This is a genomic window from Polyangiaceae bacterium (genome assembly GCA_020633235.1).
Lineage (GTDB): Bacteria > Myxococcota_A > Polyangia > Polyangiales > Polyangiaceae > JACKEA01.
In genome coordinates, this window is record JACKEA010000001.1 from 340,518 (window position 1) to 396,705 (window position 56,188).

52 protein-coding genes (1 of these 52 running past the window's edge) are annotated in these 56,188 nt (G+C 67.4%); 24 read left to right on the forward strand and 28 right to left on the reverse strand.

Annotated features, from left to right (window positions below):
• Positions 1 to 10: 10 nt before the first annotated feature.
• Positions 11 to 244: a hypothetical protein gene (locus H6717_01595; GenBank protein ID MCB9575705.1), complete on the forward strand. Its 234-nt coding sequence runs from the start codon at positions 11 to 13 to the stop codon at positions 242 to 244.
• 3 nt (positions 245 to 247) lie between these two features.
• Here the strand turns inward: H6717_01595 and H6717_01600 are convergent, their stop codons facing one another.
• Positions 248 to 1,738, reverse strand: coding sequence for an alkaline phosphatase D family protein (locus H6717_01600; GenBank protein MCB9575706.1), 1,491 nt, complete (start codon positions 1,736 to 1,738; stop codon positions 248 to 250).
• 154 nt (positions 1,739 to 1,892) lie between these two features.
• On the reverse strand, positions 1,893 to 2,660 hold the full coding sequence (locus tag H6717_01605) for an SDR family oxidoreductase (GenBank protein ID MCB9575707.1): 768 nt from the start codon (positions 2,658 to 2,660) through the stop codon (positions 1,893 to 1,895).
• Positions 2,661 to 2,757: 97 nt separating this feature from the next.
• On the opposite strand from H6717_01605, the gene H6717_01610 reads away from it, so the two are divergent.
• The gene (locus tag H6717_01610; GenBank protein MCB9575708.1) at positions 2,758 to 3,651 is read left to right on the forward strand and encodes a LysR family transcriptional regulator; all 894 of its coding nucleotides are present in this window, start codon (positions 2,758 to 2,760) and stop codon (positions 3,649 to 3,651) included.
• On the opposite strand, the gene H6717_01615 is transcribed toward H6717_01610, so the two are convergent.
• Positions 3,644 to 4,849, reverse strand: a complete 1,206-nt coding sequence (locus tag H6717_01615) for an RNA polymerase sigma factor (GenBank protein ID MCB9575709.1) — start codon at positions 4,847 to 4,849, stop codon at positions 3,644 to 3,646. The two genes, H6717_01610 and H6717_01615, sit on opposite strands and share 8 nt — an antisense overlap.
• 77 nt (positions 4,850 to 4,926) lie before the next feature.
• On the opposite strand from H6717_01615, the gene H6717_01620 reads away from it, so the two are divergent.
• From H6717_01620 to H6717_01630, 3 genes are all read left to right on the forward strand, one after another.
• Positions 4,927 to 5,298: a YciI family protein gene (locus tag H6717_01620; GenBank protein MCB9575710.1), complete on the forward strand. Its 372-nt coding sequence runs from the start codon at positions 4,927 to 4,929 to the stop codon at positions 5,296 to 5,298.
• Positions 5,295 to 5,927: a dihydrofolate reductase gene (locus H6717_01625; GenBank protein MCB9575711.1), complete on the forward strand. Its 633-nt coding sequence runs from the start codon at positions 5,295 to 5,297 to the stop codon at positions 5,925 to 5,927. Before H6717_01620 ends, H6717_01625 begins: the two co-directional genes overlap by 4 nt.
• An 88-nt stretch (positions 5,928 to 6,015) precedes the next feature.
• Complete coding sequence (locus H6717_01630) at positions 6,016 to 6,369, forward strand: DUF1801 domain-containing protein (protein MCB9575712.1); 354 nt, start codon at positions 6,016 to 6,018, stop codon at positions 6,367 to 6,369.
• Here H6717_01630 and H6717_01635 read toward each other — a convergent pair.
• The gene (locus H6717_01635; protein MCB9575713.1) at positions 6,363 to 7,526 is read right to left on the reverse strand and encodes an FAD-binding domain; all 1,164 of its coding nucleotides are present in this window, start codon (positions 7,524 to 7,526) and stop codon (positions 6,363 to 6,365) included. The two genes, H6717_01630 and H6717_01635, sit on opposite strands and share 7 nt — an antisense overlap.
• Positions 7,527 to 7,628: 102 nt before the next feature.
• Entirely contained in the window at positions 7,629 to 7,967 is a 339-nt protein-coding gene (locus H6717_01640; protein ID MCB9575714.1) for a nuclear transport factor 2 family protein, read from the reverse strand.
• A 742-nt stretch (positions 7,968 to 8,709) separates the two neighbouring features.
• Here H6717_01640 and H6717_01645 point away from each other — a divergent pair.
• Positions 8,710 to 9,663 (forward strand): hypothetical protein, encoded by a 954-nt coding sequence (locus H6717_01645; protein MCB9575715.1) that lies wholly within the window; start codon positions 8,710 to 8,712, stop codon positions 9,661 to 9,663.
• A 241-nt stretch (positions 9,664 to 9,904) separates the two neighbouring features.
• Here the strand turns inward: H6717_01645 and H6717_01650 are convergent, their stop codons facing one another.
• Together H6717_01650 and H6717_01655 are read right to left on the reverse strand one after the other, a co-directional pair.
• A complete protein-coding gene (locus H6717_01650) occupies positions 9,905 to 10,393 on the reverse strand; it encodes a hypothetical protein (GenBank protein ID MCB9575716.1) in 489 nt (162 codons plus the stop codon).
• 102 nt (positions 10,394 to 10,495) lie between these two features.
• Complete coding sequence (locus tag H6717_01655) at positions 10,496 to 11,812, reverse strand: SMP-30/gluconolactonase/LRE family protein (GenBank protein ID MCB9575717.1); 1,317 nt, start codon at positions 11,810 to 11,812, stop codon at positions 10,496 to 10,498.
• 145 nt (positions 11,813 to 11,957) lie between these two features.
• On the opposite strand from H6717_01655, the gene H6717_01660 reads away from it, so the two are divergent.
• From H6717_01660 to H6717_01685, 6 genes are all read left to right on the forward strand, one after another.
• Entirely contained in the window at positions 11,958 to 13,538 is a 1,581-nt protein-coding gene (locus H6717_01660; protein ID MCB9575718.1) for a YifB family Mg chelatase-like AAA ATPase, read from the forward strand.
• Between the two features lie 65 nt (positions 13,539 to 13,603).
• Positions 13,604 to 14,650 (forward strand): recombinase RecA, encoded by a 1,047-nt coding sequence (recA, locus tag H6717_01665; protein MCB9575719.1) that lies wholly within the window; start codon positions 13,604 to 13,606, stop codon positions 14,648 to 14,650.
• Between the two features lie 130 nt (positions 14,651 to 14,780).
• Positions 14,781 to 15,011: a hypothetical protein gene (locus H6717_01670; protein ID MCB9575720.1), complete on the forward strand. Its 231-nt coding sequence runs from the start codon at positions 14,781 to 14,783 to the stop codon at positions 15,009 to 15,011.
• Positions 15,008 to 15,418 (forward strand): PIN domain-containing protein, encoded by a 411-nt coding sequence (locus H6717_01675; protein ID MCB9575721.1) that lies wholly within the window; start codon positions 15,008 to 15,010, stop codon positions 15,416 to 15,418. The genes H6717_01670 and H6717_01675 overlap by 4 nt, the downstream gene beginning before the upstream one ends.
• Positions 15,419 to 15,792: 374 nt before the next feature.
• On the forward strand, positions 15,793 to 16,497 hold the full coding sequence (locus H6717_01680; protein ID MCB9575722.1) for a crotonase/enoyl-CoA hydratase family protein: 705 nt from the start codon (positions 15,793 to 15,795) through the stop codon (positions 16,495 to 16,497).
• A 38-nt stretch (positions 16,498 to 16,535) separates the two neighbouring features.
• On the forward strand, positions 16,536 to 18,593 hold the full coding sequence (locus H6717_01685) for a hypothetical protein (GenBank protein MCB9575723.1): 2,058 nt from the start codon (positions 16,536 to 16,538) through the stop codon (positions 18,591 to 18,593).
• 54 nt (positions 18,594 to 18,647) lie between these two features.
• Here H6717_01685 and H6717_01690 read toward each other — a convergent pair whose 3' ends face one another.
• Positions 18,648 to 20,012, reverse strand: a complete 1,365-nt coding sequence (locus H6717_01690) for an ATP-binding protein (GenBank protein ID MCB9575724.1) — start codon at positions 20,010 to 20,012, stop codon at positions 18,648 to 18,650.
• Positions 20,013 to 20,336: 324 nt separating this feature from the next.
• On the opposite strand from H6717_01690, the gene H6717_01695 reads away from it, so the two are divergent.
• Positions 20,337 to 21,398: a hypothetical protein gene (locus H6717_01695; protein ID MCB9575725.1), complete on the forward strand. Its 1,062-nt coding sequence runs from the start codon at positions 20,337 to 20,339 to the stop codon at positions 21,396 to 21,398.
• 183 nt (positions 21,399 to 21,581) lie between these two features.
• Positions 21,582 to 22,574, forward strand: a complete 993-nt coding sequence (locus H6717_01700; protein ID MCB9575726.1) for a hypothetical protein — start codon at positions 21,582 to 21,584, stop codon at positions 22,572 to 22,574.
• A gap of 3 nt (positions 22,575 to 22,577) precedes the next feature.
• Here H6717_01700 and H6717_01705 read toward each other — a convergent pair whose 3' ends face one another.
• Positions 22,578 to 23,276 carry an SDR family NAD(P)-dependent oxidoreductase gene (locus H6717_01705; GenBank protein ID MCB9575727.1) on the reverse strand — a complete coding sequence of 233 codons (699 nt, stop codon included), beginning with the start codon at positions 23,274 to 23,276 and terminating at the stop codon, positions 22,578 to 22,580.
• A complete protein-coding gene (locus H6717_01710) occupies positions 23,273 to 24,298 on the reverse strand; it encodes a pirin family protein (protein MCB9575728.1) in 1,026 nt (341 codons plus the stop codon). The genes H6717_01705 and H6717_01710 overlap by 4 nt, the downstream gene beginning before the upstream one ends.
• A 146-nt stretch (positions 24,299 to 24,444) precedes the next feature.
• Between H6717_01710 and H6717_01715 the strand changes: the two genes are divergently transcribed.
• Entirely contained in the window at positions 24,445 to 25,194 is a 750-nt protein-coding gene (locus H6717_01715; protein ID MCB9575729.1) for an alpha/beta fold hydrolase, read from the forward strand.
• Between the two features lie 68 nt (positions 25,195 to 25,262).
• On the opposite strand, the gene H6717_01720 is transcribed toward H6717_01715, so the two are convergent.
• A complete protein-coding gene (locus tag H6717_01720; GenBank protein MCB9575730.1) occupies positions 25,263 to 26,378 on the reverse strand; it encodes an SUMF1/EgtB/PvdO family nonheme iron enzyme in 1,116 nt (371 codons plus the stop codon).
• Between the two features lie 49 nt (positions 26,379 to 26,427).
• A complete protein-coding gene (locus H6717_01725) occupies positions 26,428 to 26,763 on the reverse strand; it encodes a hypothetical protein (GenBank protein ID MCB9575731.1) in 336 nt (111 codons plus the stop codon).
• Positions 26,764 to 27,066: 303 nt separating this feature from the next.
• Here H6717_01725 and H6717_01730 point away from each other — a divergent pair, with 303 nt between their 5' ends.
• Positions 27,067 to 28,461: a protein kinase gene (locus H6717_01730; GenBank protein MCB9575732.1), complete on the forward strand. Its 1,395-nt coding sequence runs from the start codon at positions 27,067 to 27,069 to the stop codon at positions 28,459 to 28,461.
• A 17-nt stretch (positions 28,462 to 28,478) separates the two neighbouring features.
• On the forward strand, positions 28,479 to 29,402 hold the full coding sequence (locus tag H6717_01735; protein ID MCB9575733.1) for a PEGA domain-containing protein: 924 nt from the start codon (positions 28,479 to 28,481) through the stop codon (positions 29,400 to 29,402).
• Between the two features lie 174 nt (positions 29,403 to 29,576).
• On the opposite strand, the gene H6717_01740 is transcribed toward H6717_01735, so the two are convergent.
• On the reverse strand, positions 29,577 to 30,767 hold the full coding sequence (locus H6717_01740; GenBank protein MCB9575734.1) for a hypothetical protein: 1,191 nt from the start codon (positions 30,765 to 30,767) through the stop codon (positions 29,577 to 29,579).
• A 381-nt stretch (positions 30,768 to 31,148) separates the two neighbouring features.
• The gene (locus H6717_01745) at positions 31,149 to 32,906 is read right to left on the reverse strand and encodes an ABC transporter ATP-binding protein (protein MCB9575735.1); all 1,758 of its coding nucleotides are present in this window, start codon (positions 32,904 to 32,906) and stop codon (positions 31,149 to 31,151) included.
• Between the two features lie 68 nt (positions 32,907 to 32,974).
• Here H6717_01745 and H6717_01750 point away from each other — a divergent pair, with 68 nt between their 5' ends.
• Entirely contained in the window at positions 32,975 to 34,006 is a 1,032-nt protein-coding gene (locus tag H6717_01750) for an isocitrate/isopropylmalate dehydrogenase family protein (GenBank protein ID MCB9575736.1), read from the forward strand.
• On the opposite strand, the gene H6717_01755 is transcribed toward H6717_01750, so the two are convergent.
• The gene (locus H6717_01755) at positions 33,957 to 34,910 is read right to left on the reverse strand and encodes a CHAD domain-containing protein (protein ID MCB9575737.1); all 954 of its coding nucleotides are present in this window, start codon (positions 34,908 to 34,910) and stop codon (positions 33,957 to 33,959) included. The two genes, H6717_01750 and H6717_01755, sit on opposite strands and share 50 nt — an antisense overlap.
• A gap of 121 nt (positions 34,911 to 35,031) precedes the next feature.
• Here H6717_01755 and H6717_01760 point away from each other — a divergent pair, with 121 nt between their 5' ends.
• A complete protein-coding gene (locus H6717_01760) occupies positions 35,032 to 36,012 on the forward strand; it encodes a DUF2236 domain-containing protein (protein ID MCB9575738.1) in 981 nt (326 codons plus the stop codon).
• 101 nt (positions 36,013 to 36,113) lie between these two features.
• Here H6717_01760 and H6717_01765 read toward each other — a convergent pair whose 3' ends face one another.
• Both H6717_01765 and H6717_01770 read right to left on the reverse strand, forming a co-directional pair.
• Positions 36,114 to 38,666, reverse strand: coding sequence for a histone H1-like repetitive region-containing protein (locus tag H6717_01765; protein MCB9575739.1), 2,553 nt, complete (start codon positions 38,664 to 38,666; stop codon positions 36,114 to 36,116).
• A gap of 205 nt (positions 38,667 to 38,871) precedes the next feature.
• Positions 38,872 to 41,214 carry a S46 family peptidase gene (locus tag H6717_01770; GenBank protein MCB9575740.1) on the reverse strand — a complete coding sequence of 781 codons (2,343 nt, stop codon included), beginning with the start codon at positions 41,212 to 41,214 and terminating at the stop codon, positions 38,872 to 38,874.
• 85 nt (positions 41,215 to 41,299) lie between these two features.
• Between H6717_01770 and H6717_01775 the strand changes: the two genes are divergently transcribed.
• Positions 41,300 to 42,262, forward strand: coding sequence for a hypothetical protein (locus H6717_01775; GenBank protein ID MCB9575741.1), 963 nt, complete (start codon positions 41,300 to 41,302; stop codon positions 42,260 to 42,262).
• Entirely contained in the window at positions 42,263 to 43,426 is a 1,164-nt protein-coding gene (locus H6717_01780) for an aminotransferase class V-fold PLP-dependent enzyme (GenBank protein ID MCB9575742.1), read from the forward strand.
• Here H6717_01780 and H6717_01785 read toward each other — a convergent pair.
• Positions 43,413 to 44,252: an NAD-dependent epimerase/dehydratase family protein gene (locus tag H6717_01785; protein MCB9575743.1), complete on the reverse strand. Its 840-nt coding sequence runs from the start codon at positions 44,250 to 44,252 to the stop codon at positions 43,413 to 43,415. The genes H6717_01780 and H6717_01785 overlap by 14 nt on opposite strands.
• Positions 44,253 to 44,305: 53 nt before the next feature.
• Between H6717_01785 and H6717_01790 the strand changes: the two genes are divergently transcribed.
• Positions 44,306 to 45,109, forward strand: coding sequence for an acyltransferase family protein (locus tag H6717_01790; protein ID MCB9575744.1), 804 nt, complete (start codon positions 44,306 to 44,308; stop codon positions 45,107 to 45,109).
• Positions 45,106 to 46,029: an SDR family oxidoreductase gene (locus tag H6717_01795; GenBank protein ID MCB9575745.1), complete on the forward strand. Its 924-nt coding sequence runs from the start codon at positions 45,106 to 45,108 to the stop codon at positions 46,027 to 46,029. The genes H6717_01790 and H6717_01795 overlap by 4 nt, the downstream gene beginning before the upstream one ends.
• A gap of 2 nt (positions 46,030 to 46,031) precedes the next feature.
• On the opposite strand, the gene H6717_01800 is transcribed toward H6717_01795, so the two are convergent.
• From H6717_01800 to H6717_01825, 6 genes are all read right to left on the reverse strand, one after another.
• Entirely contained in the window at positions 46,032 to 47,543 is a 1,512-nt protein-coding gene (locus tag H6717_01800; GenBank protein MCB9575746.1) for a GMC family oxidoreductase, read from the reverse strand.
• An 11-nt stretch (positions 47,544 to 47,554) separates the two neighbouring features.
• Positions 47,555 to 48,121 (reverse strand): hypothetical protein, encoded by a 567-nt coding sequence (locus H6717_01805; protein MCB9575747.1) that lies wholly within the window; start codon positions 48,119 to 48,121, stop codon positions 47,555 to 47,557.
• A complete protein-coding gene (locus tag H6717_01810; protein ID MCB9575748.1) occupies positions 48,118 to 48,927 on the reverse strand; it encodes a FadR family transcriptional regulator in 810 nt (269 codons plus the stop codon). The genes H6717_01805 and H6717_01810 overlap by 4 nt, the downstream gene beginning before the upstream one ends.
• Before the next feature lie 248 nt (positions 48,928 to 49,175).
• On the reverse strand, positions 49,176 to 50,279 hold the full coding sequence (locus tag H6717_01815) for a tryptophan 2,3-dioxygenase (GenBank protein MCB9575749.1): 1,104 nt from the start codon (positions 50,277 to 50,279) through the stop codon (positions 49,176 to 49,178).
• A 141-nt stretch (positions 50,280 to 50,420) separates the two neighbouring features.
• Positions 50,421 to 52,406: a choice-of-anchor L domain-containing protein gene (locus tag H6717_01820; protein ID MCB9575750.1), complete on the reverse strand. Its 1,986-nt coding sequence runs from the start codon at positions 52,404 to 52,406 to the stop codon at positions 50,421 to 50,423.
• 99 nt (positions 52,407 to 52,505) lie between these two features.
• Entirely contained in the window at positions 52,506 to 52,607 is a 102-nt protein-coding gene (locus H6717_01825; GenBank protein MCB9575751.1) for a flagellar biosynthesis anti-sigma factor FlgM, read from the reverse strand.
• Between the two features lie 357 nt (positions 52,608 to 52,964).
• Between H6717_01825 and fliA the strand changes: the two genes are divergently transcribed.
• Entirely contained in the window at positions 52,965 to 53,729 is a 765-nt protein-coding gene (gene fliA, locus H6717_01830) for an RNA polymerase sigma factor FliA (GenBank protein MCB9575752.1), read from the forward strand.
• On the opposite strand, the gene H6717_01835 is transcribed toward fliA, so the two are convergent.
• The 4 genes in view from H6717_01835 to H6717_01850 are tightly spaced (each overlapping or abutting the next) and all read right to left on the reverse strand, a layout consistent with a single transcriptional unit that may run on beyond the window.
• The gene (locus H6717_01835) at positions 53,726 to 54,355 is read right to left on the reverse strand and encodes a hypothetical protein (GenBank protein ID MCB9575753.1); all 630 of its coding nucleotides are present in this window, start codon (positions 54,353 to 54,355) and stop codon (positions 53,726 to 53,728) included. The two genes, fliA and H6717_01835, sit on opposite strands and share 4 nt — an antisense overlap.
• The gene (locus H6717_01840; protein MCB9575754.1) at positions 54,352 to 55,422 is read right to left on the reverse strand and encodes an OsmC family protein; all 1,071 of its coding nucleotides are present in this window, start codon (positions 55,420 to 55,422) and stop codon (positions 54,352 to 54,354) included. Before H6717_01840 ends, H6717_01835 begins: the two co-directional genes overlap by 4 nt.
• On the reverse strand, positions 55,419 to 56,117 hold the full coding sequence (locus tag H6717_01845; GenBank protein MCB9575755.1) for an enoyl-CoA hydratase/isomerase family protein: 699 nt from the start codon (positions 56,115 to 56,117) through the stop codon (positions 55,419 to 55,421). The genes H6717_01840 and H6717_01845 overlap by 4 nt, the downstream gene beginning before the upstream one ends.
• A protein-coding gene (locus H6717_01850; protein ID MCB9575756.1) for a hypothetical protein crosses the window boundary here: on the reverse strand, positions 56,114 to 56,188 show its end. It continues 2,661 nt past the right edge of the window; only the last 75 of its 2,736 coding nucleotides appear in the window; its start codon lies beyond the right edge, outside the window — the gene reads right to left on this strand; its stop codon occupies positions 56,114 to 56,116. The genes H6717_01845 and H6717_01850 overlap by 4 nt, the downstream gene beginning before the upstream one ends.

Genomic DNA, 56,188 nt, shown 5'->3' on the forward strand with positions numbered 1-56,188 from the left:
GGGCCCACGGATCTCCGGCGCGGCGCCCGGCGGCGCCGAGCCCGCTCAGGGCGAGGCGGAGACGTACCCGAAGTCCCAGGCGCAGCTCGGTCGCGTGGCGTTGCTTCGCGTCATGATCAACTGGTGCATCGAGCACCCCGTGCGCGGCAAGCCCCTCAGCTCCGACGACCCCAAGATGCGCGCCCTGGAGGCGTACATCCTCGATCAGCGCAAAGGCAAAGAGCTGAACTACGGCAAGCACTGACGTTCACAGCGGCTCGCTCTCGAACTTGCAGCACACGTTGCCGTCGTCATCCGCCGTCAGCAGGCGCAACACGACGTCCCACTCTTGCTCGCGCCGGATCAGCTCCACCACGCCCGCATTCAGTGTGGTGACGGGGTTCGTGTCGTGCCCCCCGACACCCGGCAGGAGCTCGAAATCGAGGTCGTGCTTCCCGAGCTTGCCGATGAATCGCGGCAACAGCGCGATGGCGCGATTGACCATCTCGCTCTCCCGGTTGGTCAGGGCGCTCGACACCAGCTGAACCATCCCGCCGACGCGGGCTACGGAGCCCACGTGCACGTCTCCACCCAGCAGCAGCAGCTTCTGTCGGGGATGGCGCTGCCGATGTTGGGTCAGCAGGTCCAGAAGTCGTTTGCGGGCGTGATGAACGGCCGGATACGACCAGCGATCTTGGATGTCGTTGCCGGATGGGATCAACGCACCCGCCACGTGCGCCGCAGGATCCGGAACGTGGGCTAGCGGAACCGTGAGCACCAGCATGAACACGGGGGCGCCACCGTGCTCCGTCAGGAAGTCACGGAGACGCGCGAGCTGCGCTTCGCCGTACATCTCGATCCGGTCGCCGACGTTTCGCTTCTCGGAGCGCAGGTCCATCACGTAGCTGGCGATGGGACCGTACTCCCAGCCGTAGTCGAACGCAGTTCCTGCGGCGTCCAGCGGCGCCATTCGGCAAGCTTGATAATCGTGGAAGGCATCCAGGGCGCCACCGAGAACCCGCTGCCACTCGGGGTTCGAGTGCTCTTCCAGCGTGCCGAAGTTGTCGGCGATCTCGTGGTCGTCGAGCATGGGGTAGCAGGGGAAGGCCGACTGCAGGCGCTGGAAACCGGGAACGCTCCAGTAGGTGCGATGCCGCTGGTGAAGGACCCGCCGCACCTCTTCTCGCGTGCACTGCAAGAGGGACTTGCGTCCAGACGGCGCAATGGTCTCGAAGTACGAAGCGTCGAACAGCGAGCGCGATTCCGGCAGGTCCGTGTACATCTGGTCGCCCATCAGCAGCATGCGCTTCACGCCGTGGCTTCGAAGCGCGTCGACCAGGACGTTCAGCAGCCGGGTCGCCTTCTCCGAAACCCGGCCGTCCTCGTCGAAGGGTTGGTGGCAGCTGGCCACGCCGATGGCAAACCGCTCCGGAGCCGCTCCCGGCGCGGGGGAGGTTTCGAAGCGTGCGGCTTCCAGCGCCTGGCCGTTCCGATCGAGGAGACGCATTCGGTAGCCGATGCCTGGGAAGAGCGCGGACGCGTTCGGGAAGTCGTTGGGATAAGCCGCCGTGGCGGTGTGATCCGCGGCCGCATCGGTTTTCGGAACCGGCCCGCGAAACAGCGCACCGCCGCCCGGTCCGGTGATCTCCAGAGTGCGCACGCGGCCTCCGCCATCGCGAAACCAGAAGCGAGTAGATTGCTGGTCCGTGCGTCCGACGGCGAGGAACGTGTCGCGCTCGAGAACTTCGAAACCCTCCATGAGGGTGCGTCAATTTGCAGCATTTGTGCCGCTGAACGCCAAGCGGTTTTGGCACCTTCCGGAGGCACATGGCCTCACCCGCGGCAAATTGCTCCGCCCCGTGGGAGAGGGAATGTCGGGGCGGCGCGGAACCTCGCGTCGCCCCGACCGTTCCTCAAAGGCTCTGCCCGCCGGACACCTCGATGCGCTGACCCGTGATCCACGCCGAGCCGGGGGAGAGCAGCAGGGCGACGGCCGCACCCACGTCGTCCGGCTGACCCACGCGGCCAAGCGCCGTGGCCGCCGCGACCATCGCGTTCACCTGCGGGTTGTCGCGGACCACTCCACCGCCAAAGTCCGTGGCGATGGCGCCCGGGGCCAGGGTGTTCACGGTGATCTTGCGCTCCCCGAGCTCCTTGGCTTGATAGCGCGAGAGCACCTCGATGGCGCCCTTCACCGCGGCGTAGGCGCCGTAACCGGGCAGCGTGAAGCGAGCGAGCCCGCTGGAGACGTTCAGGATGCGACCGCCGTCCCGCAGCAAGGGGACCAACTTCTGGGTCAACAGGAACGGCCCCTTCAGGTGGATGTTCACCAGCGCGTCCAGCTGCTCTTCTGTGGTCTCCAAGAAGCTGGCGTGGAGGCCGGTGCCTGCGTTGTTCACCAGGTAGTCGAAGCGATCGCTGTCGAAGCTCGAGCGGAGCTCCTTCTGCAGGCGCTCCACGAAGTTGCCAAACGTGGAAGCGTCCGAGACGTCCAGCTGCAGGGCAGCGCAGCGGGCGCCGGCTTCGCGAGCGTGCTTCACCACGGCGTCGGCTTCGTCTGCGCGGGAGCGGTACGTGATGATCAGATCCACGCCCTGCTTTGCCAGGTGCTCGGCCATGCTGCGGCCCAAGCCGCGGCTGCCGCCGGTGATGAGTGCGATGGGTCGTTGTGAGTTGGCCATGTCTCGTCCTTTCGACGCTGAACCTAGGCGCTCGGCGCAGGTATCAGTAGAGGCCAAGGGTCAGACGGATTGTCTCGAAATGTGAGACAATCCCGAAATGGACGTCGATTCCCTGCGGATCTTCCTGAAGGTCGCGGAAACCGAAAACCTCACCCGCGCCGGTGAGCATTTGGGGCTGCCCAAGGCGCATGTCTCGCGGAAGCTCGGGGCACTGGAGGCCAGCCTGGACGCGCGCTTGTTCCATCGCTCTACCCGCGTGGTGCGCCTCACTCCGGACGGCGAGACGCTGGTGCCTCGAGCGCGCGCCATCGTGCGGGAGGCGGACGAGATCGGGGCATTGTTTCGAGGCGGGCGGCGGCTACGGGGGCGCGTGCGCCTCGACCTGCCCCAGAACCTGGCGCGTCGCTTCGTTCTGCCGACGCTGCCAGAGCTCTTACAGCGCCACCCGGATCTCGAGCTGTTCGTCAGCGCGACGGATCGCATCGTCGATGCGGTTGGGGAGGGCTTCGACTGCGTGCTGCGAGTGGGGGCGCTGCCGGACATGGAGCTCACCCAGCGCAAGCTGGGCGAGCTCGGCATGGTCAACTGCGTTTCCCGAGGCTACGCCGAGCGGCGAGGGGTCCCGAGATCGCTGGAGGAGCTCGACGCGCATTTGCTGGTGAACTACGCCTCCCGCCTCGGCGGCGAGACGCCTTCGTTCGAGTACCAGGCCGAGGGCAAGACGCAGCATCGCACCATGGCGTCGTCGGTGACCGTGAACAGCACGGACGCCTATCAGGCCGCGTGCCTGGCGGGCCTCGGCATCGTGCAAGTGCCGCTGCTCGGTATGCGGGAGCTCATCGCGAGCGGCGACATCGTGGAGGTGCTGCCCGCGCATCGCTGTGCCCCGATGCCGGTCTCGTTGCTGCACACCCATGGTCGCCGCGCCCCCAACCGCGTTCGCGTGGTGATGGAGTGGATCGCCGACGCTCTCGCCGGACACCTCAACTGAGCTCGGCCAGGCGCCGCTCGAGAAAGCGCCGCTCGCTGTCGTTGCCGACCAGCTCGAGGGCACGAGCGTAGCTCCGCTTCGCACCCGCAGAGTCGCCCAGGCGGCGCAGGAGCTCAGCCCGCGCGGAGTGCAGCAAGTGATAGCCCTCGAGCTCCTCCAGGGTCTCGATGATCTCGAGACCTGCCCCCGGCCCCTCCACCATGGCCACGGCGACGGCGCGGTTCAGCTCCACGACGGGCGACGGCGCCACTTGCCGGAGGCGATCGTACAGCGCCACGATGGCGGGCCAGTTCGTGTCGCCCGCCTTTTCGGCCCGCGCGTGCTCCGCAGCGATGGCCGCTTGCAGGCCAAAGGGGCCGACGGCGCCTGCCACCAGCGGCAAGGCTTCGGCGATCGCGCGCTGATCCCAGAGCCTCCGGTCTTGGTCCTCCAAGAGCACGACGTCGCCCGCAGCGTCCAAGCGGGCAGCACGTCGCGAGTCGTGGAGCAGCATCAGCGCGAGGAGCCCCTTCGCTTCGGGCGGAGCGGGGTCGAGCAGCTCCAGGATCAGGCGCGCGAGCCGAATGGCCTCGCTCGACAGGTCGGTCCGCAGCAAGGACTCGCCGCGGGTCGCCGCGTATCCTTCGGTGAACACCACGTAGATGACCGTCAGCACGGCGTGGAGCCGCTCCGGCATCTGGCCCGTTTCGGGCACCACGTAGGGAATGCCGGCGTCGGTGATCTTGCGCTTCGCGCGGACCAGCCGCTGCGCCATGGTCGTCGGTTGAACCAGGAACGCCCGCGCAATCTCGTCGGTCTCCAGACCCAGGAGCGTGCGCAGGGTGAGGGCGACCTGCGCCTCCAACGCCAGGGCCGGGTGGCAGCAGGTGAAGATCAGCCTCAGGCGATCGTCCGGGATCTCCAGCGCTTCTCCGGGCGCCGCGGTGTCTTCTGCGTCGAGGCGCTCAACCTTCGCCCGCAGCACCTTGCCTCGACGGATCTTGTCGAGAGCAATGTGGCGCGCCGTCTGCGTCAGCCAGCCCCGCGGATGCTCGGGGATGCCTCGTTCCCGCCAGCGCGACACCGCCGCCTCGAAGGCTTGCTGGGTCGCTTCCTCGGCCAGGTCGAAATCACCCGTCAGGCGGATGATCCGGGCTACCAAGCGGCCCCACTCGGCGCGGTAAATATCCGAAATCAAAGGGTCTATCCCCTTGGCCATGGCCGAGCATAGAAAAAATGTGAGACCGCTGTCGATCCGCCTTGCTGCCATTCGATCCCAAGGCGGAGGTCCCAACCATGAAGTACATGATCCTCACCTATCTCGACGAAAACGCCTGGCTCGCGCTCTCTCCCGAGGAGCAAGAACGGCAGATGAACGCCTGCGCGCCGCACATCGAGCAGCTCCTGAAGCAGAAGAAGCTGCTGGCCGGCGCGCCGCTCCACCCTACGACCACCGCCACGACGATCAAGAACCGCGACGGCAAGCGGCTGGTCTTGGACGGGCCCTTTGCCGAAACGCGCGAGCAGCTCGGTGGCTACACCATCATAGAAGCGGACGATCTGGACGACGCCATCGCCATCGCCGCGGGCTTCATCGGCGAGAGCACCCTGCCTACCCTCGAGCTCCGTCCCATCGTCGACTTCGACGGCACACCGGTGGCGCCATGAGCACTGTCTTCGTGCACCTGGGAGTGTCCCAGGATGGCTACATGGCGGGTCCGAATCGAGGGGTATCGACGCCCATGGGTGAGGGGGCCCACGCGATCCACGATTGGGTTTTCGAGCAGCGCACGTTCCGGCAGGCCCTGAAGCTCGGCGATGGGGGCGAAACCGGCGCGGACAATGCCCTCCTCGAGCACACCTTCGCGCGCATTGGCGCCAACATCATGGGCAAGCGCATGTTCGACGAGGGCGAAGCGAGCTGGCCGGAAGAGGCTCCCTTCCACAACCCGGTGTTCGTGCTCACCCACGAGCAGCGCAAGCCGTGGCCTCGCCCCGGCGGCACCACCTTCTACTTCGTGAACGACGACCTTCATACGGTGCTGGCGAAGGCGCGTGAAGCCGCGGGCGAAAAGGACGTGCGCATCTCCGGAGGTGGCGACATCGTTGCCCAGTACCTGAACGCCGGCCTGGTCGAGGAACTGCGCCTGGATCTGAGCCCCGTGTTGCTCGGCGCTGGGCTCCGGCTGTTCGACGCCGTCGACCCCCAGCGCGTGAAGCTGCAGCTCGCCGAGGTGACCAGCTCCCCCCGCGTCACCCACCTCGAGTACTCCGTGAGCTCCCCCTCCACATCTTGATGTTGGTCCGCCGCGGAACCACCCAGACGAAAGACACATGAAGAAGGCGAAGAAAGTCACGAAGACCGCGAACGAGGTGGACGCTTTCGTGGCCACCGTGGACGAAGCCTGGCGCGCCAAGGTCGACAAGCTTCGCGCTGCGATCCTGGCGTCCGACCCGGGCGTCACGGAGCGTATCAAGTGGCGTGCGCCGAGCTTCTGCTACGCCGGGGACGATCGCGTGACCTTCCGCTTTCCGCCGAAGGGCGGCGTGCAGCTGATCTTCCACCGCGGCGCCAAGGTGAAGTCCACTCGCGGCTTCGAGTTCGAGGACGCGAGCGGGCTCATCGAGTGGGCGGCGGCGGATCGGGGCGTCGTCGCCTTCGCGACGCCGGCCGACATGGCGAAGAAGACCGCCGCGGTGGTGCGCCTCGCCAAGGCGTGGATGAAGGCGACTCAGTAGCTCGGCAGCTCGAGGTCGTCGCGCACGGTGCTGCCCAAGATGGCGTTGGCCAGAAAGGGTATCGCCATCGCGTGGATGCTCAGGTCTCGGATCGTGAGCCGCAGGCTCGTCTTGGGCGCGAAGAAGTCCAGCATGCGCAGCGCGGACGCCTGCTTTTCTTCCAAGAACGGGCGGAGCTTCGCTTCATACTCGCGGAACGCCAATTGATGATCGCCCTGGGCACGGTGCAGCTCGCCGGCCAAGAAATGGGCTTCGATCATGGCCAAGCCCGTGCCCTCGCCGCCGAGCAGGGAGACGCACGCGGCGGCGTCCCCCACCAGCGCGACGCGCCCGCGCGTCCAGCCGTCCATGCGGATCTGGCTCACGCGGTCGAAGTACACGTCCTCGTGGTCCATGCAGTCGAGGATCTCCGGGACCTCCCACGCGAGCTCGCCGAACACGCGCCGCAGGGTGGCCTTGGCATCCTGCTCCGGGCCGTCGTCCAAGAGCTCCGAGCGAAACACGAGCAGCACCAGCGTTTCTCCGCCGCGCAGGGCGATGCGCGATACGTGCCGCGTGGGAACGGTGTGCGAGACGTACACCAGCTCGTCGCGATGCGGATAGTCGCGGATGCGGAAGGCGGCCACGTGGCAGCCGAGGTGCCGCTCGAAGGTCGACTCCGGCCCGAACACGATGCGTCGCACCTGCGAGTGCAGGCCGTCCGCGCCGATCACCAGGTCGAAGCGCTCCCGGGTTCCGTTGGACAGCGTCGCGCTCACGCCGTCGCCGTCGTGGTCGAGGCCCACGACGGACGTCGCGAAGTGCGTCGGAATCCCTTCGCACGCGCGGTACAGGGTGGCCGCGAGATCTCCTCGCGCCAGGCTCACGAAACGTCCTTCGAGCTCGTCCCGCAGCGGAGCCAGCGGCATCGCGGCCGTTTCCCGGCCGTGCTCGTCCACGACGCTGAGCCGCTCCATGCGGTAGCCGCGCTCTCGAAGCTCCGGTAGCACGCCCATGCGCTCCGCGATCTCGTAACCCAGACCCCAAAAGTCGATGACGTAGCCACCGGTGCGCAGCTCCGGCGCCTTTTCGAACAGCACCGGCTCGTGCCCGAAGTGCCTGAGCCAATAGGCGAGGGTCGGGCCTCCGACGCCCACTCCGTTGATCGCGATTCGCATGCGATCCAGCGTAGAGCACCGCGCCGCATCCGCCGTTGACGGGCCGCGCCAAATCCAGTGGTAGTTCGCGCCACTGCGCTCCGCGCGGCGGCTTCCGCGTGATCACGGAGTCAACGGGCTTCGTCGGGGAACGACTCGACGCCGTGCAATACGCCACCCAGCGGGCGTCGACCGCACCAGGTCGTGGTAGGTCACGGTGCCGCAAGTGCCGTCGCTCCGCACGCCCAGCCCCTTGGAGATCACCTGCACGTCCGCGTTCACCATCCCGATCACGACCACGTTGGTCACGTGGTGCCCCAGCGGGTTCTTCTCGCCCAACTCGAGGGCCGCGCGGCGAATCGCCTCTCTACCTCGAAGTTCACCGAGTCCGAACGCGGACACGTCGTAGATGACGTCGTCCGTGAAGAGCTCGCCCAGTCGATCGAGCTCTCCGTTGTCCATTAGACCCACTGTTCACCTGGGTTGACCACAACAGACGCCATTCTGGAGAGAACGACTGACGGTCGCGCCGCCGTTGCCGCGCGTCGTTCGAGGGCGGGCGCGCGCGGCCTTGTGAGCCAAGCGACCGGAAGAGCGCAACACGAGACGAGCGCGAACGGACGACAGAAATCGACACCGCGAAAGCGAATTATGTTGACGAGCTTGCGGACGCTCCGCGCTCTCATTTCGCCGATCTGGTTCGCACAGCGCCTGCACAGCGCATGTGTGCCCAGTGGTGGCGAGTTCGAAACGAAATCGATCTTCGAAGTGTCCGCGCGCTCGAAAGCGCAGCCAGGGGGCGCTGAAGAAGGCGAAATTTCCCGTGGTATGCCGGAAGGAAACCACGGGGGTTCATCATGTCATCGTCCAAAGCCATTTCCGTAGAGCTGTCTGCCACCGAGCGCACTGCGCTCTCCGCACTTCAAGACCTCTCCAATCGCGATCTCTGGTCCAGCGCGGTCGTTGCCAACGCCGGGCGGCGCAAAGCGATCGCGCACTTGGTCGCGCACCTCGCCGAAATCGACCGACGTGGTGTTGGAGGAGGCAACCGGTTGGAATGGTCGCGGCACGGGGTTGGGCCCCCGTGCGGGGTGTGGGGCGCAGCCCCACCGAGAATGCCGGCGGGGCCGGCGCCGACTGGCATCGAATGAGCACAGGCGCGGGGCGCTGTCGGTCTGGACACGTAATTCAAGCCTACTCCTCCATGTACGACTTCTGCGTGCGTGGCCTGGGGATGAGCGAGGGCACGGCGTATCGGAGCATCGCCGGGGCGCGGGCAGCGCTGTCGTTTCCGGTGGTGCTTTCGCTACTTGCTAGCGGAGATTTGCACCTTTCCGGGCTTTCGCTCTTGGCTCCGCGACTCACGCAGGACAATCACACTGCGCTGCTGGGAGAAGCCGCCGGCAAGACCAGCGCGGGGATTCGCGTCGTGCTCGCGCGCTGGTTCCCGAAGCCCGACGTCCCGGACCGGGTCGAGCCCAGAGCAGGGAAGGGGTCGCGGGCCGGCGTGGAGCCGCTCTCGGAAGGGCGCTTCGAGGTGCATTTCAGCGCCGGAGAGAGCCTGAAAGCGAAGCTCGAGCACGCCCAGAATCTGATGAGCCACGTGAGCCGGGAGCTGGAGGTCGTGATCGAACGGGCGCTCGACGCGCTGATTCGCGAGCTGGAGAAGAAGCGCTGGGGCAAGACGGACAAGCCGCGCCGCTCCCGCGGAACGAAGCCGGGCGAGCCCGGCCGTGCAGCCCGGCGCGAGGTGTACGAGCGCGACGGTGCCCAGTGCTGCTTCGTGTCGGAGTCCGGGGTGCGCTGCACGGCGACGGCGTTTCTCCAGTACGACCACATCGAAGCTACCGGCATCGGTGGTGGCGATGGATCCTCCAATGGTCGGCTGTACTGCGCCAGCCACAATTTGAATGCGGCCAAGAAGACCTTCGGTCGCGAGTACGTCGAAGAGAAGATTCGCCTTCGTCAGCGAAGGCGTTCAGAGGCTGAGGACGCCGAGTCGCGGGAGAAGCAAGACAAGCTCCTCCTGGCGCTCACGAGCCAAGGCTCCAAGAAGGCCGAAGCCAAGAAGGCGACGGAAACGCTCGCTCGAGAAGCGCGCACTCTCTCGCGAGAAGAGCTGCTTCGGCGCGCCCTGGCGCTGCTCGTTCCGCGATAGGCGGGCTGATTCCGCGCCGAATCGACAAGCCACCCGACAAAAAGATCGTCGTTGAGCCGCCGCTTTGCGAGAGAGGACCAACTCAGGTGAGCACTGGGGTTAGATGTCCGTGGAGGTTCACGAGCTCGTGGATCAAGATGCGGTCTTCGCTGGTCATCGTCGTCTTCATACTTGGTTGGCCGCGCCGCGCCACGCGGTGTTTCCGCGGCGGACCGACATCAAAATGGAAAGGGTGCGGCAGCTACGGCAGCAGGATGCGGCCGGGCGAACCCTGCGTGCCGTTCTCCGTGTGGCAGGCGTTGCAGTCGCCGCTGGGCACCGCCGCCGCCATGGCGCGCGTGGCCCCTTGATGACGGACTTCGGCGTGGATGGGCAAGGTGAGGGGGCCGCGGTAGCTGAAGTTGCCGGCGGCGTTGGTTTCCAGCGTCAAGGTGCGGCCGTCGGCGTCGCTGACCACGACCTGGGCTCCGGCGCTGCCAAAGCAGCCGTTCTGCTCGTGTTGACCGGCGAACACGGTCCCCGCCACTTCGAACTGCGGGCCTTCACCTTGGCCGTGACAGGCGATGCACGCTTGCCCGGGTTGCATCAACGCGGACTCGGCGTTGCCTCCGGTCCAGCGCGTGCCGCTGGCGCAGCTGGGATCCGGTGTGGTGGATGCTTGGTCCTCGCCCTCACCCCCGCCACACGCACCCGCAAGAAGAGCCAAGAGCAACGCCAACCATCGCCGCATGTCCCGTTAGTGGACCGAGACTGCAAATGGCAGGCACGCTTTGGAGCAGCAGGATGTTGGTCCGCCGCGGAAACATCGCGTGGACAGCACGCTGCCGACACCTCAGGGGCCGGCGGGTAGCAGCGGGAGGCCGGGCACGCCCACCTCCAGGCGCTGGACGCCGCGCTGATCTGCCGGGGTGAAGGGCACCACGGCGAGGAGGGCGGCGTAGAGCGTGGTCTCGCCGAAGGCGCCTTGGCCAAAGGCGATGTTGGCGATCACGCGATTCGAGACGGAGATGAACGGGCGGAGCTCCTGCCCACCCGCCGGCAGCACCTGCACGGCGCTCTCCTCCAGCGAACCGCCCTTTTGCTTGTCGACGATGACGTAGAGGTTGTCCTCGGCGTCGAAGGCGAGGCCGTCGCCCGCAAGGCCCAGGCCGCCCACCACTTGCTCCGGAGTGTCCAGGCCGCCGCCGCTGATGTCGACGCGGTAGAGCGCGGCGTTGTCCGTCACCTCCACGTTGGTGAAGTTGCAGAACAGCCGCGTGTTCTCGGTGAGCACGTAGGCGTAGTGGCCCTCACGATCGACGGCGATGCCGTTGGGGCCGCTCTCCTTCGAAGGATCCAGCTGCAAGGTGGCCACCACGCTGGAGGTCTTGGGGTCGTAGCGCACCAAGTCCCCCAAGCACGAGTCGCTGAACAGCACGTCGCCGTTGGGCGCCAGAGCGACGTAGTTCACCAGCTGCAGCGGCTCGCTGCCGTTGGTGTCCGTCACCAGACTCACGGTCTTGTCGGACGCGACCTTCAAGAGCGCACCGCCGTCGCTGTCGGCCACGTACAGGTTGCCCTGGCCATCCGCGGCAATGCCGAGGGCGCGGCTGATGGGCGTGCCGCTCAGCGTCCAGGCTTCGATGTTGGCGTTTTCGTCGAGGGAGAGGATGTCTGCGCCCACGCCCAGGAGCAGGCGACCGCCCATGAAGGCGAGATCTTCGGTGCTCACCGTGTTCTGTTGCGCCTCGAGGTAGGCGTTCACGTCGCCGAAAGGCTCCGGGGAGTAGGGCGTGTCCACCTTCGCGCTCACACTGGCGCCGAGCTGGAGATCACGGCCTGGAGCCGCGAGGGTGAGCTTGTTCTCGATGGGCGGAATGCCCAGCGTCCACGCGATCTGCACCACGCCGCTCGCGTCCGAGGTCGCGGAGGTAGCGTCGACGGAGCCACCGCCGAGGTCGACACTGATCTCGAAGGGCTCGTTCGCGACGGGCTTGCCGCCCTTCGTGAGGCGCGCCTCGAGCGTCAGATCAGACTGGCTCGTTGCCTCTGCCGGCGGCGCGGTCACCCAGGTCAGCGCCAAAGCCGACGATGGCGTTTCGTCGTCCGAGCCCGAGCACCCCAACACCACCAGCGCGGCCACGCACCCCAAAGCCAGGCGATAGCTCATGGCGCACGTCTAGCAATCGGCCCTGGCGCTCGCAATTGCAGGCGTCAGGTGGCGAACCGCCGCCGGCGGCCACCCTTCGCCACCCCCTAAAGCTGGGCTTTTCTCGGGCAATCCGCGCGGCATGCGTCCTGCTGTGGGGAGGGGCATGGTCGCCACCGCTCAAACCTCCGCCACCATTTGCGGTAAGCCGTTGGGGCTCGCCACCGCGCACACCAGCGCGCTCATCGGGCTGGAAACGCAGCCCATTGCCGTAGAGGTGTGCGCCACTCGCGGGCCCAGCATGTTTCAGCTCGTGGGGCTCGCCCACGCGGCGGTACGCGAGGCGCGCGTTCGTGTGGCCAGCGCGCTGGCGGGCATCGGCGTGCTGATGGACGAGCACGCGATCACGGTGAACCTCGCGCCCGCCGATCTGCGCAAGAGCGGCGCGGCCCTCGACGTGGCGATGGCCCTGGCGGTGCTGGGCGCCCTCGACAAGCTTCCGGCCAAGTCCCTGGACAACGTGCTGGTGCTCGGGGAGCTCGCGCTGGACGGCACCCTGCGCTCCGTTTCCGGCGTGCTTCCCCAGCTCGAGGGAGCGCGAGCCCGGGGTGTGGCGTTCGCCATCGTTCCCAGTGGCAACGCGCGGGAAGCCGGACTGGTGCGGGGCATGACCGTGCGCACCGCGGACAGCGTGGCCGAGATCGTGGAGGCTCTGCGCGGAAACCGCGAGCTGCCGCGGGTTCCGCCTACCGTGTACTCGCCCGGCGACGCCGTGCGCTTCGGCGACATGAGCGAGGTACGGGGTCAATCCGAGGCACGCCGCTCGCTGGAGGTGTCGGCTGCGGGCGGTCACAACCTGCTGATGGTGGGGCCCCCGGGCGGCGGCAAGACGCTGCTCGCGCGCCTGTTGCCGTCGATCCTGCCGCCGCTCACCTACGAGGAAGCCATCGAGGCCACGGCGGTGCACTCCGTGGCCGGGCTCATCGATCCGGATCAAGGCATGGTTGCGTCCAGGCCGTTTCGCGCGCCGCACCACTCGGTGAGCGACGCCGGGCTCGTGGGCGGTGGCGACATTCCGCGTCCCGGCGAGATCAGCCTCGCCCACCACGGCGTGCTGTTCCTCGACGAGTTGGCGGAGTTTCGGCGTAGCGCCCTCGAGTCCCTGCGGCAGCCGCTGGAAGACGGCCTCGTGTGCATCTCCCGCGCCCGAGCGCGCGCGTGGTTCCCCGCGCGGCCGCTGCTCACCGCGGCGGTGAATCCGTGCCCGTGCGGCTACTACGGTCATCCGCATCGGGATTGCCGCTGCTCGCCGGAGGCGCGCCGCCGCTACCTGGCGCGGCTCAGCGGACCGCTCATGGATCGCATCGACATCCACGTGCAGGTGCCTCCGGTGGAGGTAACGGCGCTCACGCGTGGTGCACCTGGCGAAAGCTCCGGCGTGGTGCGCGAGCGCGTGCTCAGAGCCCGCGCGGTGCAGGCCGCGCGGCGTGAGGCTGGATTGACGCGCGCACGCAACAACGCCGAGCTCCCCGCGCGCGAGCTGCCTGTCATCGCCGAGCCGGATGGCAAGGCCACTCGAACGCTCGAAAAGGCGATGAGCGATCTCTCGCTGTCCGCCCGGGCCTACGTGCGCGTGCTGCGCGTGGCCCGCACCCTCGCCGATCTCGACGGACACCCGCGGGTGCGCGAGCGGCACGTGGTCGAGGCGCTGCAGGGACGGATGCTCGACCGCGAAATCATGCCCTGAGTCTTCCTGGGCTCGGCGCGTTTGCCGAGTACCTCGGAGCAACCCAATGCAAAGGAAACCGTTTCATGGCCAAGAAGAGTGAACGTGACGACGCCGTACAGGACGTCATCAACGAGATAGAAAAGGCGATGGGTCGCGGCGCAATCATGCGCATGGACGCAGATGCGCAGGTGGCCGTATCCGTCATACCCAGCGGCTCCATCGCCATCGACGACGCCTTGGGCGTGGGGGGCTATCCCCGCGGGCGCATCGTGGAGATCTTCGGGCCGGAGGCGAGCGGCAAGACCACGCTCACGCTGCACGCCATCGCCCAGGTGCAGCGCCTCGGCGGCGTGGCGGCGTTCATCGACGCCGAGCACGCCTTCGATCTGCGCTACGCCAAGGCCATCGGCGTGGACCCCGGCCAGCTGCTCATGTCGCAGCCGGACTGCGGCGAGCAGGCGCTGGAAATCGTGGACTACCTGGCCTGCTCCGGCGCCATCGACCTGATCGTGGTGGACTCCGTGGCGGCGTTGGTGCCCCGCGCCGAGATCGAGGGCGACATGGGCGACCCGCACATGGGCTTGCAAGCGCGGCTGATGAGCCAGGCGATGCGAAAGCTCAACGTCTCGGTCTCTCGCTCCAACACCACGCTGATCTTCATCAACCAGCTGCGCCAGAAGATCGGCGTGGTGTTCGGCAATCCGGAGACCACGACGGGTGGCAAGGCGCTGTCCTTCTACGCCAGCGTGCGGATGGACGTGCGGCGCACCGGCAAGGTGCAGTCGGGCGACGCCGTGGTGGGCAACCGCACGCGGGTACGGGTGGTGAAGAACAAGGTGGCGCCGCCGTTCGCCGAGGCGGAGTTCGACGTGCGCTGGGGCCACGGCATCGACGCCGCGGGGGACCTGCTCGACACGGCGATCCGCCTGGGCATCGTGGAGAAGAGCGGCTCGCACCTCAGCGTGGACGGCAAGAGCCTGGGGCAAGGCCGGGAGAAGGTGCGCGAGATGCTGCTCGCCACGCCGGAGCTCCTCGGCTCCCTCGAGACCGCGACGACCCAGCGCCTGGCAAGCACCGCCGGGCGCATCACGGAGAAGGGAGGTGCTGCCGCCGCGGCTGCCGCAGCGTGAGCGAATTTCTGTTGGTCCGGCGCGGCGACACACCTCGCGTGGACGCCCCTTTCGTCGCCGCGCCGGGCCGGCACCCGTTCTGGTGCCAAAGCACGTAGCAGCTCAACCCCCTCGACGATACTGTGAAACCGTGAAGAACATCACAGTTACACTGCCAGATGATCTGTATCGGCGCGCCCGAATCAAGGCCGCCGAGCTGGACACCTCTGTCAGCGCCGTCGTCCGCGAGTTTCTGACTCGCTTCGCGCAGGAGGAGTCGGACTTCGAGCGACGCAAGCGGCTGCAGTCGGAGGTGATCGCGTCACTGAAGACCTTCCGCGCGGGGGATCGCGTCAGCCGCGACCAGGTGCACCGGCGCTGATGGAGTTCGTGGACACCAATGTCTTGCTCTACGCCGTGAGCAGGGATCCGTCCGAAAACAGCAAAGCGGAGCGCGCACGAGCGCTACTCGATCGGGACGATCTTTGCCTCTCGGTGCAGGTGCTGCAGGAGTTCTACGTCCAAGCAACGCGTGTAGGTCGGTCGGACGCCCTCACGCACGAGCAAGCTGTACTGCTGATCGAGTCGTTTCTACGTTTCCCCGCGCAGGAGCTCACTCTGGCCGTCATGAAGGCTGCGTTGGCGAGCAAAGAGCGCTTTCAAATCTCGTACTGCGATGCGGCCATCATAGAAGCGGCACGGGCACTGGGCTGCAGCGTACTGCACACCGAGGACCTGAACGACGGTCAGGACTACGGTGGTGTGACGGCGAAGACCCCGTTCGTGTAGACAGCACCACCCTCGCGTCACTGGGGCATTGAACGCGCAAGGACCGAGGCTCGCGCGAACGCTACGCGGCGAGGGTGCGGGTTGCCGACAGCCCGTTGATGAGGCTCGCGCCGCCGCCGTTGCACTCCATCTGCGCGGGCGAGCCGCCCAGCCCGGCAACGCCGCCGGAGCCCGAGGCCCCGGCGCATCGCCAGTGAACTGAAGCATGGCGAACTGATCGGGCTCCAGCCCGACGTGCGAAGGCCAATCCCGAGGTTTTGCGGCGGACCAACAAGAGAAGCCGAAATCCCGGTGACAAGGCGGCAGTTTCGCCGGCTGTGCCTGCGTAATTGCCGGCGGAGGACCGTGGAGGTTGCGGTTACCCTGAGAGGACCATGACGGATCCCCTGGTTCGCTACGAGAAGCAAGACGCGGTGTCCACCATCACCCTGGACGACGGCAAGGTGAACGCGCTGTCACCGGCGATGTTCGGCGCGCTGAACGCCGCGCTGGATCGCGCCGAGAGCGACGGCAGCGTCGTGCTGATCACCGGCCGGGCGGGGCGCTTCTCCGGCGGCTTCGATCTGGGCGTGTTCCGCCGGGGGCGGGAGGCGTCGGTGGAGATGCTGCTCGCGGGAGCGCGGACGGCGCGACGCCTGCTCGCGTTTCCGGCCCCCGTGGTGATCGCGTCCAGCGGCCACGCCATCGCCATGGCGGCGTTCTTGCTCACCACGGCGGATCTTCGCATTGGCGTGAGCGAAGCCGGCACGCGGATCTGCGCCAACGAAGTCGAGATCGGCCTGACGGTGCCGCACTTCGCCGTCGAGCTGTGCCGCCAGCGGCTGACCCCCAGCGCGTTCCAGCGTGCGCTGGACCTCGCGCACGTCTTTCCTCCCGACGAGGCCGTGCGTGCGGGGTTCCTCGACGAGGTCGTGCCCGCGGCCGATCTCTCGCGCGTGGCGCAGGAGCGTGCGCTCGCGCTGGCGAAGCTCATGCGCGACGCGCACACCGCCACCAAGAGTCGGGTGCGCGCCCAGGCTTTGGCAGCGCTCGATGCCGCCATCGAAAGCGACCTCGAAGACTGGAATCAGCGCCTCTAGCCTCGCTTAATCTGCGCACTGGACTACGCTTTCACCCCATGAAGCTCGTCCTTGCGGTCGCGGTGGCACTCCTCCTTGGTGGCTGTGGCGACAGCGACAGCGGCACCACGGCGCCGAAGAAGCTCGTTCCGGTGGAAGGCACCAGCGTCGTGTTCGACGTTGACGCCGATCTCTCGTCTTCGGCGAGCTTCTATGATCTCCCGTATCCCTCGGATCTGCGTCTCACGGAAGCCGGGACCCCGAACGTGAGCGCGATGCCGCAAGCCGCCGACTCCGTGGCGGCGACGTTGACCGCAGCGGCGGAGGCGCGCCCGGGGTTCCCTGCCACGCCGGCGGCGTACTTCCGATTCGACGGCGCGCTGCCGGAGCTGGACGCCGAGACGGCGATCGCCGCCGACGCGGCCTCACCGGTGCTCCTCGTCGACGTGGATCCCGACTCGCCGGACCGCGGCAAGCTGTATCCGACGGCGGCCCACGTCCACGCGAAGGATGGTTTCAATCCCGAAAACCTCCTGGCCGTTGGCGCCTATCCCGGCATCGTGCTGCCGACGGATCGCACCTACGCCATCGTCGTTATGCGATCCTTGAAAGACGCGGCGGGCGAGCCGTTGGGAGTTCCGCTGAGCATGGTGGAGCTCAAGGCGGGGAGGACGCCCGCCGGCAGTCACGGCGCCGACCTCGCCAAGCTGTATCTGCCACTGTGGGAAACCCTCGAAACGCTGCAGTTGGATCGCGAAGAGGTCGCTGCCGCCACCGTCTTCACGGTGGGCGACGTCGTTGCGGAGACTCTGTCCCTGTCCGACAAAGTGCTCGCAGCGTACGACGCGAAGATCGAAGGCCTGGCGCTGGATCCCGACGATGGCGCCACGCAGCCGCGCTTCTGCGAGCTGCACGGCAGCATGACCGTGCCGCAGTTCCAGCAAGGCACGCCCCCCTTCGATACCGAGGGCCTGATGGTGCTCGGCAGCGACGGCACTCCCGAGCGCCTGCGCGACGAAGTCTCGCCCGTCGCCATCACCATTCCAAAGGGACCCATGCCGGCGGGCGGCTACCCCCTCGCGGTCTACATCCACGGCTCCGGCGGCCTGTCCACGCAGCTGGTGGATCGCGGCAAGATCACCGTCACCGGCGGGCCGCCCACCAAGGGTGAAGGCCCCGCCTTCGTGCTCGAGCCCCACGGCTACGCCATGGCCGGCTCCGCCATGCCCCTCAACCCCGAGCGTCTGCCCGGCGCGAGCGACTTCGCCTACATCAACCTGATGAACCTGGGGCCGTTCGCGTCCACGTTCCGTCAAGGCGTGTTCGAGCAGCGCCTCTTCATCCGTGCCCTCAGCACGCTCCAGATCGATCCCGCGATCCTCGCTGGATGCACCGGCCCCACGCTGCCCAGCGGCGAGACCAGCTACCACTTCAACACCGATCGCTTGCTGCTGATGGGCCAATCGATGGGCGGGCAGTACACCAACCTGGTGGCGCCCGTGGAGCCGCTGGTGAAGGCCGTGATCCCCACGGGCGCTGGCGGCATGTGGAGCGAATTCATGGTGGAGAGCCCGCTCTTCAACGGCGTGAAGTACCTGGCGGCCAATCTGCTCGAGGTCGATCCCGAGAATCTGACCTACCTGCACCCGGCCCTGCACCTGCTGTTCACCGCTTGGGAGCCGGGAGACGCCGACGTGGCCGTGTCGCGCATCGGTCTTCGACCGCTTCCAGGTCACCCCGTACGCCCGATCTACGAGCCCGCCGGCAAGGGCGACGAGTTCTGGACCACGTCCATCTACAACGCCATGGCCATGGCCTACGGCACCGAGCAAGCCGGGGACGTGGTGTGGGCCGACATGCAAGACGCGCTCGCCCTGGTCGGCCGCGACGGCATCCAGAGCTACCCCGCCAAGAACAACGTCACCTCCGCAGACGGCACGCCCTTCACCGCCATCGTCGTGCAGTACGAAGGCGACGGCATCGAAGACCCGCACTACATCTTCCAGCAGCGGGACGAGGTGAAGTACCAGTACGGCTGCTTCGCCGAGACGTTCCTGAAGACGGGCGTAGCCGTGGTGCCCGCGCCTGCCGCCCTCGGCACTCCCTGCCCTCAATAGGGCAGCATCCTGTTGGTCCGCCGCGGAACCTCACGTTCCGCCGCCGCGGCAGTGTCACCCGAGCGCGTTCAACACTTCAGCCCCCACCACGATGTTCTCGCCGGGGCGACGCGTGGTTTCGGGAACGAAGAGCATGCGGACGATCTCATCGTAGCTCTTGGACAGCTGCGGTGGTTGGCGTCGGTCGAGCTCGCTCGCTGCAGCGCGCAGCTCCGAGCGCGACATGGGCTCGCGGTGCCACTTGACCTCACCCAACAGTAGCCGCTTGCCATCGCGCGACTCGCTCACGACGTCCCACTCCGGGTCGTTCTTGCTCCACCAGCGCGAGGCGGGCCCCCAGTCCCCGAGCCGAGGAACAGCCGAACGGCAGAGATCTTCCCAAGCCGTAGAGACGAGGGCAGGCCAGTATCTCTCGAGCAGCAGCTTGCGGGTCGCCTTGGTTCCCGCGGCGAGCGCCGCGCGATGCGGGGCCACGATGCGGAACCACATTCGAATGAACGGATCGACGATCTTGTACAGGGAGCGCTTGCTCTTGCGCTCGCTGTCGCCAAACGGGATCTCTTTTGCTACCAGCCCCAGGCCCAGCAATCGATCCAGCGGTCTCGGGAGGGAAGTGGCCGGACGCCCCAGCCGGCCCGCAATTTCCGATACCCGGTGAGCGCCTGCGCCGATGGCGTCCAACACGGGCCGCAGCTCGATCGCAGGTGGCAGTTCCTCGAGCAGCAGGCGATCGGGTTCCCGATGGAGTGCGCCGACGGGATCGAGCACCAGCGCTTCCAGCTGATCCACGACGGAGCCCTGCATTTCACTCGCGAGCTCCCAGTAACGGGGCACTCCTCCCCATGCCGCGAAGGTGTCGATCACGTCACTGGCCCTGCGGACGCGAAACACCTCGGGTATGGAACCCGCAGGTAGCGGACCGAGCGGTAGGATTTCCTTGGCTCGGCCGAAGAGCGGCGCGCTCGCTGAAAGGACCAAACCTTGCATCATTCGCTGGCTCGAACCCGCCAGCGCGACGACGAGTTGGGCTTCCTTGGCTTCGTGATCCACCCAGCGTTGCAGCACGCTCGGGAGCTCGGGGGAGGCAGCGACGAGGTAGGGAAGCTCGTCGAACACGATCGGCCCGCGCCACTTGGCGGCTCGCGCCTCGCGCGCGAGCCGACTCAGGAGCACGGTCCAGTCGGGGTACTCGACCTCTCCGAACCCTTCGAGGCGCTGCCCGATTGCGGACGCGAAGTAGCGGCGCTGGATGTCCGGCGTCGACTGGTCGGCGACCGTGTACACGCCTTCATGCTGGCGGGCCCACTCCACCAAGAGGCGCGTCTTGCCAATGCGGCGCCTGCCATAGACTACGGAGAGGGCGCTCGTTCTGCCCTGAAGCAAGCGATTCAGCCGTCCCAGCTCGGACTCACGGTCCACCCACAACATTATGCAGACAAGCATAATGCTGAAGCGCATAATGTAAATCGAGAAGGCGGTGGGGTCGGGTTCGGAGGCGGAAAGGCACGCCTGCGCGGTCGAGTCTCGCTCCGCACAGGAGGCATCGAGCCCGGCCGCGTGTTGCGGTGCGGTGGGAGATCCAAGGCGAGGTGCTCCACAGCGTCACCCTACAGCGTGCGTTCCGCAGCACCACGACGCGGGTTGCTCGCGCGCAGCGACGCTGCCGCGCGAGGCGGGAAGAAGTGGCCCTGACGGAGCGACAAGACCCGACGCGGCCGGAACCGTGGTGCTACACTGTCGTTCATGGCGGCCTTCATGAAGCGCTACGGCGCCTTGTTCGCGGTCGCTGCGGTTGCCTGCGGTCAAGTTGGAGCCGACGGGGGCGGTAGCGGCGGCGGCGGTACCAGCGCGAACGGGGGGCACGCCGGTGCCAGCGTCGCAGGGGGCGCCGCGGGCACCGGCGGCCTCGGTGGCGCTGCGGGCACGGGCGGGCTGCCGGCAGCGGGGGGCGTTGCCGGTGCGGGAGCCGGTGGTGGATGCAATGTTGCGTCACCGCAGCCGATCGAGAATCCGACTCCCGAGCAGATTGCGCGCGCCCAGCTGATCCACGACTTCTGTGCGTCCGTAGTCCAGCAATGCCCGGCGCTGCAAGACGGAGGACCCACGCCCTGGGTCCACGCCTCCGGAGTCTGTACCGCGGCGGAGCTCGTTGTGGGCTGCGAGGAGGACATGCTCGAGAACTACCTCGGCCTCTACGCGAGCTGCGACGCCGAGTGGAAGTCTGCCGTCGCCTGCGGCACGACGGCGACGTACGACACCCTCAGCGAGTGCCAATCGGTCAATCCCGGCAGCCTCTCGAGCAGCCCGGACGAGCCCTGCAAGTCGGAGAAGCTCGCGTTGAAGGCCTGCGCGAACGGGAACGATCCGTGGACGTCGGTCACCGGCAGCCAGGCCACCTGCAGCTACGGGCCCGGGGTCCTGGCTCCGTGCGAGATTTCCTGCCCGGTGGGAGCGAACACATTCAGCCTTTCGTGCACAGCCAAGCCGGGGCTGCCGATGCAATGCGGCTGTGCGGTGAATGGCAGCCCAATCCAGGACTGGTTTCCCTCGGCAAACATCTATGCTGCCGACTGCGCTGACGCGGCGTCCCTGGCTGCCAATGGCGTGTGCACGAATCGACTCAATTGCTGCTTCGAGTACAACGACGGCCAGAAGGACGTCTGCACGTGCGGCTCCGACCCTTCGCTGCTCGGCTACCCGAGCTGCCAAGCGGCTGCCGACTTCGCCGGGGGAAAGGTCGTGGACATCTGTCCGAAGTACGCGCCGAACACGGGCGGCTGCTGGCCCCCCGGCGCGTGCGGGTAGTTTTCGATTCGCCAAACGGCGACGAGCCGCGTGGGATCCGCGGCGGACCGACAATCAACCCGAAATCCAACGCCAAATTGCCAGTCCCGTGGGGCCTCGGGCGGGTTTGCGTGGGAGTGGAATGACCGCGGAATCTCGCCCAATTGTCTGGCTTTGGAAGGGCAACCCCTCTACGGTGCGCGCGTGAAAAAGAACAAGGGCGACGACGACGCCAAGGTCGAGCGGGAAGAAGACGAAGAAGAGTCCGAGGAGGAATCCGAAAAGGAGGAGACCAAGGGCGAATCGGACGACGACGAGTCGGACGATGACGACGATGACGACGACGACGACGACGACGCCAAGGACGAGTCGGACGACGATGACGACGACGACGACGCCAAGGGCGAGTCGGACGACGACGATGACGACGACGAAGAAGAAGAGGAGAAGGTCGCTGCCAAGAGCAAGCGACCGGAGCCCAAGCGCGCGCCCGTGAAGCGGCGCAGCGCGGAGGCTCGCGTCGTTGCCGAAGGCTCGAATCGATCGCCGACGACGAACTTCGTGCTCATCGGTGTGCTGGCGCTAGCGGCGGGCATTGGTGGCGGCTGGTTCCTGCGGGATGCAAAGGCGAAGGGACGTGCGCCGTTCAAGGCGCCGGCAGCCGCGGGCAGCGGTTTGAGCGCCCAGTGCAAGTCGTGGCAGGACAAGATCTGCGCCGAGGCCGGCGAGACGACTGCAGGCTGCAACCAGGCCAAGTCGGCCGCGGAGCTGCTGCCGGTTGCAGCATGTGGCGCGGCGCTGGAAGACGTGCCCGGCACCATCACGCGCATCAAGAAGGCGCGCGAGGTGTGCACCACGCTGGTCGACAAGCTGTGCAAGGACATCGGGCCGGACACCAACACCTGCGGTCTGGTCAAGCGCAAGACCGAGAGCATGACGCCGGAAAACTGCCGCTCCATGATGGACAACTACGACGCCGTCGTGGGGCAGCTGCGCATGATCGAGCAGCAAGGTGCGCTGATGGGCGGCATGGGCCACGGCGGTCCGCGGCCGGGTGCTGGTGGTCCTGGCGGTCCTGGCGGTCCTGGTGGTCCTGGTGGTCCCGGTGGCGGCATGCGACCGATCCGGTTGCCGCCAGGGTCGATCAAGACCGCAATGCCTCCGGGGCATCCGGCACCCGCCGGCTCCACGCCCTGAGGTTCACCACTTCTCGCCGAAGGGGCGTGCCTCCACCTCGAAGGACCACGCCGAGCGATCTTGCCGCGTGAGCTGGAACGCCGTCTCTGCGACGGCGTCCGGCTTCACGAAGAAGTCGCTCGGTTTGTCGGGCATGCGTTTTCGTGTGCGGGGCAGATCCACCACGCCGTCGATGATGATCAGGGCGACGTGAATGCCCGCGGGCCCTAGGTGCTTCGCCATGGACTCGGCGAGGGAGCGCTGTGCGGCCTTGGCGGGAGCGAAGGCCGCGGTTCCGGCAGCTCCGCGGCGGGAGGCCGTGGCGCCGATGAGCACGATGTTGCCCTTGCCGGCCGCTTTCATGGGACCGACCACCTGCTGCGCTGAGGTGAGCGTTCCCAGCGCGTTCACGCGCCAGTTGTTCTCGAATTCCTGAGGCGTGATGTCCTCCACGCTGCCCCAGGCACCGGAGCCGGCGTTGTAGAGCAGCGTCTCCACGGTGCCGAGCGTGCGCACTTCTTCGAAGGCCCGCTCCACGGAGGCGGGATCGCCCGCGTCACAGGCGATGGCCCGGGCGTCCCCCAGCTCCGCCGCGAGCTTGGACGAGAGATCCGTGCTGCGCGACAGAAGCGCGAGCTGGTAGCCCGCCTTGGAAAACCGGCGCGCGAGGGCTTCGCCGTTGCCGGGGCCGATACCCACCACCACTGCCAGGGGCTTGCTCACGCTGCGTCTCCTTCCTTCTTTTCGATCTTGCCGTCCGCGTGCTTGGCGAAGCGCACGCCGTCCGTGCCGTGGACGGGATCGTCGCTCGGCCAAGGCCAACCGCCGAAGCCCGTGCGCCGGTAGTCCTGCATCGCCTGTTGGATCTCCTGGCGGCTGTTCATCACGAAGGGGCCGTGCTGCACCACGGGCTCCGCGATGGGGCGCCCCTGCAGGAGCAGGAGCTCGCACTCGCCATCTCCCGCTTCCAGGGTGATGGGCGCGTCCGCACGCACCAGGGCAGCGAGGTGTTCGTCGAGCTTCCGCTCGCCGATGCGGAGGGAGGGGCCGGCGAAGAAATACAGCGTGCGGAGCGTGTCTTCGTGACCTGCCGGCGGCAGCGTCCAGCTTGCGCCGGCGTCCATGCGAATGGTCCAGATGGCCACGTCCGTGTCCTTGCGCGCGGCCCACGAGCGCGGGGGCGGGCTCGGTGCGCGCCGGCCGTCGAGCTCTCCCGCCACCACGGTGATCTCCGTCTTGCCGTCCGTGGACATCACGTGCGGGATCTCGTCACCCCACAGCATCGCGAAGTGCGGCTCCACCAGCTTGTCTTCCGCCGGCAGGTTCAGCCAGATCTGAAACAGCTCCACCGGGTTCGGCCCGCTCTTGTCGAGCAGCGGGAACATCTCCGAGTGCACGATGCCGCCGCCTGCCGTGAGCCATTGCACGTCTCCCCGGCCGAAGCGCGCCGCCGCGCCCAGCGAGTCCGAGTGATCGATGAGCCCGCGCCGGACGATGGTCACGGTCTCGAAGCCGCGATGCGGGTGCTGCGGAAAGCCGGGCACCACGTGTCCGTGGTACATGCGGAAACCGTCACGCACCTCGAAGTCCATCCCGAGCTGCCGCCCCGCGAGCGACACCGCGGGACCGAGCTTGTCGTTACCCGCCGGGTAGGCGTCGTCGTGATGCACGCAGAACAGGAACGGATCCACCGTTCCCCAGGGAAAGCCGAGGGGTACGGTCTGCAGTACCGCGTTCGTCGTCATGGCCCGGAGCATAAGGCCGCTTTCGCGAAAGCGTCAGCCGTAACGCAGCGCGTTGCCCCCGGCTCCACCCCCGTTCTAGGTTCGTGCATTCTAAGCCAAAAACACGACAGCTATCAACGTGGCGCGCCACCGCGCACCCTCGCTGCATGGAATCAGTCGTTGCCGTTCGCGATCTCGAGCTGTTCGTAACGGAGCGTGGCGAGGGCGATGCCCTCGTGCTGCTCCACGGAATGACGGGGTCCCACGCCGACTGGGAGCTGGTGTTCGATCTCGACGAGCTCGCCAGGAGCTACCGCGTGCTGGCGCTGGATGCTCGCGGGCACGGCCGCTCGACGAACCCGAGCGGCAGGTTCAGTCATCGCGAGGGCGCCCGCGACTTGCTCGCGCTGCTCGATACCCTGGGCGTCGAGCGCTACTACGGCATCGGCCTCAGCCTCGGCGCCAACACCTTGCTGCACGCGGCGATTGCCGCCCCGGAGCGCGCCGCCGGTTTGGTGTTGGTGGCCGCCACCACGCACTTTCCCGAGCAGGCCCGCGCCATCATGCGCTCGGTGAACCCCGACGCCATGTCGGAGAGCGAGTGGCAGACGATGCGTGCGCGCCACCCGCGAGGCGACGCTCAGATCCGCGCCCTGTGGCAGCACGCCCGCGACTTCGCCGACAGCACCGACGACATGAACCTGAGCGCGGCAGATCTCGCCGAGGTCATCGCGCCGACGCTGGTCGTCAACGGCGACCGCGATCCGCTCTACCCCGTCGAAATCTCCGTGAGTCTGTTTCGCGGTCTTCCGCGGGCGTCGCTGTTCGTGATTCCCGGCGGCGGGCACGGCCCCATCTTCGAGGAGTTTCGCGAAGCGTTTGCCCGCGCCGCCCTCGCATTCCTACGGACCGCGTAGGCCCTTTACATTTTTGTGTCGGTGCGCCGCGGTAACGGCGTTTCCGCGCCGGCCCGACAAGGAAATCGTCAAGTCCCGTCCCAACAGCAGCGGAAGCCCCGTTCATTGCTCTTGTTCATGCGCGGGGCGAGCTCTGCGGAGGTGCACTTGGCGGATGGCGAGGACTTGTCCCAATCGAGATAGCCTCCGCCGCGCTGGGCGCACTGATCCGAAGTGTCACAGTCGTCTTCCCACTCCCGGACGTTCCCACTCATGTCGAACAGGTTCGGGTATCCACCCTGGCAGAACGCTTGGCCACCCGTTGGTAGGGTCGCCGAAGCGTTGTAGTCTAGGTCGTTGCACTTGGAGCCGAAGTCGTAGGCGTTGCCATACGGATACAGCTTGGTGCCCCCCGCGGAGCAGGCGTTGTACCACTGGCTGACGCTGGCGTTGGAAGCGTTCGCTGGGGTCACACTTCCACCCCCGATCTTGCCGCACAGGCGCTTGCCTGCTGCCTTGCAGTAGGCGTAGGCGTCGCACCAATCCACGCACAGCACGGGATGTCCGGCCTTGTTCACCGGGTTGTACTCGGAGCAATTCGGCACGAAGCTGCTGTTGGTACCGCAACCAGCGGGCTGTCCCGAGGTGCTTGGACTGCTACCCAGCCAGGCGGAGTACTGTTGCTGAGTTACCTCGGTGGAATCAATGCAGTAGAAGCCCCCGCCGGCGAGCTCGACCTTCACGAGCGCCGGGCCGTCCACTCCGGTCGTCGGACACGCGCCAGCGACGCCGCCGGTTCCGCCCGTTCCCGCGGTTCCGCCCGTTCCCGCGGTTCCGCCCGTTCCCGCGGTTCCGCCCGTTCCCGCGGTTCCGCCCGTTCCCGCAGTGCCGCCAGCGCCTGCCGTGCCCGCGGTTCCGCCCGTAGCTCCCGTTCCGGCGCTGCCGCCCGTGCCGGCAGTTCCCGCGCTGCCGCCGGTCGCACCTGATCCTGCGGCGCCACCCGTGTTCCCGACACCGCCGCTGCCGCTCTCACCCCCCGTCGCCCCTACACCCCCCGCAGATGCGTCTGTGTCGCCCCCAGAGCCGGCAGCGCCGTCGGCCGCCAGCTCGTAGCCATCGAAGGACACCACGCACGCCGCAAAACCGAACGCGGCGACCGAAGCCGCCGCGAGTCGGAGCACCACAGCACCGCGTTTCAGGGCCATTCAGGTTTCCGGTCTATCAGAATCTCCCCGAGGGCCCTAGCCACGAGCGCTACTTCTTCTTGCCGTGGTGGTCGTCTTTCTCGTGCTTCTCGTGCTTCTCGTGCTTGTCCTTCTTCTTGGGCGGGTTGTCCGCGTAGGTCTTGGCCTTCGCGATCTCGCTCTGCGCCTTCTTGAGGAACAGGATGGCCTTCAGGCGATGACCGCCGAAGGGAGGCTTGACGCCGGGGTTCTCCGCCGCTTGGAGCAGGGCGATGGCCTTGGTCACGTTCTGGTCGGCCGCATCCAGGCGAGCGTCGGCCGCGTAGGCCACGCCCGCGTAGAACGACCCCGCGAGACCCAATCCCGCCAAACCAGTGATCAGCAAACGGCGCCGGATACCTTGCATGTCGATGAACCTCCTAGGGCGCCAGCACGCGGCGCGACGACCGATGATACTGCCCGATCTCTCCTTCGCCTTCCCTGCCGCCGCGAAGTTTGGTGGGTTCGTGTCGGTGCAGGTATGAACGGGGACGTGGATGTGCGCGTGACGCACGTCGGTGCATGAGGGTGGGTGTATGAAAGCGGCGCACGCAGGCGCACTTAAAGGTGTTTAAGTATGGAAAGCTCGGGGATCTGGGCGCGTATCACTTTTCCGTAAGAATTCACGAACCCCGAGCGTTAGCCGTACGTCAGAGCAGTTCGACCCCCGATGGCCATTAGCGATTCAGTCAGCGAGCGCGCCAAGACGCGCGTCGGCTCCACCCTCTGCGGCAAGTGGAGCCTGGATCGCGTGCTGGGCGTCGGCGGCATGGCCACCGTGTATGCCGCCACTCATCGCAACCACGCCCGGGCGGCGATCAAGATCCTACACCCGGAGATCGCCCTCGACGCGGAAGTGACGCCGCGGTTCCTGCGCGAGGGCTACGTCGCCAACATGGTGGACCACCCCGGCACCGTGAAGGTGCTGGACGACGACGTCGACGAGACCGGAGCTCCGTTCTTGGTGATGGAGCTGCTGGAGGGGGAAACGCTGGAGGCCCGCTGGGCGCGCAAGGGTGAGAAGCTGCCGGTGTCGGAGGTGCTGGCGCTCACCATTCGCGTGTTGGACGTGCTGGCATCGGCGCACGACAAGGGCATCGTTCATCGCGACCTCAAGCCCGAAAACCTGTTCCTCACCACGTCCGGCGAGCTCAAGGTGCTGGATTTCGGCATTGCGCGCTTGCGAGAGATGTCCTCGAGCGCCTCCCAGACGCGAACGGGATCCTTGTTGGGAACGCCCGCGTTCATGGCGCCGGAGCAAGCTCGCGGTCGTTGGGACGACGTGGATGCGCGGACGGACATCTGGGCCGTGGGCGCTACGGTTTTCACGCTGCTCACCGGGCGCTTCGTGTTCGAGGCAGAGACGGTGCAGGAGCAGCTGATCATGGCGGCAACCGCGAAGGCGCCGCCGATTGGCAGCTTGGTGCCGGAGATCCCGCCGGAGCTCGGCGAGATCATCGACCGTGCTCTGAGCTTCGATCGCTTCCAGCGCTGGCCGGATGCGCGATCCATGCAGAGCGCGTTGCGTGACACGCTGGCAACGCCGGACGGCGAGGCTCGGCTCACGCTGCCGTTGCCGTCGTCGCCGGGGCTCAGCGAGTCGACCACGCTGATCGCGCCGGCGGACGTGACCAGTGCCATTACCGGTCGCAGCTACACCACCGCGCGGCCGGTGACCAACGCGGTGGAGTCCATCACGGGGGTGCGGAAGCGTTCCCGTGGCATCGTCGTCGCTGCGGCTGCCTTGGCGCTGTTCCTGATCGGTGGAGTGGTGGTGTGGCGAGTCACCGGCACCGAGGCGAAGGTGGTGGCGGCGCCGCCGGAGCCCGCCCCCACGGTGGTGGTCACGGTGATCAAGACCGCTGAAACGGCGCCTCCCGTGGCGTCCACCCCTGCTCCGCCGACCTCTGCCTCGTCAAAGCCGGCGCCCGCCGTGAAGAAGCAGCCGCCCACGGTGAAGGTGCGGCCGCCCACCGTGAAGAACCCGCCGCCGGCCAACCCCACGCCTCCCGCAGCGCTCACTCAGAAGCCCCCGAGCACGAATCCTTTCGATCGTCGCTTGTGAACGGATATCTTGGCGACATGAAGCGATTCGGCTGGGCGCTGGCGGTGATGCTCCTCTCGGCGAGCGCAGGAGCGGCAGGGCGTGATCCAGCCGCCGCCGAAGCACTGTTTCGCCAGGGGCGGGAAGCGGTGACGACCGGCGACTACAAGCTCGCCTGCGAGAAGTTCCACGAGAGCAATCGCCTGGACCCCGCCGCCGGCACCGTGCTCAACATCGCGGACTGCGAAGAGAAGCTCGGCCACCTGGCCACCGCGTGGACGTTGTTCCGTCAGGTAGCGGAGCAGCTCCCGCCCACGGACGAACGTCAGGGTATCGCCAAGGGACGCGCTGCGGCCTTGGAACCGCGCTTGCCGAAGCTCAGCTTGCGGCTATCACCGGACGCGCCCGCCGGCGCCAAGGTGTACCGCGACGGTGTGGTGCTCGGCGCTGCCTCGCTCGACACGCTGCTACCGGTGGATCCGGGCAAGCACGTGCTCGCGGTGGAGGCCCCGGGCCACGCGCGGCGTGAGCTCACCGTCACCATGGCGGAGGGCGAGAAGAAGCGCGTTGCCCTGGATGCGGGTGCGGTCACCGACGAGGAAGCGGCAACGCCGGGTGTCGGGGTGAGCAGCGCGGGATCCGGCAAGAAGACCTTCGGCTACGTGCTCGGCGGTTTGGGCATTGCCGGCGTGGGCGTGGGTGCCGTCACGGGCATCATGACGCTGGGAAAGAAGTCCACCGTGGACGACAACTGCGACGCGCAGAAGCGTTGCAACGCGGAAGGCGCGGATGCCGCGGACGCGGGGCGAACCCTGGGCACCATCAGCGGCGTGAGCTTCATCGTGGGCAGCGTGGCGCTGGCCACCGGCGCCTACCTGGTGCTCTCCAGCGACGAGAAAGAGCGCCCCACCACCGCGTTGATTCCAGGAGCCGGCAGCGTTTCCGTGCTGCATCGGTTCTAGAGCGTATCTCGCAGCCTCGAGGGTCGTGATTTCGAGGCGAGCGGTGCCAGCTGCGAGGCGGCGCGAGGAAGGAATACTCGGCGCTCTAACCCCAGTGCTCACCTGAGTCGGTCCTCTCTCACAAGCTGCGGCCCGGCGTCCGTTCGGCGCGGAATCAGCCCGCGCGCATCGCGCTTACCGCGGAACGAGCAACGCCAGTGCACGACGGAGCAGCTCTTCCAGCGAGAGGCTGCGGGCTTCTCCAGCGAGCTTCTCCGTTACCTTCTTGGCTTCCGCCTTCTTGAAGCCCTGTGTCGTCAGCGCCAAGAGGAGCTTGTCTTGCTTCTCCCGCGCCTCGGTGTCCTCGGCGTCGGTAGTGTCCCCGGTGTCCCCGGTGTCTGAACGCCTTCGCTGACGAAGGCGAATCTTCTCTTCAACGTACTCGCGGCCGAAGGTCTTCTTGGCCGCATTCAAATTGTGGCTCCTGCAGTACACCCGACCATTGGAGGCGCCATCGCTACCACCGATGCCGGTGGCTTCGATGTGGTCGTACTGCAGAAACGCCCTTGCCGTGCAGCGCACGCCGGACTCCGACACGAAGCAGCACTGGGCACCGTCGCGCTCGTACACCTCGCGCCGGGCTGCACGGCCGGGCTCGCCCGGCTTCGTTCCGCGGGAGCGGCGCGGCTTGTCCGTCTTGCCCCAGCGCTTCTTCTCCAGCTCGCGAATCAGCGCGTCGAGCGCCCGTTCGACCACTACCTCCAGCTCCCGGCTCACGTGGCTCATCAGATTCTGGGAGTGCTCGAGCTTCGCTTTCAGGCTCTCTCCGGCACTGAAATGCACCTCGAAGCGCCCTTCCGAAAGCGGTTCCACGCCGGGCGCTGGACCCTTTCCGCCAGTGCGCAGCGGCTTCACCTGGTCCGGGACGTCCGGCTTCGGGAACCAGCGCGCGAGCACGACGCGAATCCCGGCGCCCGTCTTGCCGGCGACTTCTTCCAGCAGCGCCGCGTGGTTCTCCTCCGTGAGCCGCGGAGCCAACAGAGAAAGCCCGGAAAGGTGCAGATCTCCGCTTGCGAGCAGCGAAAGCACCACCGGAAACGAGAGCGCCGCCCGCGCCCCGGCGATGCTCCGATACGCCGTGCCCTCGCTCATCCCCAGGCCGCGCACGCAGAAGTCGTACATGGAGGAGTAGCCCTGGTCGTACACGAGCTCACGTCGGTCGATTTCGGCGAGGTGCGCGACCAAGTGCGCGGTCGCTTTGCGCCGACCGGCGTTGGCAACGACCGCGCTGGACCAGAGATCGCGATTGGAGAGGTCTTGAAGTGCGGAGAGCGCAGTGCGCTCGGTGGCAGACAGTTCTACGGAAATGGCTTTGGATGATGACATGACAAACCCCCGTGGTTTCCCCTGGCATACCATGGGAAATTTCGCGTTCTTCAGCGCCCCCTCGAGGCGCTTTCGAGCACGCGGGCACTTCGAAGATCGATTTCGTTTCGAACGCGCGCCCAGTGGGCACACGTGCGCTGCGCGGACGCTGTGCGAACGAGAGCGACGAAATGAGAGCGCGGAGCGGCCGCAAGCTCGTCAACTGAAATCGTCTTCGCGGTGTCGAATTCTGTCGTCCGTTCGCACTCGTCTCGGATCGCCATCGTTGCAGACATTCCGGCCGCTTGGTCCGCCCTCGAACGACGCGCGGCAGCGGCGGCACCTGTCCGTCGCTCTCGCCGGAGTGGCACCGATGGTGGTCAACCCAGGTGAACAGTGGGTCTAATCGACTTCGCCCGTTTGCAGCCGCCACAGGGCGGCGTAGCGCTGCCCGCGTGCCACGAGCTCTTCGTGGGTGCCTTGCTCGACGACGCGCCCGCCTTCGAGCACGCAGATCTGGTGCGCGTGTCGGATGGTGCTCAAGCGGTGCGCGACGATCACCGTGGTGCGCTCCTTGGTGATGGTGGCGAGGCTCCGCTGAATCGCGGCTTCGGTTTCGTTGTCCACGGCGCTGGTGGCCTCGTCCAGCACCAAGATGCGCGGGTTCTTCAGGATCGCGCGGGCGATGGCGATGCGCTGGCGCTGTCCGCCGGAGAGCTTCTGGCCACGTTCGCCCACCCGGGTGTCGTAGCCGAGAGGTAGCGCTTCCACGAACTCGTGAGCCTCCGCCGCTCGGGCGGCCGCCTCGATCTGGCTTCGTGTGGCGTCGAAGCTGCCGTAGCTGACGTTCTCGGCGATCGTGCCGTCCACCAGGAACACGTCCTGACTCACGAAGCCGATGGCGCCGCGCAGCTCGGAGAGCTTCAACGTGGAGATGTCCACTCCGTCGATCAGGATCCGCCCCGCGCTTGGCTCATAGAAGCGCAGCAGCAGCTTGGTGAGCGAGCTCTTGCCGGAGCCGGTGGAGCCCACCAGCGCCAGCGTCGTGCCCGGAGCCACGTTCAGGCTCACTCCGCGCAATGCGGGGTGATCGCCGTAGCTCAGGGACACGTCCTCGAGCTCGATGCTTCCGGGGAGCTCCCCTGCGGGCCAGCACTCCGTGCCGTCGCGCACGTCGATGGGCGCCTCCAAGAGATCCAGCGCGCGGCGGGTGGAGGCCATGGCGCGCTGGTACAGGTCCGTCATGTCCGCCAATCGCGTGAGGGGCCAGAGCAGCCGTTGGGTCAGGAACACGAGCACGCTGTAGGCGCCCACCGCCAGGCTGCCTCGTAGCGTGAGCATGCCGCCATAGAACAGCGTGGCGACGAACCCGCTGAGCACTCCCATGCGGATCACCGGCGTGATGGCGCTGGCGACGCGAATGGCCCGGGCGTTGGCGTTCTGGTAGTCCTCGCTGCGCCCCATCACCATGGCCATCTCGTGCTTCTCGGCCACGAACGCCTTGATGGTGGCGAGACCCGAGAGGTTGTTGTTCACCACGCCGTTCAACACGCCCGCGCGATCACGCACTTCCGCGTAGCGGGGCTCGAGCTTCTTCTGGAAATAGAAGGCACCCAGGAGAATGAGCGGAACCGGTAGCAGCGCCACGAGCGCCACCTGCGGTGTGAGGACCACGAAGATGACGCTCACCGCCACGCTGGAGACGCCGACCTGGATGAGGTCGTTGGCGCCACCGTTGAGAAAGCGCTCGAGCTGATTGATGTCGTCGTTGATGACGCTCAGGATCTGCCCCGAGCTCTTGCTCTCGAAGTACGAGAGCGGAAGCTCTTGCACGTGAGCGTACACGTCCAGGCGCAGATCGTGCTGGATGTACTGCGCGAGGTTTCGCCAGCGGACGGCGTACAGGTACTCGAAGGTGGACTCCAGGATCCAGATCAGCGTCGTGAGCCCGGCCAATAGCAACAGCTGGTGCTCCACGTTCACCACGCCCAGGCGGGCGAGGAGCGAAGTTTCGCGCTTCACCACGGTGTCCACCAAAATGCCGATGAGAACCTCCGGCGCGATGTCGAACATCTTGTTGGCGACGGAGAACAGAGTGGCCAAGACGATGCTGCGGCGGCGGCGGTCCGCGTAGCGCCACAGGCGACGGAGGGGATGCATGTTCAGGTCTACTTGGCGAAAGGGCGAAGTATCAGCAAGCTTGATTTCCCTCGTGGTAGGAAAGAGGCATGGCTGATCACACGGTGGTGTTGATTCCGGGGGACGGCATCGGCCCGGAGGTGGCGGCGGCGGTGAAGCGCGTTTTGGAGGCGGCCCAGGCGCCGGTGACCTTCGTGACGCGCTACGCGGGGGAAGCGGCGCTCGAGCGTGGCGGAGAAGACGTGCTGCCGGAAGACACGGTGAGCACCATTCGCGAGCATCACGTGGCGCTCAAGGGCCCGTGCACCACGCCGGTGGGGCGAGGGTACTCCAGCGTGAACGTCGCGCTGCGTCGTAGGCTCAACCTGTACGCGGCCGTTCGCCCGTTTCGCAGCATTGGTGGAGTGAAGACCCGCTACGACAACGTGGATCTGATCGTGATCCGGGAGAACACCGAGGGGCTCTACAGCGGTATCGAGAATCAGATTACGGACGGCGTGGTGGTGAGCATGAAGGTCGCCACCCGCGTGGCCTGCCAGCGCATCTCCCGCTGGGCCTTCCGTTACGCCACGCACCGCCGGCGTCAGAAGATCACGGTGTTCCACAAGGCGAACATCATGAAGATGAGCGATGGAATGCTGCTGGAAGAGGCTCGCCGGGTGCACGAGGTCGACTACCCGAACATCGACTACCAAGAGGTGATCGTGGACGCCGGCCACATGAAGCTGGTCCAGGATCCGGGGCAGTTCGACATCCTCATGTGCGAAAACCTGTATGGCGACATCGTGAGTGACCTGTGTGCCGGCTTGGTGGGCGGATTGGGCGTGTCACCCGGAGCCAACATCGGGGACGACGACGCAGTGTTCGAAGCCGTGCACGGATCGGCGCCGGACATCGCCGGCCAGGGCGTGGCGAACCCCCTCGCTCTGCTGATGAGCGCCACCATGATGCTGAACCACTTGGCGGAGACGCGGAGCGACGCCCGCTGCCGGGACGTGGCCACCAAGATCAAGCAGGGCTACGACCAGGCGCTCTCGGACGGAAAGAAGACGCGAGACCTGGGTGGGGAGCTCACGACGGTTGGGTTTGCGGAGGCGGTGATCGAACGTCTGAACGGGTGAGCGGCGGCGGCGCGTCGGACGGGTGCTCCGGCGGCGGCTCCGGCACCATTTCTGCGGAATACGCGCGGAAGAACGTGTGAAAGCGATCGTCGATCGCCTTGGGGGACTCCGCGTAGAGTCGAATCGCCAGGGCGCGGGCGCGATCCCTGAGGGCCTCGCGTCGTTGATCCAGCAGCGTGAGCAGCGGCCCGAGGGCGCCGAACTGACCTTCCTGTGCCGGGGTGTCCAGGAGCACCGCGCGCAGGTCTGCCAAATCGTGCTCGTCTCCCAGTAGCTCGGAGAGATCCTTCAGGGCTTGGCGACGCTGCTCGAGGGCTGCGGGCCAGATCGGCTCCAAGATCTGGACTTGATAGAAGTGGTACTTCGCCCACTTGCGGAAGTCGTGGAAGCGCTCCGTGGTGGGCTTTCGTCGCACGAGGCCGAAGGCGTCACGGCCGCGACCGTAGGTGCGCCGGAAGCCGGGGCCGATGGTGCGCCAGCCCTTGTGGCTGAGCGGCCAGGTGTCCACTCGCTGCCGCGCGGCCTCGAGGGACTCGATCACCTCCGCCCGATTCATGCCGTGGCTCTGCTGCACCGCGTGGCCGTGCAAATGGCCGAGGCGTTGGCCGATGTCGTCGAAGGCGCTGGGCTCGATTTGCTCGCGAGCTCCCTCGACCAGACCCTTGAAAGTGGCGACGGCCACCGCGGCTTCGCGCGCACTGGCCAGCGCGCGGGCGGCGTCTCGGTAGCAGGCGTTCTCCAAGGCGTAGACTTCGTCCCCCAGCTCGGGCCGGAGGAGTCGCACCAGGGCGCGGAGCTTCTTCATGCGCTTGCGCATCTCGTGGATGGCTTCGTCCGCGCCCGGGCCCTCCACGAGCAGCTCCTGCAGGGCGGCGTCGAGCTGCTCGCTCGCGATGCGCCGCATGGCGACATCCAGCGTTTCTCGATGGTGAAGGCAGTAGCCCATGAAGATCCTTCCGCGACGGCAGCTTGCCGCCGCGAGCCGACAGTGGGAGAAATAACTCGGACGGAGGGGTTAGCAAGTCATGACCGTTTCCCGCGCCGACATCGAGGGAGAGCTGGCCCGGCTCGAGGCCGAGGTGCAGCGGCCGGAGGCCGGGATTTACGGTCCCGGAAGCGCCTCCTGGAAGGTGGATCGGGAAAGCATCATTTTCCTCGCCGGAGGGCGCGCGGCCCTCTTGCAGCTGGCCCACCCGTTCGTGGCGCACGCCGTGGATCAACACTCCGACACCCGAAATGATCCGCTAGGGCGCTTTCAACGCACCTTCGACAACGTGTTCGCCATGGTCTTCGGCGATCTCGCGCAAGCCGAGCGCTCGGCGCGGCGCGTGCATGCCATCCATACGCGGATCCAGGGGCACATCGCGGAAAACGTCGGCGCCTTCGCGGCCGGCTCCTTCTACGAGGCCAACGACGAAAACGCGCTGATGTGGGTTCACGCCACCCTGCTGGACTCGGCCATCTTGGCCTACGAGCAGGTGCTGGGGCCGTTGAGCCCGCTGGACCGACGCCAGTACTACGCGGAGAGCCGGCGCTTCGCGCGGCTCTTCGGAATTCCGCAGCAGGTGCTGCCCGAAGACTGGGACGCGTTTCAGGCGTACATGCGTCGCATGCTCGCGTCGGACGTGATCCGAGTCGGGCGACCCGCGCGGGAGATGGGACGCTTCTTGTTCAGCACGCCGAAGCCGTCGGCTCGGCCGCTGTTCGCCTGGCTGCGCGTGATGACCGCCGGCCTGATGCCGGAGCGCCTGCGCGCGCCGTTCGGCCTCAGCTGGACGCGGCGGGATCGCGCGCTGTACGCGGCGTCCATCGCGGCGCTGCGCCGGACCTATCCGCTGGTGCCCCCGCGCCTGCGCTACGTGCCGGCCTATGTGCGCGCTACGCGGCGCCTCGACGGCGTCGAAGGGCCGGACCGCGTCGGCAATTTGCTGGAGCGCATTGCCATGAGCGCGATTGACGCGCGGCCTCGCAGAAAGCGTGCGCGGCGCGCCGCCACCAGCGGCTGACTCGCGACGTCGTGGCGTGAGGTTCCGCGCCGGAGCGACAAGAAGATCGCAAACAGGATGTCGGTCCGCCGCGGAACCTCGCGAACGGACTCGCGGAAGGCCTAGCGGGCGCGGGCCAGGGCGTCGCCAAAGTCGCCGAGCTTGGCCGTGAGCGACTCCTTCTGGCGGTCGGAGCTGTAGCCGTGCTCGAAGCGCTGGTAGCGGTCGTAGCCCCGGTTGTCGTCCACGCGGGTGACGCTGAAGTCGCGGGCGGGCTCGCGGCGACGGGGCGCGTCGGAGTCGGTGGTCGTCACCAGGCTCGGCTCACCGCAGGCGCTACACTTGCCGCAGCGCGCGAGGCCCGCCGTTCCGAAGTAGCGCGCCAGGGCGACCCGGCGACATTCGCTGGGGCTGCCGCCCACGTAGCGCGATACCGCTTCGAGACGCTTTTCGTCTTGGGCGCGGAGCGTTCCGATGCGCGTGGCGAGGCGCCGCGCTTGCTCCATGAGCAACGCCGTGGGCACCGAAGGCGTGAGCCAGCCGGCGCGATAGCTGACGAGCCCCGCGGAATCGAGCACCAGCGCGAGAGTGTCCGCGGTGCTTCGAGTGAGACCACTCTCCAAGGCCAGGGATTCGACGGCGATGGACGTCGCTTCCATCGCGCGAGCTTCCAAGGCGCGGACGAACGACGAAAGATGCTGCGCAGCGATGCGATGCCGAGCCAGGGTGGCCGCATTGCGGCTCGAGTCTCCGGGCTCGAACAGGATCACGGCGTGGGAGAGCTCGCCGTCGCGCCCGGCAGCGCCGATCTCGCGGGCGTATTGCTCCAGGGAAGCAGGCGCACCCCAGTGAATCACGAAGCGCACGTCCCGCTTGTCGAGGCCCAACCCGAAGCCATCCGGCGCCCGGTCCATGTGGTGCGCCTCACCGAGTCCGACGAGCCCGGCGTGGGGCGCGAAGGCGCTGGTGGCGACCATCACGGTGCGACGGCCCGGCAGCATGAAGTTCAGCTGCTCGCCGACGCGCTCCCCGGCGGGAAGCTCGGGATGATAGCGATGCACCGGCACTCGCGCCGCCCCGAGGGCAGCGTGAATGGCGTCCACCTCGCGCGGCGTGCCGGCGTAGATGATGCCGGGGCGTCGGAGCCGCATCACCAGCTGCACCAGCGCGCGCTGCCGCACTTCGCCGCGCGCCTCCAGCGTCTCGAACACGATGTTGTCGCGCAGGGCGACGTCGTCCACCACCGTGGGCGCGCGCAGGCCGAGACCGTCCACCACGTCGTGTCGCACCGCTGGTGGCGCCGCGCCCAAGAGCGCCATCATCGGCGGCGACCCGAGCCGTGCGATGAGGCTTCCGAGCAGCGTGGCTGCGCCGCACAGCTCGTCGGACCATTCGGACACGGTGTGCGCGTCGTCCACCACCAGCAGCGCAATGCCGGTGCGCGCAAGGGCCTCCGAAAGCTCCGCGCCGGCCAGCTCGTCCGGCGTCGTCAGCACGATCAGCGGCCCGCCCTGCGCCACCCGGGCGAGGGCGCTCTTACGCTGTCCGTTCTGCACCGACGCGTCCAAGCGAACGGCGGGTACGCGGCGATGGAGCAGTCGATCATGATGCTCGCGCCCGAGGGCCGCGCGCGGGGAGACGACCACCACCGGTTGCGGCAAGAGCTGCGCAGGGACTTGATAGCAAGCCGACTTGCCGAAGCCGCTGGGCAGCGCCACCAGCGTGTCCTTGCCTTCGAGGACGGAGCGAATGGCGCGACGTTGCTCCGTCCGCAGCGCCGAAATGCCGAGGGCGCCGGCCAACTCGTCCACGCGCTTCCAAATGTGCTGCGTGATCTCTTCGCGCCGGAGGGTGGGGCTCACCGCGAGGCGGGTCATGTGGGGCGACGAAAACCCGGGGCGTGGCGGCAGCGCCGCCCGACTCTCCGCTCGCGGGGGCAGCCGTCCCACCCGAACTCCGATCAATGGTTGTCGGTCCGCCGCGGAAGCACCCGGGGCGACCGGCGCTGACGGCACCGGTACCCCGCGGGCCGTCGCCGTCGCGCTGCGACGCTCGACCTTCGACGCGGCCGCCTTCGGCGTCACTGCCTTCGTCGCGGTCGCCTTCCGCATCACTGCCTTCGTCGCGGCCGGGCGTCGCGCTGCGGTCGCCTTCGGCGTCACTGCCTTCGTCGCGGCCGGGCGTCGCGCTGCGGTCGCCACGCGCTGCCGGCTCTTCCCCTTGGTCGTCTTGGTCGTCTTGCGCGCGGTCGTCGCCCGCGCGTTCGACGTCTTCGCCTTGGCCGTCTTGCGCGCGGCGGTCTTGCGGACAGCCGACTTGCGCGCGGTGGCTTTGCGGACAGCCGACTTGCGCGTGGCGGTCTTGCGGACAGCCGTCTTGCGCGCGGCGGTCTTGCGGACAGCCGTCTTGCGCGCGGCGGTCTTGCGGACAGCCGTTTTGCGCGCGGCGGTCTTGCGGACAGCCGTTTTGCGCGCGGTGGCTTTGCGGACAGCCGTTTTGCGCGCGGCGGTCTTGCGGACAGCCGTCTTGCGCGCGGCGGCTTTGCGCGCTGTCGTCTTGCGCGCGTTCGACGTCTTCGTCTTGGCTGTCTTGCGCGGGCTCGACGTCTTCGCCTTGCCCGTCTTTCCGCGGGTCGCCTTGACGGCCTTCTTGGCGGCGGGGCGGGTGCGGCTCACTGCTCGCGTGTGCAGCCGCTGTTTCGTGGTCCGGCCCCCGCTACTGCGCTTTGTCTTCGCCATTTTGCTGAATGGTCGAAAGCCGTACCATCGGGGATCGGGGATGTGAACAGAAAAACAGTGAACATCCGCGACGGGAGCGCAGGTCTTCAGGTCCGTTGCTCTGCAGGGCAGGCCAAGCGTCCGCTGAAAGCGTGACGAGTGTTCAGTGGCGACGCCGAAGCCAGAGCAGCGCTCCCAGCAGTAGGCCACCGAAAGCGGCAGATCCCGGCGCCGCTGGGCCGCTGCGGCAGCCGCAGCTCGAGCGCTCGCTGTCCGTGGGCTCCGGCCCGCCGCGGAGGCCGCCATCGGCGCTGCGCATCACCGACGCGGGGCGCGGGCGCCGAGCGGGAAGCCCACGGAAGCTCGCCACGCCGAGCTCTCGGAGGAGCGGGGACGCGTCGTCCACTCGATCCAGGAGCCAGAGCATGTAGCGGATGTCCGAGCTGATGTTGCGGGAGCGCGCCTTGCTGTAGCCGAAGTCTCCGGCGATGTTCTCCCACACGCGGTCGAAGTTGAGGCCGACCAGCTCGCCGCGACCGTTGACGACGGGACTGCCGGAGTTGCCGCCGGTGGTGTCCGCGTTGGAGAGGAAGCAGAGCGGGAGATCCCCGAGCTCCGAGTCCGCCCAGAACGTGTTCTTCGCCTGCTCCGCCTTGTCGAGCACCTTCTGGGGCAACGCGAAGGGCGCCTTGCCGGTCGCCTTCTCTACGGCGCCCATGAGCGTGGTCTGTGGCAGCGCGAGCAATCCGTCTTGGGGCTTGTAGCCGCCCACGGTAGCGACGCTGAGACGCAGCGTGCCGTTGGCGTCGGGATAGACGGGACCGCCGCGCTGAGCCTCGAGCATCTCGAAATACGTCGGCCCGACGCGCGCGAGCACGCCGGTGTCGGTGCGCTCTTCGGCTTCCAGAGCCTCGATGGCGTCCGCGAGCTTCCGCGCCGCGACAAACAAGAAATCGGAAAAGGCATCCACCTCGCTGGGCTTGGCGTCGAAGAGCTTCTTGGCGCGCTCGGGGTTCTTCAGCGCAGACGCTGCGAGCTTGGGGGCCAGGGCTCGGGAAATGGCGGCCTCATTGGGGCCCGCGGCCAGGCTAGCCAGCGCCTGCAGCGGCGGATTCGTCTTCTTGGCACGCACCACGAGGGTGGCGAGCAGCGCGGCGTCCACCTCGGGATCGAAATCCCGAAGACGGCGCTCCGCCGCTTTCCATAGCTCCGGCTCGTCCCGCGTCATGTAGCCGACGGCGCGCTCGATGTCCGGCTTCTGGCGCTCGCGGGCGAGACGCACGAGGTGAACGGCGAGGCCCATCAGGTTGCTGGCACGCGGAACGTTGTCGAGCAGCAGAGCGCGCGAGAAACGCTTCTCCCGCTCGGCGCTGAGAGCGGCGAGCTCGCCGAGCGCCTTGGCGCTGGCTTCGCGCCCGGGCTTCTTCGCCCACTCCGCCAGGGACGCGGCCTCTTGTTCGCGGCGCTCGGCGAGACCGAGGCGCCGCAAACCTTCCAACATGCCCCGCGCGTTCTTCTCGCGATTGGCGACGCCCTTCTTCAGCGCGGCCACCTTGATCGCGACGGCGGGGCTTCGCTTCGCTTGCGCGGCCAGGAGCTCGAGCCACTCTCCGTACAGATCTACCGTGGCGGGGAGCACCTGCTCGAGCTGGCGCTTCACCTCCGTTGCCGGCAGGTAGCGAGCGGTGCGCACGGGGTAGCCGAACACCATCACCAGCTGACCGGGTCGCACACCCTCGGCGCTGACCCGCAGGTGCTCCGCCGGCGAGAAGGGGACGTTGTCCTTCGAGTACTCCGCCGGCTTGCCGTCCTTGCCCACGTAGGCCCGAAGCAGGGCAAAATCACCGGAGTGGCGCGGCCACATCCAGTTGTCGATCTCGCCGCCGTAGTCGCCGATGCCCGCAGGGGGCGCATACACCAGACGAATGTCCTCGAGCTCGAGGTACTCGCTGAGCTCGTAGCGCTTGCCCAGGTAGAAGTCGTTCACCTCGCAGTGGCGCCTCGCATCTTTCGTCTCACACGCGAGCACCAGCTCCTTCTTCTTCTTCTCGATCGCTTCCGCCCGAGAGCGATCGTCCGAGGCGCCCTTCAACGCGCTGACGACGTCTTGGGTCACGTCCTTCACGTGGCTCAAGACGCGTACGGTGTAGCCCTTGGCCGGTAGCTCGCCATCGAGCTTCTTCGCCAAGAAGCCGTTTGAAATGTAGTCGTGCTCGGGACTGCTCTGCCCCTGGATGGCGCGATAGGCGCAGTGATGGTTGGTGGCGATCAGGCCCTTTTCGGAGACGAACGCTCCGGTGCAGCCGGAAAGGTTCACTGCGGCGCGCATCAACCCGCCGCTCTCGTTCCACAGGTCCGCGGGGCCCAGCCGCAAGCCCAACCCTGCGAGGCGACCTTGATCCAGCTTGGAGATCTGGCTGGGCATCCATTGCCCTTCATCGGCGCGCACGCTGGCGGATACGAGGACGGCCGACACGCAAGCCATGAAGAGGAGCGCGGGTTTCATGGGTCGTCCTTTTGGTAGCGTCCTCGCTAACGCGTCGGTTGGCAAGTTGCAGTCGTCTCCAAAACCGAGGAAACTCGAGGACGACATGCGCTTCCTCGGCTCGACGTTGCTCGCGCTCTCGCTGGTGCTCGTGGCCGCTCCACCCGTGAGCGCGAAGCCCAGCGCTGACGCGGTGGCCGCCAAGAAGGCCGTGGTGCAAGGCAAACGGGAAGAGCGGAAGAAGGACTGGGAAGCCGCTCGAGAAGCCTACGAGAAGGCGCTGGGGCTGGACGACAAGCCCGCCACGCGTATTCGACTGGCCAAGGTGGAGGACAAGCTGGGCCACCTGATCGAAGCGGCGGACCAACTGCAGCAGGCGCTGAAGAGCAAGAAGCTGAAATGGGCAGAGCGGCGCGCCGCCAAGGTTCACCTGAAGAAGCTGGAGAAGCGCATCCCCACGCTGAATCTGGAAGTGCCCGCGAGCTTCGAGGGCCACGTGTGGGTGGACGACGAAGAGATTGGGCAGGGCGAGCTCGGCGAGCCGGTGGCGGTCAACCCCGGGACTCGGCAGGTTCGCGCGGAGGCAGACGGCTTTCTGCCTTACAAGGAGAGCTTCGAGGTCGCCGAGAGCGAGACGAAAGCGGTGACCATCCTGCTCACGGAGGCCCCGCCGGAAAAGCCCGAGCCCAAACCTCAGGTGAAGGAAGACACCGAGTCGTCGAGCGCGAAGAAGACCCTCGGCTACGTGAGCCTCGCCGTGGGCGGTGCGGGGTTGGTGGTGGGAACCGCCATGGGCTTGGCGGCGCGGTCCACGCGGAACGAGCTCGACAGCAGCTGCAAGAACGACGTGTGCAGCGAGAGTGAGCGCGACCTCTACGACAAGGGCAAGACGCAGGCGAACATCGCCACCGCGGGCTTCGTGGTGGGCGGCATCGGGTTGGGCCTCGGTGCCTTCTTCCTGCTCACGGCGGATTCCGGCGAAGGGAAGAAGAACCCGACCGCCGAGGCGCGCACGCGGATCGTGCCGGTGCTTTCACCACGTCAGGTGGGCGTGGTCGGGCAGTTCTGAGTGAGCACCGCGCGGCTGTCGGACCGGAGCCTGTTTCCGGACCTGGAGGCGAAGGTGTACGCGAACCACGCGGCGGTCTCGCCGCCGTCGGCGCCGGTGGTGGCGGCGGCCCAGCGCGCGCTTTCGGACGTGGCACGCCGCGGCGTCGGGGCGGTGCACGACTGGGTGGCGCAACGAACGCGGCTCAAGGGACGGCTCGCCGACCTGATCGGAATGCAGGCGGAGGACGTCGGGCTGGTGAGCAACACGACGCGCGGCGTGACCGACGTGGCGCTGTGCTTCCCCTGGCGATCGAAGGACCGCGTGGTGGTGTTCGCGGGGGAATTTCCGGCCAACGTGACGCCATGGCAGCGCGCCGCGGAGCTGTTCGACCTCGAGGTGCGCATGCTCTCCACGCGGAGCTTCGAAGAAGATCCGGAAGCGGGGCTCGCGGCGGTGCGGGCGGAGCTGGAAGGCGGCGCGCGGCTGGTGGCGGTGAGCGTGGTGGAGTTTTCCACCGGTTTGCGCATGCCGACCCAGGAGCTTGCGGCCCTCTGCCACGAGTACGGCGCGGAGCTGTTCGTCGACGCCATCCAGGCTCTCGGCGTCGTGCCCTTGAACATGCGCGAAGAAGGCATCGATTACCTCACCTGCGGCAGTCACAAATGGCTGATGGGCCTCGAGGGCGCGGGCTTCGTGGCGATCGCGCCGGAGCGGGTGGCTGCGCTACGTCCGTACGTCGCGGGTTGGCTCAGCCACGAACAGCCGCTCGAGTTCCTGTTCTCCGGGGCCGGGCACCTGCGCTACGACCGACCGATCCGCAAGAGCGCCGACTTTTTGGAAGGTGGCGCCCAGAACGCCGTGGGGTTTGCGGCTCTGGAAGCGGCGGTGGAGCTCATCGCAGGGCTCGGCGTGCCCCAGGTGTTCGCTCACGTGAGCGCCTGGCTGGATGCGCTCGAGCCGGCGCTGGTGGAGCGCGGCTTTCAGAGCCGCAGGAGCGCACGCCCGGAGCAGCGCTCGGGCACCCTGAGCCTGCTTCCGCCCCCGGGCGTGGACGTGACGGCGCTGCATCAGCGCCTGACGGCCGCCGGAGTTTCCTGCTCCATGCCCGATGGCCTCCTACGCTTCTCGCCGCACTGGCCCAACGCCTCGAGCGAGATCGACGTGATCCTCAAGGCGCTGTGAGCAGCGCGCGATAGCCATCGCGAAAGGACGGATGCAGGAGGCGATAGCCGCTTGCCTTGAGCAGAGCGTTCCGACAGCGCTTGTTGCTGAGGCTCCGTCGCCCGCCCTGAGCCTGTCCCGCGGGCTTCACCTGCGGCGGCGGCGCGCCGAGCTCCTGGGCCAACCACTCGATCATGGTGCGGCGATCTACCGGGTCGTCGTCCACGCCGAGATAGAGCGACTTTGGATTGTCCAGCGTGAGCAAGTGCGCCAGGGCGCCGGCGCAGTCGTCGCGATGAAACCGATTGGTGTACTCCGGCGGGCCGTCCGCCACCGAGGCGCGACCCTCGCGCACCAGGCCGAGCAGGCTCTGGCGTCCAGGTCCGTAGATGCCGCCGAGGCGGAGCACGACGCCCTCGGTGGCGCGCTCGAGAACCAGCGCCTCGGCCTCACGCAGGCGCTTGCCGGTGAAGTGGGACGACTCGGCGGGCGAGCTCTCGTCCACCCAGCCGCCATCCGTCTGGGCGTACACGGCGGTGCTGGACGTGAACACCACTCGGGGCGCCGCGACCGCGGACAGCAGATTCTCGAGGCCGGTGATGTACGCCTTCACGTAGTCGTCGTCGCTCGAGCTGTCCGCCGAGGCAGTGTAGGCGATGGCGTCGAAGGGCCCTTCCAGCGCTCTCAGGCTCGCTGGGTCGCTCAGATCCGCCGCCACCGCCCTGAGCGGAGCCGGCACCAGCTCGGCGCGGCGCCGGAGGGCGACCACCTGCATGCCCGCCGCGGCCAGCGACCGGCCCAGCTCGATTCCGACGTATCCCGCTCCCGCAATCAGCACGCGGCCCATGCGGCGCAGGGTGCCATCCTCGCCCGGCGACGACCAGTGTAGACTCGGCGCCGTTGTCTGCCCTCGTCCTTCCGGAAGTCGAAGAGCGCCTCGCTCGCCTGGAGCTCCCGTTCAATCGGGATGGTCTCGATCCCTATGGCGTTTCGCGAGAGCATCTCGGTCGCATCTTTTCCGCGCTGTACCCCTTCTACCGTCATTACTTCCGCTGCACCGTGCACGGGGCGGAGCACATTCCGGCGCGGGGTCGCGCCATGCTCGTCGGCAATCACTCTGGTGGCTATGCCATCGACGGCGCCATGGTGATCGCGTCGTGCTTCTTCGAGCTCGATCCCCCGCGCCTCGCTCAGGGCATGGTGGAGAAGTTCTTGATGCGCATGCCCTTCGTGGCGCAGTGGACCAGCATGGCGGGGCAGGTCACGGGCTTGCCGGAGCACGCAGTTCGGCTGCTCGAAGACGAACGCTTGCTGATGGTGTTTCCCGAAGGCGCGCGGGGCACCGCGAAGCTCTATACGGAGCGCTACTCCTTGGTGCGCTTCGGGACGGGCTTCATGCGGCTGGCGCTGGAGACCCGAACGCCCATCGTTCCCGTCGCCTTCTTGGGCGGCGGAGAGGCCGTGCCCACGGTGACGAATCTGGAGCGCATCGGGCGCCTCCTGAACGTGCCCTACGTCCCCGTTACGCCATACCTGCTTCCGGTGCCGCTGCCCGTTCACGTGGAGCTCCACTACGGCGAGCCCATGATGCTGGAGGGCACCGGCAACGAGGACGACACCGAGATCCTGCAAAAGGTGAACGACGTGAAACAGCGCATCAGCGACCTCATCGATCGCGGGCGCAGGAGCTACGAGCCGACATGAAGGTTCTGGTCACCGGCATTTCCGGCAAGATCGGGCGTCTGGTCGCTGGGCGGCTCTTGGCCGCGCATCACCAGGTGGTGGGCATCGACCGGCGGCCGTGGCTCGACGCGCCAGACGGCGTGATCGTGACGGAGACGGACATTCGCAAGCGCGCCGCGGAAGACGTATTCCGCACGGAGCGGCCGGACGCGGTGATCCACATGGCCACCGTCACGCACCTCACCGCTCACAGCGAGGATCGCTATCGCATCAACCTGGGTGGCACCAAGGCGGTGTTCGACTTCTGTCACCGCTACGGCGTGAAGCAGGCCATCTTCGTGGGGCGTCACACGTACTACGGCGCCGCGTCGGACTCGCCCCTGTATCACACCGAAGACGAGCCTCCGCTGGCGTTGGAGACGTTTCCCGAGCTGGCGGATCTGGTCGCCGCCGATCTGTTCGCGGGCACCGCGCTGTGGCGCTATCCCGAGATCGACACCTCTGTGCTGCGCATCGTCTACACCCTGGGTGCTTCGCGCTCCGGGACCTTGGCGGCGTTCCTGCACGGGCCACGGGTGCCCATGATCTTGGGCTACGACCCACTGTTCCAGTTCATGCACGAGGACGACGTGGCGCGGGCCATCGTCACGGCGCTGTCGGCGCGCCTGCGTGGCGTGTACAACGTGGCCGGGCCGCAGCCGCTCCCCCTCTCGCTGCTCGTTCGCGAGGCGGGGCACTCGCCGGTGCTGGTGCCGGAGCCGGTGTTTCGCCTCGTGATAGGCCGCTTCGGGCTACCGCGACTGCCGCCGGGGGCGCTGGCGCACATCAAGTATCCCGTCGTGATCGACGGCAAGAGCTTCCGCGCGGCGACGTCCTTCGAGCACGCCTACGACGAGTACGCGACCATTCGCGAGTTCGCGGACAAGATTCGCGCGAGCTGAAGCTACGCCGCCATGCGCGCGAGCTCGATGCGCTCTGCCACGCGGGTGGCCAGCGCCATGATCGTGATCTGCGGGTTCACGCCGATGGCCGTCGGGAACAAGCTGGCGTCCGCGACGTAGCAGCCCGGCAGGTCCCACACCTCGCCCTGCAGGTTCACGACGGAGCTCTCCGGACGGGCGCCCATGCGGGCGGTGCCCATGAGGTGCGGCGTGAACAGCTCCAGCGTGCTGGGGTTCTTCTGCAGCTCGTCGATCTTGGCGAGGTCGTCCGGACCGTTGGCCACCGGCTGATTGAAGAACGGCAGCATCACCTTCTCTGCGCCCATCTCGAAGTGCATGCCTGCGAGGAGCTTCACGCCACGGAGGAAGCGGCGGTGATCCAGGGGCGTGATGTCGTAGCGCACGTAGGGCATGCCGAAGAGACCGCGGCTCACGCGGCCGGAGCTCGAGTCCTCCACCAGCACGCCGGAGAGGACCATCTGGTTGTAGCGCTGCATCAGCTCCCAAGCGCCCTGACCGTGGAACGGCAGGTAGGCCGCCAGCACCCCAGGGGCGACGAAGTTCTCCGCCATCAGGATGCCGTCCTCGTGAAACTCGCGGATCTGCGTGTTCTGGCTCACGCCCTTCCAGCCCTGCACCTCGTGGGGGTAGACGGCCAGCACCTTGGCGTTGGGGTGGCACAGGAAGTTCTTGCCGAGCTGGCCGCTCGGACGCCCGAGCTTGTGGCGCAGCAGCAAGAGCGGCGTCTGCACGGCGCCGCAGGCGATCACGACGGCGCGCGCGCGCACCACCACCTTTCGGTCGCCCTTGCGCGTGTGCGGATTGACCGCCTGACCGACGATGCCCACGGCGCGGCCGCCCTCGATCAAGAGCTTTTCCACGCGCACCTCGGTGAGGCAGTGGGCGCCGGCGGCCATCGCCCGCGGCATGTAGCTCACCAGGGTGGACTGCTTGGCGCCCGTGGGGCAGCCCAGCGCACAGTTGTTGGCGCCCACGCACGCCGCCTGGTTTCTGCGATTGACGGTATAGCGCCAGCCCATCTTCTTGGCGCCGTCCGTCATGATGCGGCTGTCCTCGCCGATGCTCTCGTCCGACTGGTACTTGGCGCTGACACGCTCTTCCACGCGCTCGAACAAGGGTTCCATGGCGCCGACGCTCAGGTCCGCCCCGGACTCCTTCTGCCACTCCGCGAGCACGCGATCCGGAGTGCGGTACGCCATGCCGCCGTTGATCACCGTGCTGCCGCCCACGGCACGCCCTTCCACGTAGGGGATGGGCGGATTGCCCATGATGATGGTGGCCGCTGCGTCGCGGTACAGCCGCGGAATGCTCTCACCGGTGTACGGATTGAAGCTGTCCGTCGGGATCCAGCTGCCCTCTTCCACGAACATCACGTTCTTGCCGGCCTCCGCCAGCTCGGTGCCCACCACGGCGCCGCCCGCGCCGGTGCCCACCACCACGACGTCCGCCTGAAACTCGCTCTGGCCCTCGTAATCGACGTACTTCAGGATCATGACTGCCCCCTTCAACCCGCCTTGGCGTGTGCCGGCCTCAAGAGACTCTGACGCCGAACGATGCGCTCACGCATGAAGGGCACCGGCGCGTACTGCATCGCCTGGTGCACTTCTTCCTGATCGAAGTACGCGCTGAGGGTCACACCGCGCAGGGCGACCACCAGCATGCGGAGGAAGCTGTAACGCCCATGCACCATCTCCGAGAGCAGCTTGCCGCCGTCTTCCTTCGTGAGCGTGTGGAAGCGGCCGAAGCGATACAAGAGGAGCAGCGGTGCCCACTCCAAGATCAGGATGCTCAGCCACAGGCCGCGGGCCGCCAAGAAGTGCATGTACGGCATCCAAGATCGGATGCTGTGCTCGATGCGATCCACCATCTCCTCTCCGCTGGGCGCCGGAGGCGGTGGGAGCATGGCGGTGATCAGGGCGCGCAGCGCTCGGCGCGCGCCCTTGCCCATGCGGTAGGGTTCCGCCAGCTGCCAGGAGTCTTCGGGGTGGCGACGGAGCGCGGGCGCGGAGCTTTCCACGGGCAGCGCAAGTCGGGTGTGCGAGCTCTCGGCGGCGGGCGGAATCGAGGTCATGGCTTGTCCGGTTTCTTGGGTTTCGGTTTTTCGGCGTTTTCTGCCGCAGCTTCGAGGCGGGCGTCCTCGGCGCTGCGGTGGGCGAGCACCGCTTCCAGCGCCTTCATGAAGGCGCCGTCCACGCGGTGGTAGTAGTCACGCGTCACCTGGATCGCGGCTTCCTCGTCGCCGCTCTCGAGCGCGACGATGAAGTCCTTCAGGTGCTTGGGGAAGCTCGGCTCCAGCACCCACAGGGCAGGGAAGCGATCGATGATGTCGCGATAGGCTTCCAGGAACGGATTGGCGATCCAGCGAATGCTCACGGAGTGGCTGGAGTCGATCAGCGCGTCCAACCAGCGCTGGAAGCCATGGCCGACCACCTTCGGATCTCCGCGCTCGAAGGCGGCGATCAACAAATCCGTGATGTCGCGCAGGCGCTCCACGTCTTCTTTCGTGGAGCGGTGGATGGCCAGCTGCGTGGCGAACTCCAGCACCAGCAAGCGTGCCGGCAGGATGTCTTGCAGCAGATGCGCGACCTCTCCCAGATCCGGCGCCGCTTCCAGGTACGCGGGCAAGAGCTCCATCGTGCCCGTCTTGCGGAAGTCCGCGATGGTCACGCCTTGTCCGTGGCGTACCGTGACCAGCCGTGATTGCTCCAAGCGACGCACGGCCTCGCGGAGCGTGTTGCGATTCGTGTTGTAGGTCGTCGCCAGCTCGCGCTCCCCCGGTAGCCGCTCACCTGGAGCGAGCTCCCCCCTCAAGATCTGCCGACGCAGCTCCTTGAAGATGGTGACTGCGATGTTGGAAACCTGCGGCGCGTCGTCCATGTGAGTTCCCCTTGGTGGGTGACCAAGGCCGGAAGCTTACTGGTTGAACCAATTCTGACTGGTTCAACCAGTAAGTCAAGCCGGCGAGCGATTTTTCGCTCCCTCACTCGCAGAACTGGGTGCCCACGCCCAGAAGAAAGCGTCTTTGCCCGCTTTTCGGCCGCCCGGCGCTCGCCCGCTCAGCCCCGCCGGGATGCCGCCATCAACGGTTTCTATGTTGGTTCGGCGCGATCCCCGTCGCGCCCCAGCTACTTCGCGAAGCCGTAGGCGTCGGCGTGGGTGAGCTCGGGGAGGCGCGCTTTCTCGAGCAGGATCGTGCGCACCGTCCACAGCTCGTGGAAGATCCGGTAGCGCGCCGTCTGGTCGAGGTAGTCCACGCCGCTCGAGCCGCCGGTGCCCACGCGCCGGCCGATGATGCGCTCCACCATGCGCGCGTGGCGCTGGCGGAAGATCACGAGCTGCTCTTCGAGCTCCACGATGGTGTCGATGAGCAAGCGCGGCCAGGCGAGCAGCGGTAGCTCGCGATACGACTCGATGAACAGCACGCCGGCGCGGATGCGGCGCTGCCGTGCGCGGTCCGCTTCGGGTACGTCGTAGGCGAAGAGAAACTGCTCGGCGGCGAGCTCCGCCTCGGCCAGACGCTTCCGCAGCGGCTCGGGAGTCTTGCCCAAGGCTTCCGCCATGCGCTCCGCTTTGCCTTCGTTGCTGGCCTTGAGCGCGGCGTGGTAGCCGCCCACGAACTCGAGCACCACGTCGTCGTCCCCCGTGTCTCCGGGGCTCGAGCCGTGCACGGGCGTGCGATACAGCCATTCTCCCAGCGCGGACTTCAGGCTCTGCTCCTGGCGCGCTTGGGAGATGTGCTTCCAGGCGAGCTCGCCGGCGGGAGAGTCCGCTGCCAGCTTCTTGATGTGATCGAGGGGATCCTCGCCGCCGTACTTGAGCCGGTCGCCGTCTTCGAGGCCCAGCAGGATCTCGAGCTCTCGGAGCTGGAACGACTGGAAGCCACTGGCGGGGATGAGCTTGTCGCGGAAGGCGAGGAAGTCCTGGGGCGTGAGGGTTTCCATCACGCGGAACTGGTCCACCGCCAAGCGTAGGATCTCACTTACCCGGCGCAGGTGGTGCACCACGTGAGGCACCTTCTCTTCCGGGACCTTGGGTGACGCCAGGTGATCCCGCGCTTCGCGCAGCTCGCGAACGCTGAGCTTGAACCACAGCTCGAAGGCTTGGTGCACCACGATGAAGTGCAGCTCGTCGGGCATCAGCGCCTGGTCGTCGCCATCCAAGCCGCCCTGCAGTGCGAGCAGCTTGTCGAGGCCCAGATAGTCCCAGTACGTCGGTCCCGTGGCTGACATGGCCGGCAGGCTAAAGCGTCTTTCCCTCGGTTGGAACCGCGGCCGCGACGGGCTCGCGCCGGACCGACAAAAAAGAACGGGCGCACCGAAGTGCGCCCGTCGATGCCCGCCGTGGAAGGCAGGCTGTTTGGCCGTGGCTTCTCAGCCCGTTCCGGGCAGCGTGGCGTTGGTGAGCCACTTGAAGCCGTCGAGCAGCGCCAGCGAGTCGTACGCGGAGTCCGACACGTCGAAGATCGAGATGCGAAGCTCGACCACCTGGCCGGGGATCACGTTGCCGGCCGTGGTCAGCCAGAACGTGCCGCCGCCCACCACGCAGGAACCGGACTTCTCGAAGCCGGTGCCAGCGAGGTCGCCGATGCCCAGGGAGCAGGAGGCCGCCGCGACGGAGCTGTCGTAGCAGGAGCTGCCGGACTGGGACACGGCCGGATCGCACACCGCGAAGAGGTTGGTGCCTCCCGCGACGTTGATGCCGATGGGCCACTTCTTCTGCGTCGTCAGATCCAGATAGGTCATCAGGTTCTTGTCGACGGGGTTCGGCAGCGGCGAGGGGGTGCCGGTCGGCGTGTCCACGATGGCCACGAACTGGTCGTTGTAGCTCGTGCACACGAACTCCGGGTACTCCGCCGAGAAGAAGTAGCTGTTGAAGCTGAACGCGCGGGCGTTGGTCGGCGCGCGCAGCCGAACGCGCAGCATGACGCTGTCGTTCGCGTTGCCTCCTGCAGGTGTGCCGCAGCCTGGGGCAGACGGGAACTGATTCGCTGCCTTGAGGGTACCATTCGCCGCCGAGTACCAGTCCTTGAGGCACTTGGGGCTGGTGCAGGTGCTGAGGCTCACGCTGCTGCTCGGCGTGTGGCTGGTCGAAACGTTGCCGCCGCCGGGGGCGCCGCCGTTGGGACCGGGGTTGGTCTGGGAGTTGTCCGCGGCGATACCGCTGGACAGCACGACCATGTTGTTGCCCTCGATGGGCGTGATGCTGTTGCCGAACTTGTCGCGGATGCTCTTGGCGCGCTGGTCACCCAAGGGGGTGCCGTCGGCCCGGAGCAGCTCCGCCTCGATCAAGCCCCAGGTCTTGTCCTTGAGGTTGGCCGGGGCTTCCTGCGTGGAGCGGCAAATGCCGAGCGCCTTGGCGTAGTCCGCACCGGTGGTGGAGTTGCTGGTCAGCCCGGTGTCGCACGACAGAGCGTCTTCCTTGTCGAAGAGGTCGATCTTGCCGTTGCAGTTGTCGTCGATGCCGTTACCGACCACCTCGTAGGCGCCGGGGTTCACCAGCGCGGGGTTCGCGCCGCACAGGCCGGGCTTGTCGCAGCAGTCGCCATCGGCGGCCTTCCAGCCGTCGTTGTCGCAGTCCGTGGTGCTGCTGTCGCAGGTGCCGCAGGTGCCGTTCAGGCAGTCCTGGCCGTTGGGGCAGGCGTTGCCGCAAGAACCGCAGTTGTTCTTGTCACCCGAGATGTCCACGCACTGGTTGCCGCACTGGGTGGTGCCGCTGGGGCAGGTGCCCACGCAGGCGCCGCTCACGCAGACGTCACCGGCGTTGCACGCCGTGCCGCAGGCGCCGCAGTTGGCGGGATCCGACTGGGTGTCGACGCAGGCAGCGCCGCACTTGGTGCTGCCGCCAGAGCAGAGCACGCCGCACTGGCCGAGAGAGCACACCTCGCCCTGTCCGCAGACGTTGCCGCAGGATCCGCAGTTCGAGGGATCGATCTGGGCGTCCACGCACTTGGCGTTGCAGGCAATCGTGCCGCCACCGCAGCTCGAGCCGCAGGCGCCCTGCGAGCAGAACTCGCCCTGCTGGCAGGCGTTGCCACAGGCGCCGCAGTTCGCAGGGTCGTTGTTGGTGTCGGCGCAGACGCCGCCGCCGCAATCCGTCAGATTGCCGCATGAGGTGCCGCCACCGGTGTTGCCGGTGCCGCCGCCGCCCGTATTGCCGGTGTTACCGGTGCCACCGAAGTTGCCGGTGTTGCCGGTGCCACCGAAGTTACCAACGTTACCGGTGTTGCCGGTGCCGCCGGTGTTCGTGCTGCTGTCGCTTCCGCCGCAGCCCGTCGGTGCCAAGCCCACAATCGCCGCACTGACGATTCCCAGTGCGGAGATGCGCGCAGCCGTCCACCCCTCTGTCATAAGTTTCATGATTGTCCAACCTCCCGAAGAGAGAGGGAGGGGTACCCTCGGATCGCGCGTGGGGCAACCGCGACACCGAAAAAATATGCTGGCGTAAGCGGTGCAGTACTACTGGACCTTGACGTCGCGCAGCATGCGGCGAGCGATCGCGTTGGCGTCGATGCGGTACTCGCCCGATGCGATCGCTCGTTTCACGGCGTTGATGCGCACGGTGCGGGGCTTACCGCTACCTGCCTTGCGTGGGGGAGTGGCTCGGTCAGATCGATGTTCAGGCGTCATGCTCCGCTTGCCTCGCTTAGCAATAACGGTCGAAAAATCAGGGACTTGAGGGATCCAATTGAGACACCGGGGGTGGGTGCTCGAAGACCTCGGGATCTCGGCTGTCTCGAATTCTGCTGCGGGTCGCCCGCGACCTCGCATGGGTGCCCGCTGACCTCTTTCCGAGTTGCCGGCGGGGCGGCCGGCCTGTGGGTTTAAGTGGCTGAATATACTGCAAAAATTAGCAGATTTTCGGCGTTCGCGGCGCGTCTCCGGACGCTGGTACGGAAGCTGCTGAAAGGGGCAGCCATGAGCTCCGTGACAACCTTGGATGAGGCCCGCCTGACCCGATCGATGCGCCCCCGAGCTGGGATCCATGCTCCGGTTCCCTTCGGCGAGCACGACGTCATCCAGGCCTACACACCTTTGGTTCGTCGCATTGCCCGACGCACGGCTCGCTCGGTCCCCGCCAGCATCGCCTTCGAGGACATCCTCTCCGCCGGTTGGCTCGGGATGGCGGAAGCCCTCGGTCGCCGCCAAGCGGACATGGACGACGAGCACTTCGAGGCCTACGCCGCCCGCCGGGTCCGGGGCGCCATCTTGGATTTTCTCCGCTGCCTCGATCCGCTCTCCCGCTCCCAGCGTCGAGCGCGCCGCCAGCTGACCCAGCTCGCTGGGGAGATTGCAGCACGTGAAGGGCGCCTCCCAACGGACGAGGAGATGGCCAAGGCCCTCGGCACCACCCCGCAGGAGTACCGCGCCCTCGAGAGCGAGCTGGCTCAGGCCAGCCTGTCCTTGGCTCAGCTCACGGGTGACGAGCGCGCCGCGATGCCTTCCCCGGAGGTGGAAGCCGCCCAGGCCGAGCTCACGGACACCGTGGCGGCGGCGATCCGCGGCCTTCCGGAGCGGCTGCAGCTGGTGCTGTCGCTCTACTACCAAGAGGAGCTCAGCCTGCGGGAGATCGGCGAGGTGCTCGGCGTGACGGAGTCCCGCGTGTGTCAGCTGCACTCCGCTGCGGTGAAGAAGGTCCGCGCGGAGCTCGGCGTCCAGGTGCCGGGCCGCGCCGTCGCCTAACTCACGTGGTGAGCGAGATCGGCGAGCAAGGGCGGCAAGCGATCTGCCACGACGGCGCTCGCGGTACGAGACCACTCGGCCACGCGCCGCTCGTCTCCCGCAGCTAGAGACAGCCGCGGCCGCCCGGACAGAGCACGTGCCACGCGCAGGGCGACCACTTCCGGCGCGCTGTGCTCGGGACGAACGCCGCGTTCGGCCAGGGCTTGGACGAGCTCATCGAAGCGCGCGCTCTCTTCCGCCGCGCGCCAGTCGAGCTTGGCGGCGAGGGCGGGCGCTGCGCCCAGGGCGTCCAGGTAGCTCTTCCGCGCGCTGTCGTCGCGAGCCAATACGCCGTCGATGTGGATCTCGACGCCCACGTGCGCCGTGGCGCGCGCTGGCCCCCGAGCGAGGCCCAGCTCCGAGAGCGCCGCGACGGCGTCCGCGCACAGCTCGCGGAACACCGGGTGGTCGTGGAACACCGCGTCCGTGTCGTGGTGCAGACGCACGCCACGCCATAGCTCCGGTTGCTTTGCGGTCGGCGGCCGCGCGCGGATCATGGTGGCGAAGTCCGGCAGCATCGCCCCCAGCACCACGGCGGGCGCGTTCGAAACCCAGCTGGCGACCGTGGCATGACCGAAGAAGTTCACTGGGCCAGCCTGGAGTCTATTTTCACTTCCGAGTGCAGCGTGCGATGCACGGGGCAGCGGTCGGCAATTTCCAGGAGCCGCTGCCGCTGGGCGTCCGTGAGCTCTCCCGTCACTTCGATGGTGCGCGTGATGCGATCGATCTTTCCGGTCTTGGATTCGCAGTCCCGGCAGTCCTTGGCGTGGACTTTGGCGTGGTTGAGCGTGACGCGCACGCTCTCCAGCGGCAGGCCCTTGTGCTCGGCGTACATCCTGAGCGTCATGGACGTGCAGCTGCCCAAGGCGGCGAGCAGGAGGTCATACGGGGAGGGACCGAGGTCCGCGCCGCCGGCAGCCTCCGGCTCGTCCGAAGTGAGCACGTGGCGCCCCAGGCTCACGGCCTGGGCATAGCGGCTCTCCCGGGTCTCCTCCACCACCACGGTCCCCTGCGCCGTCTCCCCCGGACGCTCGGGCCGGTCGCCGAGCTCCGCCACGTAGCGGGACGCCCAGGCGGCGATCACCTCGGCCGCGTACAGGCCGTCCTCACGCCGGCTGAGCAGGTGGTCTGCGCCATCCAGCGCGATGAAGCTCTTGGAGTGCTTGGCGGCTTCGAAGATGCGCCGCGCGTTGTCGATGCCAACGGACTGGTTCGTGGGCGCGTGCAGCACCAACAGCGCGCGGCCCAGGTCGCGGACGTTCGGCGGCGCCGCATCCCCTACGGAGTACGGTGCGTTCAGCGTGGCGACGCCCCGAACGCCGACCAGCTCCCGGGCCACCGTGAGCACCGCGGTGCCACCCACGCCGTGGCCCAAGAGCAGGCTCGGGGCGCGGCCCGTGTCCGCCATGAACGTCGCCGCGGCGCGCAGCTGCGCGAGCCTCAGAGCGAAGTCGTCCCCCGTGCAGTCGAATCGAAGCGTGGCAATGCCCTTCTGCGCCAGCGCGCGGCTGATGCGTGCGGCGGTCTCGCCAAAGGCCTGCTCCGAGAAGCAGTGCGCGAAGAGCGCGAAGGCCCGCGGCCGCTGCTCCGGCAGCTCGAGGGTACCGGAGAGCTCCGAACCCTCCGCGCCCGGGAACACGACGGGCTGTTTCATGACAAGAGACCGCGGATGATGTCTTTCACCGAATCGCTGTACCACAGCGGTAGTCCGACCCGGTCGAACAGCGCCTTGGCACCACCGTTCGCCGCGAGCCTGCCCTTGCGCAGGGCGAGCTTGTTGACGGCGTAGGCCTGAGGCGGACGTGTCGCCAGTGCCGCCAGTCGCTCACCTGCGACGGAGCTCGCGTCTTCCGCCACTTCGTCCACCAGGCCGAGCGTGAGCGCGCTCTCGGCGTCGTACAGCTCGCCGCCGAGCAGAATGCGCTCCCGCTGTTGCCGGGGAAGCCGCGCCTCCGCCAACGCCAGCACCCGGGGCGGGAAGGGAAGGCCGATGGCCGTTTCGTTCAGGCCGATGCGCGCGCGAGTGCCGCTCTTCATCACGCGATGGTCCGCGCACAGGGCCACGACACAGCCGCCGGCGATGGCGTGGCCGTTCACCAGCGCGACCATGGGGCCTTCGTAGCAGTACAGCGCTTCCACCATGTCTTCCAGCAGCGCCAAGAACGTCGGTGCCGTGCTGGCGGTGAGGGAGAGCACTTCCTTCAGGTTGAGCCCGGCACTGAAGGCGTCGCCCGCGCCGGTCACGAGCAGGGGCGCACCGCCGGCTCGTTTCAGGTCGTCCAACACGGATCGCATCAGATCGGTGCTGAGGGCGTTCTTGCCGGGAGCGTTGAGGATCAACTCTTTCATGGCGAAAGCTCCATCTCGAAATCGATGCCGCCGGGCGGCACCTCGAGCGTCACGGAAGTGCCGCTCACGTC

What these genes read in the sequence shown, in the direction of transcription:
- H6717_01760 (MCB9575738.1), top strand. Translation starts at nt 35,032, where the DNA reads ATGACCGTTTCCCGCGCCGACATCGAGGGAGAGCTGGCCCGGCTCGAG.
- H6717_01795 (MCB9575745.1), top strand. Translation starts at nt 45,106, where the DNA reads ATGAAGGTTCTGGTCACCGGCATTTCCGGCAAGATCGGGCGTCTGGTC.
- H6717_01715 (MCB9575729.1), top strand. Translation starts at nt 24,445, where the DNA reads ATGGAATCAGTCGTTGCCGTTCGCGATCTCGAGCTGTTCGTAACGGAG.
- H6717_01745 (MCB9575735.1), bottom strand. Translation starts at nt 32,906, where the DNA reads ATGCATCCCCTCCGTCGCCTGTGGCGCTACGCGGACCGCCGCCGCCGC.
- H6717_01820 (MCB9575750.1), bottom strand. Translation starts at nt 52,406, where the DNA reads ATGAAACTTATGACAGAGGGGTGGACGGCTGCGCGCATCTCCGCACTG.
- fliA (MCB9575752.1), top strand. Translation starts at nt 52,965, where the DNA reads ATGAGCTCCGTGACAACCTTGGATGAGGCCCGCCTGACCCGATCGATG.
- H6717_01725 (MCB9575731.1), bottom strand. Translation starts at nt 26,763, where the DNA reads ATGCAAGGTATCCGGCGCCGTTTGCTGATCACTGGTTTGGCGGGATTG.
- H6717_01740 (MCB9575734.1), bottom strand. Translation starts at nt 30,767, where the DNA reads ATGTCATCATCCAAAGCCATTTCCGTAGAACTGTCTGCCACCGAGCGC.
- H6717_01785 (MCB9575743.1), bottom strand. Translation starts at nt 44,252, where the DNA reads ATGGGCCGCGTGCTGATTGCGGGAGCGGGATACGTCGGAATCGAGCTG.
- H6717_01770 (MCB9575740.1), bottom strand. Translation starts at nt 41,214, where the DNA reads ATGAAACCCGCGCTCCTCTTCATGGCTTGCGTGTCGGCCGTCCTCGTA.
- recA (MCB9575719.1), top strand. Translation starts at nt 13,604, where the DNA reads ATGGCCAAGAAGAGTGAACGTGACGACGCCGTACAGGACGTCATCAAC.
- H6717_01755 (MCB9575737.1), bottom strand. Translation starts at nt 34,910, where the DNA reads ATGCGGCGCATCGCGAGCGAGCAGCTCGACGCCGCCCTGCAGGAGCTG.
- H6717_01800 (MCB9575746.1), bottom strand. Translation starts at nt 47,543, where the DNA reads ATGATCCTGAAGTACGTCGATTACGAGGGCCAGAGCGAGTTTCAGGCG.
- H6717_01645 (MCB9575715.1), top strand. Translation starts at nt 8,710, where the DNA reads ATGTACGACTTCTGCGTGCGTGGCCTGGGGATGAGCGAGGGCACGGCG.
- H6717_01605 (MCB9575707.1), bottom strand. Translation starts at nt 2,660, where the DNA reads ATGGCCAACTCACAACGACCCATCGCACTCATCACCGGCGGCAGCCGC.
- H6717_01655 (MCB9575717.1), bottom strand. Translation starts at nt 11,812, where the DNA reads ATGAGCTATCGCCTGGCTTTGGGGTGCGTGGCCGCGCTGGTGGTGTTG.
- H6717_01610 (MCB9575708.1), top strand. Translation starts at nt 2,758, where the DNA reads ATGGACGTCGATTCCCTGCGGATCTTCCTGAAGGTCGCGGAAACCGAA.
- H6717_01685 (MCB9575723.1), top strand. Translation starts at nt 16,536, where the DNA reads ATGAAGCTCGTCCTTGCGGTCGCGGTGGCACTCCTCCTTGGTGGCTGT.
- H6717_01845 (MCB9575755.1), bottom strand. Translation starts at nt 56,117, where the DNA reads ATGAAAGAGTTGATCCTCAACGCTCCCGGCAAGAACGCCCTCAGCACC.
- H6717_01810 (MCB9575748.1), bottom strand. Translation starts at nt 48,927, where the DNA reads ATGGACGACGCGCCGCAGGTTTCCAACATCGCAGTCACCATCTTCAAG.
- H6717_01750 (MCB9575736.1), top strand. Translation starts at nt 32,975, where the DNA reads ATGGCTGATCACACGGTGGTGTTGATTCCGGGGGACGGCATCGGCCCG.
- H6717_01660 (MCB9575718.1), top strand. Translation starts at nt 11,958, where the DNA reads ATGGTCGCCACCGCTCAAACCTCCGCCACCATTTGCGGTAAGCCGTTG.
- H6717_01775 (MCB9575741.1), top strand. Translation starts at nt 41,300, where the DNA reads ATGCGCTTCCTCGGCTCGACGTTGCTCGCGCTCTCGCTGGTGCTCGTG.
- H6717_01650 (MCB9575716.1), bottom strand. Translation starts at nt 10,393, where the DNA reads ATGCGGCGATGGTTGGCGTTGCTCTTGGCTCTTCTTGCGGGTGCGTGT.
- H6717_01710 (MCB9575728.1), bottom strand. Translation starts at nt 24,298, where the DNA reads ATGACGACGAACGCGGTACTGCAGACCGTACCCCTCGGCTTTCCCTGG.
- H6717_01695 (MCB9575725.1), top strand. Translation starts at nt 20,337, where the DNA reads ATGGCGGCCTTCATGAAGCGCTACGGCGCCTTGTTCGCGGTCGCTGCG.
- H6717_01735 (MCB9575733.1), top strand. Translation starts at nt 28,479, where the DNA reads ATGAAGCGATTCGGCTGGGCGCTGGCGGTGATGCTCCTCTCGGCGAGC.
- H6717_01620 (MCB9575710.1), top strand. Translation starts at nt 4,927, where the DNA reads ATGAAGTACATGATCCTCACCTATCTCGACGAAAACGCCTGGCTCGCG.
- H6717_01615 (MCB9575709.1), bottom strand. Translation starts at nt 4,849, where the DNA reads ATGGCCAAGGGGATAGACCCTTTGATTTCGGATATTTACCGCGCCGAG.
- H6717_01805 (MCB9575747.1), bottom strand. Translation starts at nt 48,121, where the DNA reads ATGACCTCGATTCCGCCCGCCGCCGAGAGCTCGCACACCCGACTTGCG.
- H6717_01640 (MCB9575714.1), bottom strand. Translation starts at nt 7,967, where the DNA reads ATGGACAACGGAGAGCTCGATCGACTGGGCGAGCTCTTCACGGACGAC.
- H6717_01840 (MCB9575754.1), bottom strand. Translation starts at nt 55,422, where the DNA reads ATGAAACAGCCCGTCGTGTTCCCGGGCGCGGAGGGTTCGGAGCTCTCC.
- H6717_01635 (MCB9575713.1), bottom strand. Translation starts at nt 7,526, where the DNA reads ATGCGAATCGCGATCAACGGAGTGGGCGTCGGAGGCCCGACCCTCGCC.
- H6717_01680 (MCB9575722.1), top strand. Translation starts at nt 15,793, where the DNA reads ATGACGGATCCCCTGGTTCGCTACGAGAAGCAAGACGCGGTGTCCACC.
- H6717_01600 (MCB9575706.1), bottom strand. Translation starts at nt 1,738, where the DNA reads ATGGAGGGTTTCGAAGTTCTCGAGCGCGACACGTTCCTCGCCGTCGGA.
- H6717_01625 (MCB9575711.1), top strand. Translation starts at nt 5,295, where the DNA reads ATGAGCACTGTCTTCGTGCACCTGGGAGTGTCCCAGGATGGCTACATG.
- H6717_01730 (MCB9575732.1), top strand. Translation starts at nt 27,067, where the DNA reads ATGGCCATTAGCGATTCAGTCAGCGAGCGCGCCAAGACGCGCGTCGGC.
- H6717_01720 (MCB9575730.1), bottom strand. Translation starts at nt 26,378, where the DNA reads ATGGCCCTGAAACGCGGTGCTGTGGTGCTCCGACTCGCGGCGGCTTCG.
- H6717_01815 (MCB9575749.1), bottom strand. Translation starts at nt 50,279, where the DNA reads ATGTCAGCCACGGGACCGACGTACTGGGACTATCTGGGCCTCGACAAG.